Source organism: Pseudomonas imperatae (assembly GCF_057128625.1).
Genome location: NZ_JBSKHP010000004.1, coordinates 61,396 through 118,814, shown reverse-complemented (window position 1 = coordinate 118,814; position 57,419 = coordinate 61,396). Strand labels below are relative to the sequence as shown.

Here is a 57,419-nt window from a genome sequence, read left to right as displayed (position 1 = left end):
CATCACGAACTTGTAGCGCAAAGACCTCCGAAATCCTCAATCCACATCCATACAGGATCTTGATGACCGTGGGGATAGAGCGATGCATCAGTCGTGACGCAGGACTTGGCTTCAAGGCGCTCGTATAGTCGAATATTCGACCGATCTCTTCGCCAGTGAAGATGTACGGGACGTGCGAACTCCGTCGAGGAATACTGGCTGGAAGGAGGAAGGACGAATGCCCTCGCCGTTCAAGAAACCTGGCGAAACGATGCATCTCACCCACACGAGAATGCCGCGTGGATTCGGCTTCGTTCGGACGTTTCTTGCTCCAGGCCGAAGCAAGTTCTTCAGTGATGGTGAAACCCTGAATGCTGTAGCCCTTGCTGAAGTTATCAAACATCCGCAGGAGCATCGCCTGCTGCTTATACGCCCGCCCCAGAGAGCGCATCTGTGTCACGAATGCATCGCACATCGGGGCGAAAGGGCCGGTAAAGTAAGTGTTCGATATAGACATCACGCTACCTCCAGCGCGCATAGGCGCAGTTGCGGAAGGTTGACCTGAACGTACCCATTGGTACTGCCGATATCGAGATGACCCAGGGTGTGAGAGATGGTCTGAATTGGAACCTGCTTCTGCAGCAACGTCGTAGCCAGGCTATGTCGTAGTGAATGAACTCCCCGGGGCTTGTTCGCCGGGACATGGATACCCGCCCTGCGAAGGTACTGAATCATTGGCCGATGGAATGCAGAGGTCAGACCATCGAACGGGGCGATATGTTTTATGAATATCTGTTGGCAATCCGAATGCGGCCGACCATTCCGCAGGTAGTCAATGATTGCCCACCCAACTTCATCCATGATCGGAAGGTCGAGTGGCCTTTTTGTCTTTTGCTGAATGATCGAGATGACATTCCTTGACCAGTCGAACTGATGGAACATCAGTGCTCGAACGTCACTGATCCGCAGACCCATTCTTGCCAGTAGAAGGAAGATCGCGTAATTCCGCTTGCCCAGAGCATTGCTCCTGTCAATCGCAGACAGGATCTTCTCCGTCTCACTGGCGACGAACACTGTTGGCAGTCGCTGGCGCTTCTGGCGCCGAACCGTGGGTATCGCCTTGTCGAAGCTGTCTACATGGAATCCTTTGGAGAGGGCGTACTGAAAGAGCTGCCTCAAAATCCGCAGCGTCGACCCAACGGTACTCGATGAGAATCCGGCCAAAGATTCAATGTACGAATTGATGTGTTGAATCCGAATGAATCGAAAGTCTTCTACACCGCGATGGATCAGGAAATGCTCAAGCCGAAACAGCCGACTTCGCCATGTGCGAACTGAACCAGGGGCAACACCTTGGTCGGACAGGTGCTGCAGGAAGCCTTCGAATACATGACGAAAGGACTTCGTGAAACCCTTCAACGTGGCGTGTGATTGCTTGAAAACTGTCCCATACCGTTGGAAGTCGCTGAGAAGATGGATTGCCCGATGGATGTTGTGGGAAGCATCGGGATCATCAAGGCGGTATCCATAGTGGCTCTGGATGAACTCGCACGCCATTTCCATCGAGAACGCACCGGAAGCGTTCTCGTTGGCATAGGGAATCAGATTTCTCCAGATCGAATTAAGGCGGGTGATAGTGGCGCCGCTGTAGCCCATCGCCTCCAGCTTTCCAGTCAGGTCTTCTACCAACTGAGCGGCGCCCTGTACGACGTTTCCGTTCTTCATGCTTATATCTCCGATTTGCGTGACGACATGCCACGAAAACCATCATCGGAGATTATGTTGAGCAATAGCTCGGGAAGTGTCTGAGTTATGGGGCCTGAGTGCAGTTTCTGCGCATAACGCAGTGCAATCCATAAGCGCAATTATGTGAAGCTTCACATAATTGAGCGTCGAGTACCCGCCACGCGATGCTGCGGCGGGGTCCAGACACACAACCCGCGTTCGTCCATTTGGCCCCTGCTGGTTGCAGTTCGCGGCTTTCGCCGGCCAGTGCTCCCAGAAGGCATCCAAAAGGTAACCATCCGGGCTAGGCCGCAGACCTTATGAATTCGGCTCATCAGCGATGATGCGTTCGATCTTTTCTGGATCACATTGCTCGTCGATAAGGAACTGCCGAACACCTCCGTCCCATGTGCGGACATCCGCGAGGAACTCCTGCAAGCTTTCGATTCCGCGGTCTGTTAAGGTCATGATGCCCTCTTCGCTGCCGTCGTGGGCATAAATGATCTCGCCGTAGTCGATGTTGTCCGAGTCGCCGGCGATCTTCCGGATGAGTTCGATGTTCTCGCCGATCAGTTTGGCGACGTAATCGATCGTGTAGACATGGGTCGGGCGCGCCATCAGGCAGCCACCTGCCGGGTGTGGCCGTTGGCGGGCCAGTTCCATGGCAATAGTTCGGGCAGCCGTGACACGGGAAGGTTGGGCATGCGGGCGAGCACGTCGGCCAGCCAGGCCTGCGGATCGATATCGTTCATCTTAGCCGTGACGATCAGGGAATACATGAAGGCAGCACGCTCGCCGCCGCGCTGGGAGCCAGCGAATAGCCATGCCTTTCTTCCCAGAGCGATTCCGCGCAGAGCGCGCTCTGCCGCATTGTTCGACATGCAGAGCCTGCCATCGTCGAGGAACCGGGTGAAGGCTTCCCAGCGCCCGTCCTTGTCGAACATGTAGTTGATCGCCTTGGCGACGGGATTGTGCTTCGACATCTGGGAACGCTGGGTCATGAGCCAGTCGTGCAGGTCCTCGACAAGCGGACGAGTATGCTGTTGTCGGGCAGCTAATCGTTCCTCTGCGGACGTCCCGTTTATGCCCCGCTCGATGTCGAAGAGCGTATCGATGCGGGCTACAGCCTCGAGGGCGACCGGCGATATCTCGTGGGCAGGTTTGCCCTTGCGCACGTTACCGGCGATATCGGCCAGTTCGAAGAACTTGCGCCGCGCATGGCTCCAGCAGAGCGCGCTCTTGACCGGCTCGGGGCGGCGATCCGCTCGGTAGAGATCGTTGTAGCCGCCATAGGCATCCGCCTGCAGTATGCCGTGCCATCCGGCAAGATGCATGTTGGGATGGGTCTTCTCCCTATCCGCAGAGAAGTAGAAGAGTGCCGCAGGAGGCGCGCCGCCCGCGAAGGGACGATCATCGCGAACGTAGGTCCATAACCTTGCCTGCTTCGTTGCTCCCCTGGCCAGCAGCGGCACGGTGGTGTCGTCGCCATGAAGCCGACCGGCGGCCAGGACATGGGCGCGGATCAGATCATGAATCGGCTGCAGCGCCGTTGCACAGGCTCCAACCTGGTCGGCCAGCGTAGAGAGGCTGAGATCGACGCCCTCCCTGGCGTAGCGCTCGGCTTGGCGGTTCAATGGCTGGTGCTGGCCGAACTTCTCGAACAGGATCGTCGCCAGCAGGTTCGGTCCCGCCCATCCGCGTGGTGTCGCATGGAAAGGTGCCGGTGACTGGCTGATCTTCTCGCAGTCCCGGCAGGTGAACTTCTCGCGCACCGTCTGGATTACCTTCCACTGGCGCGGAATGATCTCCAACGTCTCGGTAATGTCCTCGCCCATCTTAATGATCCGGGCTGAGCCACAGCAGTTGCAGGTCGAAGGAGCTTCAATGATCAGCCGTTCGCGCGGCAGGTGCTCGGGAAACGGCTTGCGGACTGGGCGGCGGCGTTCAAAGGCTGGAACTTGCACAACCTCCGCCGCCACGCGTTCCGCGGCGATCTCGTCCTCGGTGGCGTCGGTCTCAAGTTCTTCGAGCTGCAATTCCATCTGGTCGATCAGCCGGGCTCGCCGTTCCGAGCTCTGGCCATATTGCTCACGGCGCAACTTGGCGATCTCAAGCTTGAGGTGCCGGATCACCGCCTCCGACGTCGTCACGACGGCTCGCACCTGTGCGAGATCAGCCTCGGCAGAAGCGGCACGCGCTTCGGATTCCGCGAGTGCGGCCCGCAGTCTGGCTATCTCCGAAGCAGCATCATCCATGGCAAAAAGCTACCATGCAACGTGCTGAAAGACCAACAAAAACAGAGAAGTGAAGACAATCAACCAGCCTTCGAAGGCCGCTGTGTCCAGCGTGGATTGCGCCAGTCGATTCCTTCCAGGAGATAGCCAAGTTGCGCTGCCGACACTGGCACGGAGGAGCCACTCTGGCTGACGGGCCAGATAAACTTTCCAGCCTCCAGCCGCTTCAGGTAAAGCGACATGCCGACGCCGTCATGCCAAAGGACTTTGATTAAGTCACCCTTGCGACCGCGGAAGCAGAAGACCTCGCCCCCATGAGGGTCGCGGCCAAGGCCTTCTTGCACCTTCAACGACAGGGTGTTCATGCCGCAGCGCATGTCCGTCACGCCGCCCGCAATCCACACCTTCACTCCGGGCGGAAAGGCGATCATGACGCGTCCAGAACCGGCAACAGCCGAGCAAGGATAGTTGGATCAAGCGAGGCCGGGATCGTCAGCCGTCGACCGTTCGGTAGGCCGATCTCGATCGTCCTGTCGTCTTCAGGCCGCGGCGGTGAGGCCATCTCGAAAGATGCCGACGGCGGCGAAATCGAAAGCGGTATGAAACCCGTTGTAGCGGAAACGTTCAGAAGCCCGCTTCGGTATTCCCGACGCCAACGGGTCAACAACGACCGCGACAATCCATAACGCCGCGCCGTCATCGAGCCCTGCCGAAAGCCTCGCAGGCTCTCCTCAACGATCCGGACCTTCTCTTCATCCGACCAATCTCGTCGGCGACCAAAATGGTCGGCCGGTAAGACCTCAATGGGGGAAATGACTGTAGCGCATGACATAAGGCATGGACTTAAAGCCAATCAGCAAATCACAACAGACGGCCTTCGGCGGAGGGGTACTCCAAAAGCATTGGATTTGTCGGAGAGGACGCCGGGGACGTTTTCCCAGACGATGACCGAGGGCTGTTGATGCTGTTGCTGGCGGGTTTGGTCGATGGCATTTGCAAGCTCCGTGTATTTGAGGGTCAGGGCGCCACGCGGGTCGGACAGGCCGCCGCGCGCGCCGGCCACGCTGAACGCCTGGCAAGGCGTGCCTCCGACCAGAATGTCGGGCGCAGGCGCGGTGCCGGCGAGGATCTGATCGGCAATCCCCGTCATGTCGCCGAGGTTGGGGACATCGGGGTAATGGTGGGCGAGTACGGCATTCGGAAACGGATCGATTTCCGAAAACCAGGCCGGATGCCAGCCGAGCGGTTTCCAGGCCAGGCTGACGGCCTCGATGCCGCTGCAGACGCTGCCGTATTGAAGGTTGGGATGGTTCATGTCGCATCTCCTGTTCTGGTTGGGGCGAAATGGCCCGTGGCCGCGCGACCGATGGGTCGGCGGTGGTGCAAAGCGAGGAAGGAGAGGAACAGGGCGCTGGAGGCTGATGCCTCCAGCGACAGACAAGGAAACCACCTGTGGGCTGTCGCAGAGACCTGGCCGTCGTCATGAGCCTGTCGCTGTGTCAGCGGTCGCACCCGACCCGTTTCGTGGCTGGGGTCGGCATCGTTCGGCGCACATCCGCGCACAAAAGGAACCCGTTGTTTCACCGGCGGGCACCGGAATCGAACACCGTCGTCCCCGAAGGGTCTCCTGGCGCCTCGCATGCAAGGCGCCAGGAGACCCTTCGGATCGGACGCAGAAATCGCTGATCAACAGGCTGCGTTTACGCAACCGGGCAGGAAAACACCTTCATCCCTCCCGGCGACACGAACCGCTGGAGGGGAACATGCCTTTGCAGAAGGCGGAGACATGCTCGGGATACCCCGCCGTTGGCGGGGCAATGCCTGACAACCGCTGGAAATCGCGGTATGGGCAGGACGTGTCTGACGTCAGGAAGTCTTGCGGGGCGCACGCCGCTTGCGGGCGGCCGGATGCTTGCCACCGGACGATTCGATCGCCACGGTGCCCTTGCAGTCTGGGTAACGGCTACACGACCAGAAGACGCCGGTCTTGCCGGTGCGCTGCCGGGTCGCGGCGCCGCACACAGGACAGGCCGGCCCCTCGGGAACCTTGATGGACAAGCTGGTACTTCCGTATTGCCGGACCAACTGCGTGATCCAGATGGATTGCTTTTCGATGAACGTGTCCAGCGTCAGCTGACCAGCTTCAATCATGTCCAGGGCCTGTTCCCAGACGGCGGTCGTACCCGGATCGGCAATGGCGGACGGCACAGCGTCAATGAGCGTGAATGCGGCATCCGAAGCGCGAATGGAACGGCCTTTCTTGACCAGATAGCTCCGGCCGAGCAGGCCGTTGATGATGCTGGCGCGCGTGGCTTCGGTGCCGATGCCCGTCGTCTCCTTGAGTTTCTGCTTCAACCGCGGGTCGGTCACCAGTTTGGCGACGCCTTTCATGGCCTTGATCAATTCGCCCTGGGTATAGGGCTTGGGCGGCATCGTTTTCAGTGCCTTCAACTCGACCTGATCGACACCGCAGCGGGTGCCGTTGCTCAGAGGCGGCAGGATCTGGCTCCGCTGAGCGGGTTCGTCGTCCTTGCCGTCTTGTGTCTCCGGTTCGCTGTTGATCAGCGCGAGCCGCCAGCCCGGAACGATCACCTGTTTGCCGTTCGCCTGCAGCGATTGGCCGCTCGCCGACAATCGCGCGACCGTCCGGTCGAACTCGTGGTGGGGCATGAACTGCGCAATGAAGTGCGCACGGATCAGTCCATACACCGCCCGTTCCTTCTCCGACATGGCCGAAAGATTGCTGGGTTCCAGCGTCGGGATGATGCCGTGGTGCGCCGTTACTTTCGCATCGTTCCAGGCGCGTGAACGCTGATTTCGGTCGAGCCGGTCGATCAACGGGCGCAGGCTGGGATCGGTGGCAACAATGGCGTCGAGCACGGCCGGCACTTCGGCAAACATGCTTTCCGGCAGATAGCCGGAGTCGCTGCGCGGATAGGTCGTCGCCTTGTGCGTTTCGTACAAGGCTTGGGCAATGTCCAGCGTTTCCTGGACGTCGAGGCCGAACTGCCTGGAGCACGTTTCCTGCAGCGTGCCGAGATCGAACGGCAGTGGCGGGGCTTCGCGCACGCGCTCGGTTTCCACCGATTGCACCAGCGCCTCGCGGCCATCGCGTATCTGATCTGCCGCATGCAATGCCACGGATTGTTGCAGGCATCTTCCAGCCTCATCGCTGGCACCTTCGGGCGGCACCCAGCTGGCGGAGAATGATTGGCCCGAATGGGACAGCCGCACTTCGACAGCCCAGAACGGCACGGAAACAAAACGCGCAATTTCGCGATCGCGGTCAACGACCAGCTTCAGCGTCGGGGTCTGCACACGGCCGACCGACAGCACGCCCTGATAGCCGGCCTGCCGGCCGAGCACGGTGAACAGACGGCTGAGGTTCATGCCGATCAGCCAGTCCGCACGTGAACGGGCGAGCGCCGAGTAGTACATCGGCAATGTCTCGCTCGACGGCTTCAGGGCATCCAGCGCCTTACGGATCGATGCATCGTTGAGCGCCGACAACCAGAGACGCTGAATGGAGCCACGGTAGCCGCACAGGTCGATGATCTCGCGGGCGATCATCTCGCCCTCACGGTCCGCGTCGGTGGCAATCACCAGTTCGGTGGCTTGTCCGATCAGCTGTTTGACCGCTTTGAATTGCGTGGCGGTCGAGGATTTGACCTCGTTGCGCCAGCGCTCTGGAAGAATCGGAAGCTGTTCGATGGACCAGCGCTTGTACTGCTCGCCGTAAGCTTCCGGTGGCGCCGCTTCGACCAGATGGCCGATGCACCAGGTCACGACGATACCGGGTCCGTTGTAGCAGCCGTTACCTCGCTGCCTGGCGCTCAGCACTCGGGCGATGTCCTTACCTTGCGAAGGCTTCTCGCACAGATACAGTCGCATGCGGCCTCCCCGGAAATGGCATGGTGATCGTCGAATGAGCACCAGAATGCCGGGGAGATCAGCGGCAGGCAGCAAACAAGGGGGACTACATGCTGACCGGCTTTTTGCACGCCGGGAGCATCGTTGCGGCAATGAGTAACGATCGTGGGAAAGGGATGATGTACTGAGGCTTCGCCATCGGTGTGCGCGCGAAACTCAGTGGAAGCCAGTGGACCTCGCCATCAGGGATCGGCCCGAATGTGGCTGCTGCAGGTGCAGGCGGTAATCATCGCTGGGTGGGCGTACTGGCGCATTGAGGGCGCATGTTGATTGCTACAGTCGCCCCCGCAAGACCTGCACCTTCGCGAACAACAAAGATTGAGGGCGGCTGTGGGATGGCGCAGCCGCCCTCGGTGCTGCCTATTCTTACGCCTTACCCTGCTTCGGTTCCTTCTGCCCCCTGGTCTCCTTCGGTTTCGTCTCCGCTTCGCCCTCGATCTCCTGTGGCTTCGCGCCGAGCGTCACGGCCTCGACCCGATAGGGAAGGATGCCGATCCGCCGGGCCTCGATCTTGAAGGTGACGCGCTCGTTTTCTTCCGCATCCTCCCACTCGTCGCGAACGGCGCGTCCTTCGACCAGAACGCGCATGCCCTTCTGGTACAGGCCCTTCCAGTGCTCGGCGTCGCGGTGCCAGATTTCCACGGGGGCCCAGAAGCCGCCGCGATCCTCGAACCCATCCTTGGTCGGAACCGGATTGTCGAAATAGACATTCAGGCGAAGAAGCCTGCGCGGCTCGTCGTTCCCGTTCGGAAACTCCCGATAGTCCGGCGCAGAACCGATGTTGCCTTCGCCGTAGTAGTGCGTGCTCATAGTGAAAACTCCTTGCTGGTGGGAAATACCTGCACCGATGGGCATCAGTGCAGGTGCTGCAGGTCGATGAACGACCGGTTCAATTCGCAGCCGATGAAATGCCGTTGCAGGCGTAGCGCTGCCACGGCGGTCGTGCCGCTGCCCATGAATGGATCGAGTACGGTGTCGCCAGCGCGGGAGCCGGCGAGAACGCACGGCGTCACAAGGGTGTCGGGAAACACAGCGAAATGGCCCCCGCGAAATGGCTTGCTCGCGATGGTCCAGACATCCCGCCTGTTGCGGGTGCTGTGCGCGCCGATCTTGTGCAGACTGCCGCGCAGATTGGCGTTGCCGCTGGAAGCGCGTTCGCCTGGCGGTGCGCTGACAGGACGGGTGTTGCCGGGGCCGCGGGGATCGGTCGAGGGTTCGCGGATCGCGTCCTGATCGAAGTAGTAGTGGCGATTCTTGGCGAGCAGGAACAGATATTCATGCGACCGGGTGCAACGGTCGGCCACGCTTTCAGGCATCGGATTGGGCTTGGCCCACACAATGTCCTGGCGCAGATACCAGCCATCCCTGCGCAAGGCGAAAGCAAGCGCCCAGGGAATGCCCATCATGTCCTTGGGTTTGAGCCCATCCCCGGCTCGCATGCCGCCGGCGGCCCGTTGGGCAGCAGCGTGTTTGGGGCCTCCGCGAGTGCTCGGCGCCTGCCATGTCCGGGTTGCGGCGTAGGTATCCCCGATGACGACCCACAACGTTCCGTCATCGGCCAGCACCTGACGAACCGCGCGGAACACGTCAACCAGGTCGCGGATGTATTGCCGAACCGTGATTTGCCGTCCGATCTCCAGGCGCTTGTCCGGATGTCCTGCGGGCAGGTAGCTGCGCAGGCCGAAGTACGGAGGACTGGTCACGCACATCTGCACCTGCACGCCGTCCTGGTGCATCCGTTTCAACAACTGGCGGCAATCGCCGGCATGGGTGCGATCGATCCAGCGACCCGCATCATTGACAGGCCTGCTCATGACGATGGCCTGCCATTCGATGGACCAGTACCGGCTCCTCCAGCGGCCCGGCGATGGTGAGCCGCCTGCGCCGACACCACCTTGCTGGCGCATTCCATTCCCTGCCGGGCAATGGTGTGGCACAGGCTGATCTGCATGTTCAGCACGATGCGCTGCTGTTCCAGCGCAAGGAGGTCGTCGATCAGGCTGATCGGTGTGGCAGGGCTGGCGATCAGTCCTTCCCACAGCGCCACGCCCATGCTGGAACGGTCGAGGTTGCGCCAGCGAAGAAAGGTTGTCCCTGCGCCAGTGGTCTGTTGGGCCAGTTGAACGGGCAGCAGGTTGAAGGGATGACTGCGGGCCTGCGCCAGCACCTTGCGCTGCGCCAGGCCAATCAGGTCGTCCCGCAGCGCTTCGCACTGGCTGGCCCAGGTCGCAAGCTCCCCATTACCTTTAAAAGGTCTTAAAAGGCCTTTTAGGTAGGCTGCGTGTTCCAGCTTCTGGAAGTCAGCCTGTTCCAGCGCCTCGAAGCGGTTTGTCTCGCTCATGCTGACGCATCCTCTTCGTCCGAAGATGCGGATGCTTCATCCCCGGCTTCGGCATCGGAATCGGCTGGCGCAGTCTGGTCGGCGTCGTTGACCGGCACGACAGCCGATGATCCGGACCGCGGTATCGCCGAGGCCAGCGGCGAACGCCGGATAAGCGGCGGCGCGAAGCGGGAGCGGCGCTCGCCTTCGAGCACGTCCTGCGGCAGCTCGCCATACTTCTCCAAGGCCGCACGTGCTGCGGCGTTGTTGGCTGCGAAGTCGTCGCGCTTCGTGCCGGAGTAGCGATACTGCTGCGCCAGGCTGAACAGACTGCGCAGGGAATGCGCGCCTTCGCCCAGCCAGCGTTCGAGCGTGCTGCGGTCGATCAGGGCCGTGTGATGCGCCAGGATCAAACGCCGGGCAAGATCGTCATAGTCGGCCAGGAGATACACGGCCATGAAGCCGAGCTGCGAGGAAACGAACAGCGGCAGCTTGACCGGCTGGACATTGAGGTTTTCGCCGAGGCTGAGCGCCTGCGGGATGTCGGCGAGCGCCTGATCGACCTGCTCGCGCAGGGTTTGAAGCTGCTCCTTGGTTGCGCTGAGCTTGTCCTCGATGCGCAGCATCCACCAGTCCGAATAGGGATCGTCCTGCTCGGCGCCGCGCTTCAGCTTGTTCATGATGGCGACAAAGCCGTTGAGGCCGATGATGCCGGGCTTGCCTTCGGATGGTGTGCGCCCGTGCCAGATGCGCGAGGCATGATGGGTGTGCAACGTCAGCGACATCGCGCTGCGCAGGGACCCCAGGTTCAACTGCAGAGATTCTGTTTCGTTTGCCATGTTGACGACTCCCGGTATTGGAACGAGAGGTCAGCATCGCCATTGGCCGGAAGGCCGTCAGTCATCAAACCGCACCGGAGCAGCGCCTGTTTGTGAGCAGGCGGCGGGACGGCTGGCCCGGTATCGGAACCGGGAATCTATTCGTGGGAGCGAGGTTCACGAAATCTAACCGGATCGGGAAGGCAGGCTGTTCTTCTATACCAGTGGTATAGGCTTCCATGGCCTTCGGTGGACATTCGAATTCCCGGTCGGACCGGCTCACGGCTACCCGAGGCCGGAAGGCTGTGTGTTGCGCTATACCCGGGGTATAGGCGTCCACGGCTCTCAGTGGACTTTCGGCCTCGTCAGCCAGGGCAAAGACCTAGATGCAATAGCTGGAAGGCTGCGTGTTGCGCTATACCCAGGGTATAGGCGTCCATGGCTCTCGGTGGACGCTCGCCCGTCGACCACGATAAAGCGCTTGATGACCGAGGCTGGAAGGCTTCATGTTTCGCTATACCTGGGGTATAGGCGACTATGGAACTGAGTGGAATATCCTCGTCATGGTCGACGCCCGCGAATGGCCTGGCATGGCCGCGACTACTCACCGATAGACGCAAGCCCTACGACAAGCGAAGCATCGAGCGTAGCCGGGCGATATGGGCCTGTGCCACTTCCGGATCTACGGGTTGCCGTGGTTTCTCGGGCTGTGCGCCTGTTGTCTCGGGTGGCGTTCTCTGTCCAGCCCAGGCACGGAACTCACCGCGCATGGCTTTCTGGATAATGCCAAACAGGTAACCGGCCGGATTGCGCACGGCGCTGGCACGGCAGCGGGCATCCCACTCATCGAGAACAGCCTGATGCAGGTCGGGATCAACCGGCTGCAACGCGGCCAATGCGCCCGATTGCTGTTCTGCCTTGAGCGACATGAAGCGCTCGGGAAGGCGAAGCATGCCCATCCCGCGCGGTACTGTACGTACTTCTTTTATTTCTTTTTCTTTACGTACTGTACTATCGGTCTTCGGATTCCGAAGTGAGCCGGTTTTCCGGGGTTTTTCGCCCACTTCGGATTCCGAAGAAGGTGCGTCACGATTCCGAAGAAGGCCGTCTTCCCCGTCTTCGGAATCGTAATTATCCCCAGGCTGTGGATAAGTCGCTGGTTCAGTCCACCCTTGCGCGGCCAGACGCCGCGATATCACCTGCAGCCGGCTCGGCAGTTCCCTGCCGCTGAGCAGAGGGTCGTCGATCATTTCCTTGAGCGTGTGGACGCCGACGCGCTGGATGGATTTGCTGGCGTGGTCCAGCGACTGACTGACCACCCCCAGATAATCGGCGTCGAGCTGGATGGCTTCGTACGGCGTGAGAGGTTCGTCGTGCAGAACATAGAGGTTGCCCTGGATGCGCCCGGTCCTGGGGTCGCGCCGCCGCCTCACCAGGCTGATCCAGCGAGTGAGGCGTAGCAGGGTCAGCGCGCGGGCGACCGTTTCATGCGAGGCTCGGGTGGCGCATGGCATCGAGGCCAGCCAGGGAGCAAGCTGGTCATAGGTCGGGAGAGCCGTGATGCCATCGTCGTTGAGCAACAACCGGAACACTTGCCAGGCGTTGCGTTCCAGCGGCGTCAGGCGATTGTCGGTGAGCAAAGCGCGAGGCACGGAGTCATGGCGATTGCCGCTGAAAATGAAACCGTCAGTCTGGCGAGATGGGGCTGGTTGGTCCGGTGCGGGCTGCGGTTGGTGAACCTGCATTCGCTGAAGCGCCTGATCGAAAAGGTCGCCCAGCGGTACGGGACCGCTTGATCGGCGTGAGCGGTCCATGCTCAAACCAGCCCTTCATCGATCCACCTGCCGATGGCGCTCCAGATGACTGAGATGGGCAGATTCATGCTTTCGGCAAGGTCTGCGGCAATGTCGAGCATCGCCGTTTCGTCGGTCAGCGCCACACCGCGCTCCTTGACGGTTTCCGACCAGCGGTTCCATAGATCGCAATCCTGCTCTTCTGTCAGGACAGGGTGGCGCCCCTTGCGTTTCGGCAGGCCAATGATATCGCGGCGCAGGGCGATCTCCTGGTGGGTCAGGCCGAAGAACTTGCTGATGAGTTCCGTACTGGCGCCCAGGCGCAGCAACCGGTCGATCCTGACCACCTCCTGGGTCACGTCCTCGGCCTGATGCAGCAGTCGTTGCACGACATCGCGATTGACCGTTACGCAGCACCAGGAAACCAGGGCATTGGCCAGCGCGCTGGCCAATGCGGGATGTTTGAGTGCATCGAGATCCGCGTCCTCAAATCCCATGGACTTGGCGCGGCGCAACTGACCGTTACGCAAATCGTGGAGCGCCTGCGCGATCACTGCCTGATTGAGAGGATGGGGATTCGACATGGCGCCTCCCCTCATGACCCAGGCATGGCGCTATCGCCATCCATGGTGCCTGCCTCAATCTCCAGCAGTCGACGCGAGAGCCGCATCAGCCGGAACAGTTTCACCAGGCCGTTGTCGGTCAGAACATGGGACTGGCCCCGAGAGGGGGTAGCCCGCTGTGCCATCCCCAGCAGCAGGACTGCCAAATCTCCTGCCAATCGCGAAGTGTCGATACGCGCCGGGGAGGCGCTGGCCGACAGATAAGGCGCGCTCAGGACGTGCAGTAGCGTCAGGGTTGCACCGGGGAGCGCCATTGCGCCGGCCGAGCCCATGCGCTCGGTATCGGTCGCGCATGAGAAGCCGATGCCGTCATCGGACGGGACGATATGGTCTCCCACGCCAGCTTCACTGGCAATTTCCAGTGCGAACTGCGCAATATGCGTACGCAAACGGTCGGGTTCGTCCAGGCCGGGATCGATGTGCCATACATCCGAGATCGGATACAGACCGCCGACCTGAACGGGAATAGCCTGAAGGACGTTGCTTTCGAAGTCGTTGTGCGCCTCTCCAGTGTGGTCGGCAATCAGGCGCTGGATCGACTGGAGGCGATCGGTCGTTGGAGCAGGCGAGACAATGTGCTCCTGAAGCAGCGCAGACCGCTGGCTTTCATCGTCCGGCTGATCGTCAGATGCGGGAGGCTGCGCCTGCAGGCTGGACTCTGATGCCGCGACTGGCGTCTCACGCTGCGGTGGCGTCGAGGGTGTGGGCGGGGAAAGTTGCGCAGGCGCGGCCTGCGGTAATGTCGCCACGGCAGGCGTGGCCGGTGGTGCCGCGGCGGGTTCACTGGTCAAAACTTGCCAGCGCTTCTCGGAGTCGACGATTTCGAGAGCGAGCGTGTCATACAGCACACCGAGCAGGTCGGCCATCTGGCCGATCAGTTCGTCCTGAACGCGCTGGATGTTGAAGTTGCCGGGCGACCCATCGAAGACGGCAAGAACGTCCTGGAACAGCGTGGCGAAATCAACATCCACCTGTTTGGTCGCGGCGCGTGCCTCCCAGATCCTGGCGCCGGCCCGGCGCAAGCCGGTCAGTTGCTCGACCTGATGGCGGCCCAGCCCTCCGTAGAGAACGTTCGGGATGACCGGCAGCAGGTATTGGATGGCCTCCTGCATGCGACTGATATGGGGCTGTGGAACAGGATAGCCGTCGGCTTTGAGACGCCGGGCAAGCTCCGATTGCGACAGCGATTTGCCATCTTCCTGCTCGTAGAGTTCACGAACTTTTTCGACGCCAAGCGCGCGCTCGATGAACGAAAGACTGCCATGCAATTCGTTCTCTGCGAGGTGGCCGGTCAGGGCGACAATCTCGCCGCGCTCAGGCCAGGGGCGGAACAGGCAACCGATACGGAAGAAGCGTTCATCCCTGGTCTCGGTCCACAACTCACGCAGTATGGCCAGCCGGGTGTTGCCTCCATTGCGAATGATGTAGTGGGCTGAACCAGGCCTGCGGGTGATCGGTGGTGGTGCATCCAGGCCGCGTTCGCGGATCGAGGCCTTGATTTCGTCATAGAGCGGGTTACGGGTAAGGCGCGGATCAAGCTCGTACGGACGCAACTCATCAAGCGTTACGACCATCGGGGTATCCGCGACCGGATCGGTCAGTGCGCCGGCCACCGGGCCAGTGCGGCCGAAGCCATCGCTCATCAGCTTCGCCGCCATTTCCTGTTCGGAGATATCAGCCATGGCCGGTCTCCTTTCCATCAGGACGGGCTTCGGCACTCTGGCGGTTCGCGCGGCGCAACATTGCGCGGGCGTTGCGCCCGGCGCGGTGATCGCTGGCTGTCGAGCTCGTGAATATCGGCGGCAATCCCGGCTTTATGAACTTGAGGTGCCCGCCCGACGTGCGCGAAACAGCCCAGCCTTCGCTCAATGCAAATTCAATAAGAGGCAGGAGTTGCTTGTGGCCTCGCGCAAGCTCATGGGCGTTCGACATGAGAATGCCTCCTCCCGATCTTGCCGGTGACCAGGTTGAAACGCTCACGCCATTGCGGGCATAACTCGGTGGCCAGGGAGCGGATGATGTCGAGTGCGGCAGGGGCGCGCCTGCCTTTCGGGCGCCGGTATTCGACACGGTGAGCCGGAAGACTCTGCGTTGCTGCACGTGGAAATGCTTCTATCGCGGGGACTTCGGTCTCCAGAACCTGGACGCCTGTCTGCTCACGGAAGATCATCCGCAATGTCTGCCGGATCAGGCGGGCATTGGACGACACGGCAGGCACCCGGTTGATCAGCAACTGCAAGGGCGGTGGCTCAATGCCGAGATGGCGATACGGGCCGATATCCTGGATGAGTTGCACGGTGCCACGCCGCATTTCGCGAGCAGCAAGGATTTCGGGCGTGACTGGCGAAACCGCGGACCCCGATGCCAGCACCGCCATTTCGAGAAGCACGCTGCGGGAGCCCTGGGTGTCGATCAAAACCAGGTCGTAGTGCGGCTCGAACGCCGGCAGGAGGTTTCGCAGCCGCAACCGGCCATCAGGGGCATGCAACAGCAACGTGTTCAATTGCCGGTGCTGATCGTTGGACAGAACGATGTCCAGGCGCTCGACCGCCGTGCGCGAGGCCAACTGCGAAATGTCGCGCTCGTTGAAGGCCAGCAGCTCATAGACGCCGTCGGGTGCGCGGTCAGCCAGTTCGTAGTACGACGAGAGCGTGGGCTGTATGTCGAGATCGAGAAGCAGCACCCGCAGTCCTGCGTCGGCGATGAAGCCACCGAGGTTTGCGGCGATCGTTGTTTTGCCAACGCCGCCTTTGGTAGAGATGACGGAAATCACCTGCATGACGTGCTCCTCTTCGTGAAGGAAATGGGGAGCAGGGTCAGACGCGCTCTTTAAGGCGGTCGGTGATCCATTGGTCGATCTCGGCGGAGTCCCAGCCCACGGCGCGAACGCCAAGTCGCATGGCCTTGGGAAACTTGCCCTCTTTCATGAGGCTGTAGATGTGGGCTCGCTTAAAGCCCGTCTTTGCCTCAACTTCTGCGCGGCGCAGTATGCGCCGCTCCGGTGCCGGAGCGGGGTTCTGATGAAACATGATGGTCACTCCTTGATGCTCGGTGGATCTTCATGGGTCTGAGCCGCATTAGAAGAGCGTCACCGTCAGAACACATCAATCAATAGGATCGTGCTGACCACCGCATTCATGGGTTGCAATTAACCTGGTGCTGTTTCAGAACTCATCGCTGTCAACTCGATCCCTGGAAATGCCAATATTCGGAATTGAGGCGACTTGATAAAGCACAGGCAAAGCCGATACCCCTCTGCCTATTCGATGTGCAGGTCGATGGCGTCGGTTTTCACCGTTCGGGGGACCAAAAAAGTCCGACGAATTGTACTGACAGGTATTGACATGTGGCTGTTGCGCTTCAGGCGCGAGAATCGCGCCGGCTATCTCATCTGGCCGCAAGGTGTCCTGTTTGTAGCGAGTGTCGGGAGCAACTTTTTGGGTCGTATAGCTGACAAAAAAAGCATGGCGTCATCAACGATGCCATGCATCATGGTGCCGACATAAGCGTCAGCTGGCCGAGGTTTTGCCGATTTCCTGCGCTCGCTTTATGAAGCGCTCCAGCTCTATGGAGGAACGCTTCTCCGGGACCACAATGAACGTCGCCGTGTTGGGAACCTCATCCACGACCTGCCTGATGATGACATCGGGATGGCTGTAGAGCGCAATCTGCGACTCCAGGCCGATCCCGATGCCATAGCCTGCGGCGACGAGCATGATCATCGGCTCATGGCCCGAAACATACTCGGCAACGGAGAGTGTGGGCAATGCGCCATCATTGAACCAGCGACGAATGACATTATGGCCGCCCGCGCACCGTTCCGGGTGGCAAAGGATCAGTGGATAGCGAAGAGCTTCGGTCAGAGGGATCTTGTCGAAGGCAAGCAACGGATGGTGGGTGGGGATGGCAATCGCGGGGCGCTCGGCCCAGACCATTTCTTTGACGCATCCATCGGTGGCTTCGCCGTCCACCGTGAAGCCGACATCGATCTGATCATGGCGAAGAGCCTGAAGCATTTGGTTGACAGTCATTTCGGTGATGCGAACCTCGGTGCGAGGCTCCTCCTCTCTGCATCGAGCGAGCAACTGCGTGAGCCGCGGTTGAGCAAGGCTATCGGTAAGGCCGATACGCAGCCGGCCGCGATAGCCCTGCGAGGCAGAGTGGACGCGTGTCTTGGCGTTATCCATGAAAGAAAGCATGCGTCGTGCCTCTTCGAGGAAAACCTCGCCAGGCCAGGTTAGCCGTATGCGCCCCTTGGAGCGGTGGAGAAGCCTGACGCCGAGCTGGTTCTCCAGCTCCTTGATGGCTCGGGACAGTGGCGAGGGCTCGATATGAACCCGCTCTGCGGCGCGAGCAAAGCTCTGTTCTTCGGCGACGATCAGGAAATAGTGCAGGTGGCGTATCCTCATGGTGTTTCTTCCTTTGGTTGTTGGAATGGTTCTCCGACAGCGGACAGAACGCTGTAATTCGAGCTTGAAAACGAACCGGAAAAGCCACCATGCTGAGAAAGTTTCCCATGTTTGGATGCTTCCATCATTGACGCCCGACTGTTCCTCATGCCTGCGCATGGGGCCAACGAATCGGCCTGCCTCACGAACGTACGACAGTTGACCACAGTTGCCACGTGGCGCAGGTTCATGTGCCGGTCGTACTGATGTGGTGTTCCCGAACAGAAAAAGCTCGTGCAGACAGAGCGCTTCGTGCGAACCCTCCGCCGCGATCAGTAGCGTCGCCCATGAGGCGAAGAGGGCGTTCTGCCTGGCTTGTACAAAGCCGGGTCTGGTCATATGAGCGTAGCGCGAACTGCCTGTTCCGGTACGATCGCGAGGACTAAGGAAGCGGGGCATATCCTGATCGGGTGGCCTCTAGCGACTCGATCGCCTGCACGTTTTGATGGAGCGCGTCAGCGTCTCTGATGGCGCGGCATACAGGCACAGCAGGCGATCCACCTGCCGGGTATAACCTTCGCATGCTACCGGGTAGCACCGCACCAGCGGATAGCGCAAAAGTTCTTCCACCGGGATGCACTTGTGGGCCAAGCAAGAGAGGCTGCACAGGTACGGTTTCCATCAGTAGATCGCTCCAAACGGGCTGCCATCTGTCACTTTAGCGGAGCGAGCAAATTCCACGTTGTACAGGTGCATCGTGCAGGCCCTTAACTTGCTGCGACAACGGTACTGTCACCAACGGTGCAAAAGTTTTGGACCGTTGGTGGTGATGGTGAGTGGATCAATTTTTAACCCGTTGCTGGCAGGGACTTCGGTCGGGCGGATTTCAAGTTCGGGTTCTTCCTTTCATCCTCCTTGTGATTGAACGGGATCGGTTTCGGTGCGTGCATGCCTATGCGCCAGCCACCCCAGCGGCGCTTGTGCCAGCAGCGCCAGTGCTACGCCGGCCCACGGTGTCATTGCCATTTGTCCTTGTGCGACCAGGCCACTGCCCAGCGTCTCGCCCAGGGTGATGCCGAGGTTGAAGGCCGAGATATTCAGCGCCGAGGCGAAATCCACCGAGCGCGGTGTCCAGCGCTTGGCAGTTTCCAGCATGCCGGCCTGGAAACCCGGCGACATGCCGAAGGCGAGGACGCCCCAGGCGAACAGCAGCGGCACCATCGCCCACTTCCAAGGCAGTGCCACGGCCAAGGCAACCAGCACCAGTCCAGCCAACATGCGCCGCAGCGCCAACGTCCAGCCCAGGCTAGCTGCCCTACGCCCGCCGGCGAGATTGCCGACCAGCGTGGCGATGCCGAACACCACCAGCAGGCCGCTGGCCGTATGCGTCGAGAAGCCGGTGATCTCGGTCAGGATCGGTGTGATGAAGGTGAAGGCAGCGAAGCTCGCGCCGAAGCCGAGCACGGTGATGGCCATCATCGTCAGGATGGGCGGGCTGGTCAGCGACGCCAATTGCTTGCCCGCCGAGCCAGCTGCCGGCGTCGGGAGCGCCGGCACCCAGCGCGCCGTCGCCAGCCAAGCCAGTGCCGCCAGTACTGCCACCGCGAAGAACGGCAGGCGCCAGCCCAGCGAGTTGCCGATCAGGCTACCCAGCGGCACACCGATCACCATCGCCAGGGTCAAGCCAGCGAACATCACCGCGATGGCGCGGCTGGCTTGGCCCTCGGGTGCGAGCCGCGCCGCGACGGTGGCGCCGATGGCAAAGAAGCTGCCATGCGCCATGGCGGTCAGGATGCGCCCGACCAGCAGCAGTTCGTAGCTTGCGGACAGCGCCGACAGCAGGTTGCCGGCCAGGAACACCGCCACCAGCGCCAGCAGCAGCGGCTTGCGCGGCAGCCGCGCCAGTGCCAGTACGACGATGGGCGTGCCCAATGCCAGCGCCAGCGCGTACAGCCCGACCAGCCCGCCGGCGCGAGCCATCGGCACACCCAGGTCGTCAGCAATAGCCGGCAATACGCCGACCACGATGAACTCTGCCACGCCGATGGCAAACGCCGTGACGGCCAGCGCCCAGACACCGGGATGGGTACGGTGCGCCTGCGTCATGTCCGGCTCGCCGCGTGCAACGCGATGGCCTGGTCCGCATCGACCGTGGCACCGGCCACGCCGACGGCACCGATAACGCAATCCTGTTCGTCGCGCAGTACCACACCGCCACCAAAGCTGATAAGGCCACCATTGGTCGCCTCCAGCGTGTAGATCGCACCACCCGGCTGGGCTGTAGCGCCGAGTTCCAGGCTGTCGGTACGGAACAGCGCGGCGGTGCGGGCCTTCTTGATCGACACGTCGATGCCACCCGGCACTGCATCGTCCATGCGCAGGAAGCCGCGTAGCAGGCCGGCCCCGTCCACGACGGCAATGTTGATGGCGAAGTGCTGTTCCCGTGCGAGTGCCTGGGCGCGCTCGATGGAGTGCTGGACGGTCGATTCGTTCAATGCGTGAGACATCGCGAAAACTCCATAAAGATTGCAGGAGGTTTCGATTATTCCCACTGATGGCTTGCGGGGAAAGGCTCTTTGACCGGTTGGCGGCTAAAGTTTGAGAATGTCGAACATTTCTCGCATGGCTGTTGCGGCCAGGCGGCGCAGGGCTGGTTTGCGCAGGCGCTGGGATGGCCCGGCCACCCCAAGTGCTGCAACGACACGTCCTTGCCGGCGCAGAGGCAGGGCCAGACAGTTCAACCCTGTTTCGGCTTCCTCAAGGTCCAGGGCGTAGCCCTGTTCGGTGATGGCCGCCAATTCCTTCTCCAGCGCCACCGGCATTGATTCGGACCGGCGCAGGCCGCGTACCAATGCGGGATCGTGGGCGGGGAAGACTTTGCCGATGGCCGATGTGGTCAAGCCTTCGCGACGCCCACGTGGGCTGGCCACACGCAGGCTGCCGGACCTTCCAGGGCATCGATGTAAAGGTATTCCCGTGTGCCGCAGGGCACTGCCAGGTAGCAGGTCTCGCCACTGCGCTCGGCCAATGCATGCAACGCGGGTGTAAATGCCGTGCGCAGGGCTGCATCGGCATCGGCCAACGGCTGCGCAATCTCGCGCAGGCGCAACCCGAGCGCGTACCGCGTGCCGTAACGGGAAACGTATCCCATCGCGGCCAGGGTGCTGAGTAACCCATGCAGCGTGCTCTTGTGCAGGTTGAGTTGCGCGGCGAGATCAATCAGGCGCGCTTCGCCTCCTGCCGCAGCAATGGCTTCGAGCAGCAGCATCGCTCGCTCCAAAGACTGGATGCGCCGGCTTTCGTCGACCATGAACCGTTTCTCTGTAAGCGCTACCCGAATACCGGACGCGGTAAAGTTTGACATCGTAAAATACTAGCCTGGCTAGAGGTGCGCTGTCTAACTGCATCACGCCCATTTTCTCTTCCAGTTCCTTGATGGCGCGCGACATCGGCTACTGCGCGATGTGCAGTCGCTCGGCGACACGTCCAGGCACAGCTTTTCGGCGACGGCCAGGAAGCCGCGCAGGTGTCGTAATTCCATCGCAGCCTCCCATGTCGGCTATCGTAGGTGCAGCGCCAGATGTAGGGCTTCTCCCGCTTCCCGCAATGTCGTGTCCGCATCGGTGATGTGCTCGGCCATCAGCGCGAAGTCGTGGATATGCCCATTCCAGCGTTTGAAGTGGGCCGGCACGCTCGCCCGCCGCAGCGCGTCCCCGTAGGCTTCGCCTTCGTCGCGCAGCACGTCGTATTCGGCGGTGAAGATCGTCGCTGGCGCGACCCCGGCCAGATCACCTTGCAGCAGCGGAGATGCGCGCGGATCAATCGCCAGACCAGCCGCAGGCAGGTAGTGCCGCAGGAACCAGCGCATCATGCCCGCTGTCAGGAAGTAGCCCTCGGCGAACGCAGCATAGGACGCCGACTCACGACTGATATCGGTAACGGGAAACAGCAGGAGCTGATGGAGCAAGTCGATCTGCTCATCGCCAGCCCACTGCGCCACGACCGCTGCGAAGTTGCCGCCGGAACTGTTCCCGGCCACCGCCACGCGCGTGGCGTCGCCACCGAAGGATGCGGCGTGCCGGGCTACCCATGCCACGCTGTCCTGCGCATCTTCCACACCGGCAGGGAACGGCGCCTCGGGAGCGAGCCGATAGTCCACCGAAACCACGATGCTGTGCGAATGAATGGCCAGGCTGCGACAAAGGCTGTCGGCCGTCTCCAGGTCGCCGATGCAGAAGCCGCCGCCGTGGAAGAACACCGTGATCGGCTGAGGTTCGCCAGCCGGAGGTGCATACGCGCGCGCCCGGATGCCGCCTGCACGGGTGGGGATGCGCCGGCTCTCGATCCGCAGCGGTTCAGTCCCCGGCGGGGCCGGGCTGGCCGGGATGGCGAACCCGGCGGCAGTTCCGCCGCGCCAATCCGGCCGTAGTCGATGCCGGAATCGGTCTGGCGGCGCGTGTCGAGAAAGGCGCGAACCTCGGGATGCAAGGCCATGTCAGCGCCCTTCACTTGGCTGGCGCGGATGCGGTGAAGCGCATGGACGGCAAACGCCGCTGCCAGCCCAGTGTCAGCAATGCCAGCAGCGCCACGGCCAGCCCGACCCAAGCCAAGCTGGTCAGGCCCCAGTGCTCCAGGCTGGCCGCCCCCAGCATCGACCCGACGACCACGCCGGCATTGAAGGCCGCGATATTCAGCCCGGACGCCACGTCCAGCGCCTGCGGCCGATGGCGGCGTGCCAATCCCAGGATGCGCGATTGCAGCGGCGGAATGGCGCCGTAGGTGGTCAGGCCCAGCGCCATGACCAGGATCACCATGAACGCGAAGCTGCCCTGAGCCAAGCCGATCAGCGCCAGCACGGCGGCGATGCCCGCCAGCAGCCAGAGCGAGGCGCGGTCCACACCGATGCGATCGGTCATCCGTCCGCCCACTACATTGCCGATCGCCGCGCCAATGCCATAGGCCAGCAGGATCAAGCTCGCACCACGGATGTCGGTATGCGTCACCTGCAACAGCAAGGGTGTGATGAAGGTGTAGAGGGCGAAGGAGCCGGTATAGGACAGCAGCGGCAGGCTAGCCCCCGCCAGCAGGCGGCGGTCGAACAGGGCTAATAACTGGCGCAAACCGGGGCCGCTGCTGGCAATGTCGCCCGCGCCTGCGGGCATCCAACGGGCAACGCCCAGTACGCCCGCAAGTCCGCACAGCGCGATCAGCGCGAAGATCCATTGCCAGGGCAATACGCTGCCCAGCCAGGTGCCCGCCGGCACGCCCAGCGCCATCGCCACGGTCACGCCGCCGAACACCAGCGACAGCGCCGCGCCGGCCCGCTCCGGCGCGACCAGCCGCGTCGCCACGCTGGAGGCCACCGCGAAGAACACGCCATGCGCCAGACCCGACAGCAGGCGCGCGGCCAACAGCAGCGGTAGAGCGGTGGACAGCGCCGCCAGCACATTGCCGGCGGTGAAGGCGAGCATAGCGACCAGCAGCAGGCGCTTGCGTGACCATCCCGACGCCAGCGCGGTCAGGATCGGCGCACCGATCACCACGCCGACAGCATACAGCGTGACCGCCAGCCCCACTTGCGCGGCACTCGCTTGCAGGCTGTCGGCCAGGGACGCCGCCAGACCGATGCTGATGAACTCGGTGAAGCCGATGGCGAAGGCGCAAAGGGTGAAAACATAGATGGCTACGGGCATGTGGCGACTCCAGGGTGGGGTTCGTCGCCTGATGGCGTGACGAACGCAGTGATCCAGCCATCATTCTGGGGATGTCACATGCTTCCAAAAAGGAGTAGATTGGAGAAACATCTGTGATGGATCGGAATAAATGACGATACGCAACCTGGATGATCTGATGGTGTTCCTGAAGGTCGTGGACTGCGGCGGCTTCTCTGCCGCCGCCCGCGCGCTGGACCTGGCGCCGGCCACGGTCAGCAAGCAGATCGCACGTCTGGAACAGGCGTTGGGCGCGCGGCTGTTCGAGCGCAGCACGCGGCAGCTGCGCATCACCGATGAAGGCCGGGCTGTCGCTGAGCGCGCCCGTCCCGCGTTGGCGCTGCTGGATGAAGCTGCCGATGTCGCCAGGGAAGGCGTGCAGACGCTGACGGGCACGCTGCGCGTGACGGCGCCGGTTCCATTGGGAGCGCGCTACCTGGCGCCGGCGATCGCCGCGTTTCGCGAACACCATCCCCAACTGGGGTTCGATCTGCAACTGAGCGATCACGTTGTCGATCTCTATGACAGCGATCTCGACCTGGCCGTGCGCGTCGGCCGGCTGGCCGATTCGCGCCTCATCAGTCGGCGGCTGGCCGAAAGCCGGCGCATACTGGTGGCGGCCCCGGCCTACCTGCGGCGCATGGGCATTCCCGCGCACCCGCGCGAACTGCCGCGGCACCAATGCCTGTTGTTCGCCTATCCGGGCCTGCGCCAGAACCGCTGGACACTCAAGCATGCGGGGCGGAGCGGCAGAACTGAGAACGTCGAAGTGGCAGGCGATCTGCGCAGCGACAACGGGGATGCGCTGCGGAACTGGAGTCGGGCCGGGTTGGGAATTTCGCTGCGCGAGACCTGGGACGTGGCCGAAGAACTGCGCAGCGGCGATCTGGTGCGCGTGCTCCCCGACTGGGCCGAACCTGCGGTGCTAATCCAGGCGGTGCGCGTGCAAGGTGCTCCCGTCCCTCGCCGGGTCAGCGCATTCGTGGAGTTTCTTGCCGAACAGTGGCGGCAGGCTCCTTGGGAATCCTGACATTCTCATCCCTCCATGTATCCATGCAGGTTTGAGCGCCAGGGCTTTCTGCCCAGCACGGCAGCCATCGCTAACGCCGCGAACAGCCAGCCGCTCCAGACCGTTCCCTGCATCCCTATTGCTTCGATGAAACCGCCCCTGACCGCGGCCCTGAGCACCACATCGAGGTTGGCCGCCGGAACATAGAGGCTGGTGGCGAACTCTGGTTCATCCGGTGCCGCCGAGGTCATCCACATCTGGCTGACGACCAATCCGCCGGCCTGGGCCACGCTGATGCCGTAACGCTGGACGATGGCCGGCAGGATGCCGACCACGCCGAACTCGACGGCATACAGGCCGAACAGCCCCAGTGCGATGAAGAACAGTGCGCGCGCGCCGTTCATGGCTGCACTTCTGTCCGTCGATCGGGCGTCGTTGCCGGGCATGACCCGGCCGCACCCGCCGGAGCGGGAAAGCCGTGCCGCCTGGCCGCCCACACCACCACCAGCGTCGCCACCAGCAACACCAGCAAGGCCGGGGCGAAAGCGCCAACGCCCAGCCGTTCGAGCAGCACACCGCCCACGATGCCGCCACCGGCAATCGCCGTGTTCCAGGCGGTGACCAGCATGGACTGCGCGACGTCCGCCGCTTCACCCGCCGTGTTGGCCAGCGCCGTCTGGAACAGCGTCGCCGCACCACCGAAGGCCAGGCCCCAGGCGGCCACCGCTACATAGACCACGACAGGCGCATCGCCCGCCACGCCGAGCGCCAGCGCGGACACCCCGAACACGACGGTGCTGGCGAGCGTCAGCGCACGCAGGTGGTGGTCGATCAGCACGCCGACGATCCAGATGCCCAGCAGTGAGGTGACGCCGAATACCAGCAGCACCAGGTCCGTCCGCTCGGCCATGCCCGCCGCCGCGAGGAACGGCGCAATGTAGGTATAGAGGATGTTGTGCGCCAGCACGAAGGCCAGCACCCCGAACAGGACCGGGCGCACGCCGGCGATGGTGAACACACGGCCCAGCGGCAGCCGCTTGCCCGCTGCCTGCCCGGCGAAGTCCGGCACTTGGACGCGCACCCACACCATGAGCAGCAGCGCCAACGCGCTCATGATGCCGAAGCACGTCCGCCAGCCGACCAGGTTGCCAAGGAAGGTGCTGGCCGGCACGCCCAGCGACAGTGCCAGTGGCGTGCCGACCATCGCAATAGCGATGGCGCGCCCCTTCTGGTGCTCGGGCACCATGCGCGCGGCGTAGCCCGCCAGCAGCGCCCACAGCAGCCCGGCCGACACGCCCGCGAGGAAGCGGGCCACCATCGTCAGAACATAGCTACCGGAGAACGTCGTGACGGTATTGGCGACGACGAAACCGGCGATGGCCGCCAGCAGCAGCGGGCGGCGGCGCACGCCTTGCGTGGCGGCGGTCAGCGGAATCGCCGCCACCAGCGAACCGATGGCGTAGATCGTCACGGTCTGGCCGACCCAGGCTTCGGACACCATCAGTCCCTGCGCCATCTGCGGCAGTAGACCGGCCGGCAGCGCTTCGGTCAGGATGGTGATGAAGGCTGCCATCGCCAGGGCCAGCAACGGCGCCAGCGGCAGGCGGTCTTGGGCAACGGCGCTCATCGTCCGGCCTCCTGCGCGGGTTGCACCGTGTCGTCCAGCGTGCGGGCCACGACCACCTTGCCGGCAACGCCACCGCCTTCCGCCAGCCGATGGGCCTCGATCAAACGGGCCGCATTCAGCGGATGCAGCACATGGCGGGCGGTCGAGCGCAGCACGCCCGCATCCACCAGCGCGGCCACTTCTTCGAGGATGCGGTGCTGCGCGACCATGTCCGGTGTGCGGTACAGCGGACGGGTGAACACCATCTCCCAATGCAGCGACACGCTCTTGGCCTTGAACGGCGCGGCGTCCAAGCTGTCGTGGTCGGTGATGATCGCCAGCCGGCCCTGCGGCGCGATCAGTTCCGCCAGTTCACTCAGGTGTTCAGCGGTATGCGACAGCGCCGCGATGTGGGTGACGGGTGGCGCGGGCAGCACGCCGACCTGCGCCGCCAGCGGTTGCCGGTGGTCGATGACGTGGTGAGCGCCCAGGGCGAGGCACCAGTCGCGGCTTTCTCCGCGCGAGGCTGTGGCGATCACCGTCAGGCCAGTCAGCCGCCGCGCGAGTTGGATCAGCATGGATCCGACCCCGCCGGCGCCGCCCAGCACCAGCAGGCTGCCGGCATCGGCCGGCTTGCCGGGCGCCACTCCCAGGCGGTCGAACAGCAGTTGCCAGGCCGTCAGCGCAGTCAGCGGCAGCGCCGCCGCCTCGGCGACGCTCAAAGTCCGGGGCATGTGGCCGACGATGCGCTCGTCCACCAGGTGGAACTGGGCATTGCTGCCGCTGCGATCGAAGGAGCCGGCGTAGTAGACCTTCTGACCCGGCTGGAACAACGTGACCGCTTCGCCGACGGCTTCGACGATGCCCGCGGCATCCCAGCCCAGCGAGCGGACGCCCTCGGGCACCGCGACCCGGCCGGCCCGGATCTTGGTGTCCACCGGATTGACCGAGACGGCATGAACCGCGACGCGCACGTCGTGCGGCCCCGGCTCGGGACGTTCGGTTTCGACATCGGTCAGGCAGTCGAGATCGTCCAGCGTGGAACCGCGACGAAACGCGATGGCCGCCATGTGTGCGGGACTCGTCTTCATCACCGCACCTCCAGCGCGCCATAGACGGCATCGCGCAGGTCGGTGACGAAGCGGCCGGACATGCCTTCGTACAGCGTGTTGGTGAAGGCCACGACGCTCAGGCCCTGTGCCCGATCCACGAACCAGGAATGGCCGTAGGCGCCGCCCCAGCGCCAGGTGCCTACCGATTCCGGGGAAGCGGCCAGCACCGGGTCGCGCAAGACCGAGAATCCCAGTCCGAAGCCGAAGCCCGGCGCATCGGGCAGTTCCCGGCCGTCCGTTTGATCCCGCGCCATTTCCGCGATCCATTCGTTGGGCAGGAACGCACCGCAGCCTTGGCGCAAAGCTTCCAGCAGGCGCAGCAGGTCTTGCGCCGTTCCCGCCATGCCCGCACCGCCCGAAGGAAATGCCTGCGGATCGAAGATGCGGGAGGGGCTGTAGGTGATGCCCACGGCGCCCTCGAAGGCCGAGACCGTCTCATCCTCGGCCAGCCGATGCGGCTGCGGCGTGTCGTTCACATAGGCAGTAGCCACGCGCTGGGGATCGCGCGCGACGAAGCCCGTATCGACCATGCCCAGCGGGCCGGTTACGAGTTGGCGCACCGCCTCGTCCAGCGGCGTGCCGTGGACGCGCGCGATCAGCGCGCCCAGCACGTCCGTGGCCAATGAGTAGCCCCAGGCCGTGCCCGGTTCGTACAGCAGCGGCACGTTGGCGAGGCGGCGCAGGTTTTCCTCCAGGCTGATGCCGGACGCATCCATGCCGTCCGACACACCGGCCCGTGCGTAGGGGCCGGCTGCGTCGGCCTCGAAGAAGTGGTAGCCAAGACCGGCCGTATGGCTGAGCAGTTGCCGCACCGTGATGCGTGCCGGGCGGCCGTCGGCCAGCTGGGGTTGGAATTCGGGCAGCCAGCGCTTGATGCCCACGTCCAGGTCTAGCTGGCCTTGTGCCACTAGCACCAGGGCCGCAGTGGAGACGATGGGCTTACTGACCGAGGCCAGCCTGAACACCGTGTCCAGGGTCATCAGTCGCGCGTTTTCGCGGTCAGCGAAGCCGGTGGCCTGCTGGTGGATCAGCTCGCCGTCGCGGGCAATCAGGACGACGGCACCCACTAGGCGCCTGTCGTCCAGTGTCTGCTGCACGACGGCCTGGACATGTGCGGCGAGGTGCGCGGGCGGAACACCCCGGCGCAGGGGAAATTGGTGAGCTGTCATGGCAAATACCTCGATTCAATGGGCAATGCCTCAACGATAGAAAGCTCTCTATTAAAGAAAAAGTAGGCTACAGTTCCTTGATGTGCGGAACAAAGTATCCGCAATCGTGAGGAGAACGGATCATGGACAGCCTGAACGGCTTTGTGGTGTTCGTGCAGGTGGCCGAGACGCGCAGCTTCGTCGCCGCCGGGCGGCTGCTGGGTGTGTCGGCCTCGGCCGTCGGCAAGAGCGTGGCGCGCCTGGAGGAAAAGCTGGGGGTGCGCCTGTTCCACCGCAGCACGCGCAGCGTCACGCTGACCGCCGAGGGCACGCTGTTCCTGGAACGCAGCCGCCGCATACTGGCCGAGATCGAGGCGGCGGAACTGGAACTGTCGCAAGCCACCGCAGCGCCGCGTGGGCGCCTGCGGGTCAGCCTGCCGCTGGTCAGCTCGCTCGTACTGCCCGTACTCGGCGAGTTCATGCGCGAATACCCCGAGATCGAGTTGGACCTGGACTTCACCGACCGGATGGTCGATGTAATCGAGGAAGGTTTCGACGCGGTTGTACGCACGGGCGAGCCGACCGACTCTCGCCTCACAGCGCGCAGGTTGGGTACCTTCCGCTCGGTGCTGATCGCTTCGCCTGGCTACCTGGAACTGCGGGGGACACCCCAAGTACCTGCCGATCTTCTGCTACACACCTGCCTGCACTACCGCTTCCCCAACAGCGGCAAATTGGAGACCTGGGCGCTGCGACAGGAACCTGGCGCACCCGAACTGCCATTGCCCACCTCGATGATCTGCAACAACATCGAGACGCGTGTGTGCTTCGCGCTGCAAGGACTGGGGATCGCCTATTTGCCGGACTTCGCCATCCGCGAGCCGTTGGCCGACGGCCGGCTTCAACCCATCCTCGCAGACCATGTGGAGCGCGGCGGCGTCTTCCACGTGCTTTGGCCGGCGAGCAAGTACCCCTCGCCGAAGGTGCGGGCGCTGGTGGACTTCCTGAGCGCGAGGGTGTTTCCGGCCACCAAGAGCAAGATCCCGAGCCCCAGAGGTCAGCGCAGTCGATAACAAGACGTGGTCCATGCCGCCTCCAAAGTTCAGTGCTCTCGAACAGCGTTCGAGAGCACTGAACCTGCCCCCGTCTCTCTGCGGTCGGGCCAGCCGCTCCACATAGTCAGCAGCAGGCCAATGCCGACCATGACCGCGCCGACCCAAGGCGTTGCCCCCAACCCCAGCCGGGAATCCGCCACCAGCCCGCCGATGAAGGCGCCGAGCGCGATGCCAGCATTGGCGGCCGACACGTTGAGGGGGGAAGCGATGTCTACGTTGCCCGGCCGATGGCGCTGGGCCAGTTGCACGACGTAGAGCGCCAGCCCCGGCACGTTGCAGAACATCAGCGCGCCCAGCACGCCGAGCGTCAGAATCGAACCGAGCATGGACGCGGCCGTGAAGGTGAAGATCAACAACACCGCCGCCTGCGCGCCGAGCATCAGCGCCAGCACGACCTTCTTGTCGGACACCCGCCCGCCAAGGACATTGCCGACGATCACCGAGACACCGTAGAGGGCCAGCATCCAGGCCACGCCGTTCGGGCCGAAACCGGTGATCTCGGCCAGGATGCTGGGCAGGTAGGCGAAGGCGACGAAAGTGCCGCCCCATGCGCAGAAGTTCATGCCAAAGGCGATCAGCAGGCGCCCGCTGCCCAGCACTTTGACCTGCTCAATGAGACTACCCGCCGGCGCGATGTCGATCTGGCGCGGCAAGGTGGCCGCCATCGCCACCAGTGACACCAGACCGATGGCCGCGATGAACCGGTAGGACATCGGTCAGCCCAGGCTCTGGCCGATGAAGATCGCAATCGGCACACCTGCCGCGACTGCAATCGTCAAGCCCCGAACACGATCAACATCGCCATAGAATCGTTTGCATGTGGTTTCGGTCGCCCTTTTGCAGAGCACGTCGTCCAGCGCGGTCCGACCCGTCTCGAACTGCTGGCGCAGTTCCTTGAGCCGCGCTGGACACGTATTTCCTCTCTGGCATGGCACCCGGGTCGCCAGCCTGTAGCCACCGCAACCGGCAGGAACGGAGCGGATCTTCTGCATGCTCCGGGTTCCTTTGCGGGATCGAGGTGGCCGTGCGATGCTCCAGATGTTGATGGACATCAGCAGCCTGCGGTAGAAAAAAAGTTGGCACAACACTTGCCATCGCGAAAGAATAAGTCCATAATCGTGTCCATTCCTGATAGGGAATACGCGGAAACTCTTTCTTAATCAAAGAGTTACGGGCAAGGTTCTAGTCCCGTTTCCCGCTCCATTTTTAAACAGCTTCGCTTTCGGGCGGGGTTGAGTGAAACCAGAACCAAGCCTCAGGGTGCGGGTCTGGGCACCGAAACACACACCATGTGTTCCGGGCAGCGTGTCCCCTTCGTCTAGTGGCCTAGGACACCGCCCTTTCACGGCGGTAACAGGGGTTCGAGTCCCCTAGGGGACGCCATTTGCGGGAATAGCTCAGTTGGTAGAGCACGACCTTGCCAAGGTCGGGGTCGCGAGTTCGAGTCTCGTTTCCCGCTCCATATTCATCAAGAACGCCGCTCATTGAGCGGCGTTTTTGTTTGTGCGAAAAAATAGTCATTGTTATGGGCGGACCGTAGCCGCTGCCGAAGGCTGCGTCCCGGACGCGTCAGGTTCACCGTCCGCGCCCGAGACGCAGCCTTCGGCAGCGGCTACGGGGGCCTTTAACCGGCTATTTCGCTAACCCTGTGAAAAAAAACGATTTTTTTGAAAAAAGTGCTTGCCAAGATCTTCAAATAGCTTCAAAATCTGCCCCATCGAAACGCTGATGAACATCAACGGTTCGGACAAGATGGCTGATACACGAAGTTGTCTTCTGCGGGAATAGCTCAGTTGGTAGAGCACGACCTTGCCAAGGTCGGGGTCGCGAGTTCGAGTCTCGTTTCCCGCTCCAAATTAAATCAAGAACGCCGCTCACTGAGCGGCGTTTTTGTTTGTGCGTCATTTGGCCCGACGGCAGGCATGGGGTGCGGCATTATCCAGCCTTCACGTCTTTCCCCCAATGTGCCATCATTCGCGCCGCAAAATCGGGTCGTCAGGCCGTTCGGCATGGTCCGAATTCGCCCTGGCACCCTCCGGGCACAGCCCCAGTCTTCGCCTTTTTCCATCTCGCGCCTCTACGTGTCACTCGTCGTGCGTCTCAGGTTTGCACAGGGCACCTGGTGGCCTTGTCTGCCGTCTATATAGTAGCCGTGGGGTTGATCACGCCGCCCAGTGATCATGCTCGCGACGATCCAAGGAATGTGTTCGTCAATGTTAAGAAAAGTTGCAATCATAGGTACCTCCTTCCGCTTCCCGGGTTCTGATCGCGAGACGTTCTGGCAGAACCTTCAGCAGGGGCGGGATCTGGTGACCCAGGCCGATGCCACACGCTGGTCTCATGAAGAGTACCTGCACCCCGACAAGGCGCACCTGGGCACGGCCTATACCTTCGCGGCAGGCTCGCTGGGGGATATCTCCCGCTTCGACGCCGGTTTCTTCAATATTTCCCCGCGCGAAGCGGCGAGCATGGATCCCCAGCAGCGGTTCCTGCTGGAGATGGGCTGGGAACTGTTCGAGAACGCCGGGGTGAAACCCTCGCGCCTGCGCGGCAGCAACTGTGGTGTGTACCTGGGCGTAGCCAGCGTCGACAACGCCTACCGCCTCACCGAGGACATGGCGGCGATCGACGCCGGCACGGCCACGGGCAACTCTTCGAGCATTACCGCCAACCGCCTGTCGTACTTCTACGACCTGCGTGGCCCGAGCATGACCGTCGACACCGCCTGCTCCTCGTCGCTGGTGGCCTTCCACCAGGCGCACAAGGCTATCCAGAGCGGCGATATCGACCAGGCGATCACCGGCGGCATCAGCCTGCACCTGCACCCGTTCGGTTTCCTGATCTTCTCCAAGGCGTCCATGCTGTCGCCTACCGGCCGCTGCCACTCGTTCGACGAGTCCGGCGATGGCTACGTGCGTTCCGAAGGCGCCGGCCTGTTCCTGCTCAAGGCCTATGACCTGGCCGTGGCCGACGGCGACAACATCCTGGCCGTGGTGGCCGGCAGCGCCGTCAACACCGACGGGCGCAAATCCAGCCTGACCCTGCCCAGCGCCGATGCCCAGGCCGACCTGATTCGCCAGGCCTACGGCAATGCCGGCATTCACCCCGACCAGCTCGATTACCTGGAAGCCCACGGCACCGGTACCGCGGTCGGCGACCCCATCGAGACCCGCGCACTGGGCGAGGCGCTGGGTGCGCAGCGCAGCCGTGTGCTGCCGATCGGCTCGGTGAAAAGCAACATGGGCCACCTGGAAGCCGCCTCCGGCGCCGCTGGCCTGATGAAGGCGCTGTACTGCCTGCAGCACCGCGAGGTGCCAGCCACCATCGGCATCACCAGGCTCAACCCCAACATCCCGTTCGCCGACCTCAACCTGCAGGTGGTCACCGACACCCTGGCGTTGAAGCCAGAAGGCGAGCTGGTGGTGGGGGTCAACTCGTTTGGCTTCGGCGGTGCCAACGCCCACGTCATCCTGCGCAGCCACGTGGCCGCGCCTGCCGCCGCGCAGCCGGTGGAAAACCGTGCGTTGCCGCTGGTGCTGTCGGCCAAGGACAGCGACGCGCTGGCGCAGGCCGCTGGGCAAATGGCCGAATTCCTCAGTGCCGGCACCACGCCGGCGCTGTACGACGTCGCCTACCAGGCGCTGTACCGCCGCGACCTGCATGCCCACCGCCTGGTGGTCATCGATGCTGACCGTAAGGCCATGGCCCAGGCGCTGGTGGACTTCGCCGCCGACCCGTCGGTGAGCGAGCTGAGTTCGCTGGTGGAAAGCGGCCGCGCGCCCGACCAGGCCAACGGCCCGGTGCTGGTGTTCTCCGGCAACGGCTCGCAGTGGCAGGGCATGGGCAAGGCCCTGCTCGACGACCCCGATTTCAGCGAAGCCGTGGCGCAGATCGACGCCATCTTCCAGCCCATGGCCGGCTATTCGCTGCGCGCCGAGCTTGCCGGTGACAACGGTGACGGCCGCTATGCACTGACCGAAATCGCCCAGCCCGCGCTGTTCGCCCTGCAGGTCGGGGTTACCCGCATGCTGCAGCGCCGCGGCGTACAGCCCGTGGCAGTAGTGGGCCACAGCGTCGGCGAAGTCGCCGCCGGCTGGGCCTGTGGCGCCCTGAGCCTGGCCGACGCCACGCACATCATCTACCAGCGCAGCCGCCTGCAGGGCCTCACCCGTGGCACCGGGCAGATGTCGGCGGTTGGCCTGTCGGCCGACGCCACCCTGGCGTTGATCGAGGAACTGGGCCTGCACGGCCGCGTACATATTGCCGGTGAAAACAGCGCCAAGGGCGCTACCGTGGCCGGCGCCGACGCCGACCTCAGCCAGTTCGAGGCCGTGCTCAACGAACGCCAGATCTTTGTCCGCCGCCTGGCACTGGACTACGCCTTCCACTCACCGGCCATGGACTGCATCGCCGAGCAGGTGGTGGCGGCACTGGCCGACATCAAACCGTCGGCCGGCGCCATTCCCTTCTATTCCACCGTGACTGGCCAGCGCCTGGCCGGCGAGGGCCTGGGCGCCGAATACTGGTGGCACAACATCCGCAAGCCGGTGCTGTTCCAGCAGGCGGTGCAAGGCCTGGTGGCCGAAGGCCTGAACGTGTTCGTGGAAGTGGGCCCGCACCCCATCCTGCGCAGCTACGTCAACGATGCGCTGCTGGCCGAGGGCGTCGAAGGCGCCGTGGTCGCCACCCTGCAGCGCAACAACCACAGCACCCAGCTGGTGGACCGCAGCCTGGCGCGCCTGCTGATCGCCGGGGTCGAGCCGCAACTGGCGCACACCTTCCCGGTGGCCGGGCGCTTCGTGCACCTGCCGGCCTACCCATGGCAGGGCGAGCGCTTCGTGCTGCCGGTCACCAGCGAGACCGCCGAGCTGCTGCAGCGCAAGCGCGTGCACCCGTACCTGGGCCACGGCCTGCCGCACACCCCGCTGGTGTGGGAGAACCGCCTGGACACCCGGCTGTTCCCCACCCTGGCTGACCACAAGGTTGGCGAAGCGGTGCTGTTCCCGGGCGCCGGCTTCACCGAACTGGCCCTGGCCGCGGCGCTGCAATTGCAGCCGGGCGAGTTCGTCGACATCGAAGAACTGGAAATTCACAACCCGCTGATTCTCGGCGCCGAAGGCAGCCGCAAGACCCGCGTGCGCATCGACGACAGCGACGGCACCCTGCACATCAGCTCGCGCCACCACGGCGAGAACGAAGCCTGGGTGCACCACGTGGTCGCCCGTTCCCCGGGCGAGGCGCGCGGCGTGATGCTGGACGTGCGTGCCCCGCAGTTGCCGGCGCGCGAAGCAGACTTCGACCGCCAGGCGCACCTGCGCCTGACCAGCGCCGTGGGCCTGAACTACGGCCCGGCGTACCAGGCCGTGGAAGAAGGTTGGCTCGACGGCCAGCGGGTGCTGGCGCGCCTCAGCGTGCCGGCTGCCATCGCCGCCGAACTGAATACCCTGCACCTGCACCCGGCGCTGCTGGACAGCGCCTTCCAGCTGATCACCCAGCTGCTGGCCGGCGAAGGCCGCAAGAGTGGTGCGCTGGCGTTCGTGCCGGTGAAGCTGGGGCGCATCGCCTTCAGCCGCCAGGCGGGCACCCCGTGCCTGGCCGAAGTGCGCCTGGTGCGCCGTTCCGAGCACTCGCTGCTGGCCGACTTCGTGCTGTACGACAGCACCGGTGCCGCCGTCATCAGCATCAGCAACGCGCGTTTCCGTGGCGTGCGCCTGCACCGTGACCGCTCCGAAGACGTCAAGCAGGTCGCAACCGTGGCGGTGGCCAAGCCGCTGCCGGGCATGCCGGCGCCGGCACTGGCGGCCGACAGCCTGAGCCCTGCGTTGCAGGCGCGCCTGGGCGCGGTGGCCAGCGACGCCGTGGCCCAGCGCTACGTGGATGAAGTGGAGCCGCTGCTGGACAGCCTGTGCAGCAGCTTCGTGCAAGACCTGCTCGACAGCCACGGCGGCGCCCTGCATGCGCCAACCCTGCTGGCCCAGGCGCCCCAGGCCGAGGCCTTGCTGGCTTCGCTGCTGGCGTACGGCCGCGACGACGGCAGCCTGCTGGCCGACGGCGACACCTGGCGCCTGGCCGAGCCGGGCCCGCGCCCTGGCAGCCAGGCCATCTGGCAGGCGCTGTTCCATGGCTACCCGGAGCACTTCCAACTGATTCACTCGGTAGGCCAGGTGGGCCTGCACCTGCCGGCGCTGCTGCGTGGCGAGCGTGAAGTGCAGCAACTGCTGCCGCGCGAAACCTCGCGCGCCGGCCTGGCGCGCCAGGTACTGGGCGCCGCCGGCCAACAGGCGTTGCTGCAGTCGCTGCTCGACACCCTGGCGCAGCGCCTCGCCGGCCTGGCTGCTGGCCAGCGCCTGCGCGTACTGGAAATCGGCCTGCAGGGCCAGCCGCTGGCCCAGGGCCTGTGCCCGCTGCTGGACTTCGACCGCATCGACTATCACTACCGCAGCGCCGACGCCGAAGCCGGCGAGCTGCTGAAAGGCGAATTCGCCCAGGTGCAGGTCAGCACCCCAGCCGATGCGCTGGACGCAGTCTTCGACCTGGTGCTGGTGCCCAGCGACCTGGCGGCCCTGGACAGCATCAGCCAGGGCCTGCGCCAGGCCGCGGCCGTGCTGGCCGATGGCGGCCAACTGTTGCTGTTGGCGCAGCACCCGACGCGTTGGGCCGACTTCCTGTTCGGCGCCTGCGCCGACTGGTGGCTGGCGCTGCCCGAGCAGGGCAACCTGGGTGCGCAACAACGCCCGGCGTTCTGGCAGCAAGAGCTGCAACGCCACGGCCTGAGCTGCGCTGCTCCCCTCGAGCTGGCCCCAGGCATGGCCGCTGGCAGCTACGTGCTGGTGGCCCAGGCCGCCCAGCCGCGTGCCGCCCAGCAAGCCGCGCCGGCACCGGCCCAGCAATGGCTGCTGGTGGCCGACCCGCAAGGGCCGGAAGCGGCCCTGAGCCAGGCCCTGCAAGCCGTGTTGCAAGGCGCGGGGCAGGGCGTGACGCTGCTGCCGGCCGACGCCGTGCAGGCGGGCACGCTGCAGCCGGGCACCGATCACATTCTGTTGCTGGCCGGCCTGTTCGGCGGCCACGGCCTGCCGGGCCAGGCCGACCGCTGCATGCTGGCGGCGCGCCTGGTGCAGGGTTGCGAGGCGGCGGGCATCGCCCCGACGTGCTGGCTGCTGACCAACAACGCCTGGCACCCACAGGCAGGCGAGCAGCCCCTGGGCGCTATTGCCGACGCTGCCCTGTGGGGCTTCGGCCGCACCCTGGCCAACGAAAGCGGCGCCTGCCGCGTGCGCCTGCTGGACCTGGCCGTCGATACCCCGGCTGCCGCGCTGCTGCCGGTGCTGCTGGCCGCCGACGCCGAGACTGAAATGGCCGTCGACGCCCAAGGCTATCGCTTCGTACCGCGCCTGCGCGTGCAGGCCCGCGTGCGCCCAGCGCAGGCTGGCGGCGAACAGCCGGTGGTCAGCCTTGGCTTCGACCAGCCGGGGCAACTGCGTAACCTGCGCTGGCAAGTGCAGGCGCCGTTGAGCGCCGCCAGCGACCAGCTGGATATCGACGTGCAGGCCACCGGCCTGAACTTCCGCGACGTGATGTACGCGCTGGGCCTGCTGTCCGATGAAGCCATCGAAAACGGCTTCTCCGGGCCTACCCTGGGCTTCGAGTTCGCCGGCGTGGTGCGTGGCAAGGGCAGCGACGTGCAGGGCGACTTCCAGCCCGGCGACCGCGTGGTCGGCTTCGGCCCGCGCAGCTTCGCCAACCGCCTGGTCACCCAGGCCAACGCCGTGGCGCGCATCCCCGAGGGCATGTCGTTCGAAGCTGCGGCCACTATCCCCAGCACCTTCTTTACCGTGTTCTACGCCTTGCAGCACCTGGCGCGACTGGAGCCTGGCGAGAAGATCCTGATCCACGGCGCCGCCGGCGGCGTGGGCATCGCTGCCGTGCAAATCGCCAAATGGTGTGGCGCGCAGATCTACGCCACCGCCGGCAGCGACGAAAAACGCGACTTCCTGCGCCTGCTGGGCGTGGAGCACGTGTTTGACTCACGCTCCCTGGCCTACGCCGACGAAGTGCTGGCCATCACTGGCGGCCGTGGCGTCGACGTGGTGCTCAACTCCCTGGCCGGTGAAGCCATCAACCGCAACTTCCAGGTGCTCAAGCCGTTCGGCCGCTTCCTGGAGCTGGGCAAGCGTGACTTCTACCAGAACACCAAGATCGGCCTGCGGCCGTTCCGCAACAACATCAGCTACTTCGGCATCGACGCCGACCAGCTGATGAGCGAGCGCCCCGAGCTGACCCGTCGCCTGTTCGCGCAGATGATGGACCTGTTCAACGACGGCACCCTGACGCCGCTGCCCTACCGCGAGTTCGATGCCAACGACGTGGTCGAAGCCTTCCGCTACATGCAGCAGGCCCGCCAGATCGGCAAGATCGTGGTCACCTACCGCACGCCGCTGCAGCACGTGGCCGAGCGTGCGGCCCAGGTGCCGGCCAGCCTGCAGCTGGATGCCCAGGGCACTTACCTGGTGACTGGCGGCCTGGGCGGCTTCGGCCTGCGCACGGCGCAGTGGCTGGTGAGCAAGGGCGCCCGCCACCTGGTGCTGCTGGGCCGCCGCGGCCCGGCCACCGAAGAGGCGCAACCGGCCCTGCGTGCCTGGCGCGAACAAGGGGTCGACGTGCGCGCCGTGGCCTGTGACATCACCGACCGCACGCAGTTGGCCGCAGTGTTCGCCGACATCGCCGGCCGTGCCCAACCGCTGCGCGGCGTGGTGCACGCCGCCACCGTCATCGACGACGGCCTGATCCGCAACCTGCAGCGCGAGCAGCTGGAGCGGGTGCTGGAACCCAAGGCCATGGGCGCGCAGTTGCTGCATGAACTGACCTGCGACCTGGCGCTGGAATTCTTCGTGATGTTCTCGTCGGCCACCACCCTGTTCGGCAACCCCGGCCAGGCCAATTACGTGGCTGCCAACCACTGGCTCGAAGCCCTGGCCCGCCACCGCCACGCCCTTGGCCTGCCGGCCACCAGCGTGCTGTGGGGCGCCATCGACGACGCCGGTTTCCTGGCCCGCAACCAGGACATCAAGGAAGCCCTGCAAGGGCGCATGGGCGGCGCCGCGCTGCGGGCCGCCGAGGCGTTGGACAACCTCGAAGGCATGCTGCTGGAAGGGCGTTCGGGCCTGGGCGTGCTGGAGCTGGACTGGAAAGCGCTGTCGCGCTTCCTGCCTTCCGCCGGCGCGCCGAAGTTCGCCGAGCTGGCACGCCTGCAAGGCGGCGAGCAGGACGACGACAGCGACGCCGACGACGTGCAACGCCTGCTGGCCGAGCTGGATGACGAGGCGCTGACGGAAGTCTTCGCGCAAATGCTCAAGCAGGAAATCAGCGAGATCCTGCGCCTGCCGGTGGCCCGCCTGGACGCCAGCCGCCCACTGCAGGAGCTGGGCCTGGACTCGCTGATGAGCGTGGAACTGGTGGTGGCGGTGGAAGAGCGCTTCGGCATTCGCCTGCCGGTGATGGAATTGAGCGACAGCTCGTCCATCGACAAGCTCACCCGCCGCATCATCGAACTGCTGCGCGGCACCCAGGCGGTGTCCGACGGCGACGAGCAGCAGGCCCTGGCCAAGAACACCCTGGCCCGCCACGGCGTCGAGCTGAGCGCGCAGGACCTGGCGCAACTCGACGGCGGTGCCTCCACCCGGTTGATCAATTGAGATGGCTACCATGAACCGCAATCCCCCGGCCGGCCTGGCCGGCTCCGCCAAGGATCAACTGATTCAGCAGGCGCGCGAACGCCGCCTGCGCCAGGCCGGTGGCGAGCCGGCGCCGTCGCTGGAAGCTGCGCAACAGGCAGCGGCCAAGGTGCCGGAGCAGTTCTACCGCTTCGCCCTGCACCCCGGTTACCAGCAGCTGCGCGTGATGATGCAGAGCGCCGCGCAGATGGGCCTGAGCAACCCGTTCTTCAAGCTGCACGAAGGGCGCGCCGAGGCCAGCACCACCATCGGTGGCCAGGCCTACGTGAACTTCGCCAGCTACAACTACCTGGGCTACGCCAACCACCCGCAGGTGGTGGACGCGGCCAAGCAGGCCATCGACCAGTACGGCACTTCGGTGTCGGCCAGCCGCCCGGTGTCCGGCGACCGCCCGCTGCACCGTGAGCTGGAGCGCGAACTGGCCGAGCTGTATGACGTCGAGGACGCCATCACCTTCGTCAGTGGCCACGCCACCAACGTCACTACCCTGGGCTACCTGTTCGGCCCGCGTGACCTGATTGTGCACGACGAGCTGATCCACAACAGCGTGCTGCAGGGCATTCAGTTGTCCGGCGCTCGGCGCCTGAGCTTTGCGCACAACGACTGGCAGGCGCTGGACCGCCTGTTGGGCGAGCAGCGCCAGCACTTCGAGCGGGTGCTGGTGGTGCTGGAAGGCATCTACAGCATGGACGGCGACTACCCCGACCTGCCGCGTTTCGTCGAGCTCAAGCAGCGCCACCGGGTGTTCCTGATGGTCGACGAGGCGCATTCGCTGGGCGTGATGGGCGCCACCGGCAAGGGTATCCGCGAGCACTTCGGCCTGCCGGGTAATGCCGTCGACCTGTGGATGGGCACCCTCAGCAAGACGCTGTCCAGCTGCGGTGGCTACATCGCCGGCGAGGCGGCGTTGGTGGAACACTTGAAATTCCTGGCGCCGGGCTTCCTCTACAGCGTCGGCATGCCGCCACCGGTGGCGGCCGCGGCGCTGGCGGCGTTGCGCTGCATGAAGGCTGATCCGTCGCCGGTGGCGGCGGTGCAGGCGCGTGGCGAGCAGTTCTTGCAACTAGCACGCGCGGCTGGCCTGGACGTGGCCACCAGCACCGGGCTTGCGGTGATTCCGGTGATCACCGGCAGTTCGCTGAAGGCCACGCAGCTGTCGGCGGCGCTGTTCCAGCACGGCGTCAACGCGCAACCGATCCTGTACCCGGCAGTGCCGGAGAAGGCAGCGCGGGTGCGTTTCTTCGTGTCTTGCCTGCATTCCGAGCAGCAGATCGCCGACACGGTGGCCCTGGTGGCCCGGGAGCTGGCGCGCCTGTAACGGCGCGCCCGCCCGGCGTCACAGGTTGGAGGGGTCGTAGGCGTTGAGCCGGTCGAGGAACTTCCAATGGCTGCGCTGGGCAAAGCCCATCCACTGTTTCAGGCGGATGTCCCAACGCATGTGGTGGTCGGCAATCAGCGGCAGGCCGAACAGGTGCGCGCCGCGCCATGGCAGGAACGGGTTGCGCCGCAGGCTGGCGTAAATCTCCACCCGGTGGCTGGACTGCACGCTGGCGCAGCGGGCATGGAAGCCCGAGGTGTCGGCCACCACCAGGGTGTTGGCCGGTACCGCGAAGCGCCGTGGCGCTGGCAGGCCCAGGCTGGCCAGCTCCGCTTCGCTGATGCGGAACGAGCCTTCGCGGTGCATCTGCTCGCTGGACGTCGCCGCGCGCAGGCTCTTCTGGTATTCCCAGGCCAGGCGCTCGGGCGTCAGGCGGTGCGAACCGGGCACGTAGCAGAACGGCCCCTGGTCATCCTCCACGTCCTCCAGAAACAGCCAGGCCTTGGCCGTGGGGTGGAAGGTGTCGGCGTGCAGGCAGGTCTGCGGGTCCATGGGCGCCGCCACGGCGTCCACCAGGATCGCCTGCAACTGGTAGGTGATGCCGCCGGTGTTGGACGAGGCGTAGCTGATCAAATCACGCATGCCCGCGTCGCGCACCACCGCCGCGCAGCCGGGGTTCGCCGCCAGCACGTCGCTGTCCAGGCTCAGGCGCCGGGTCACGGCCTTGCCCTGGCGCATCTCCCAACCCACTGTGCGCAGCGCGCGCACCTCGTCGCGCAGCGCCTTGAAACGCTCGGGCGGCAGGAAGTTCTCGCGCAGGAAAAACCCGTCGCGCTCGAAGTTGGCCAGGTCCTGGGGCGCCAGGCGGCTGGCCAGCTGGCGGCGGCGCAGCTGCGCCATGTGCATCGCCAGTTGCCGGCGCTTCACGTGCAGGCCCAGGGCGTTGAGGCGCGGGCTGCCCAGCACCGGGTTGGCCTGGAAGGATTTGGCGTGGCTGGCCAGTTGCAGGCAGTGCCAGGGCAGGCTGGCGTAGCGGCCCACGGCCTTGATGAACTCAGGCATGTGTCGGGTCCTTTGACTGGGGGGCGGCCAGGCGGTGCGGCATGCCTAGCATCACCCGGAGGTAATGGCCTAAAGAAGGCGGGAGCGTGCGCTGTACCCGGCTGCTGCGCGGGGCGTGCTGCAGTTGCGCCAGCGCATGCCAGACGTCGCACGGCAGGTGGTGCTGGCAGTCGGCGTAGCGCGCGTAGTCGAACAGGGTGGCGGCCACCAATTCGTCCAGGCTCAGGCGCCGGGTGCGCCGGCCCAGGTGCAGGCGGTCGTGGGTCAGGCCCCAGCCGGCGTAGAAGGGCTGGCCGTAGGTGTGCACGGCAATGCCACGCAGCAGCGCCTCGAAGCCGGCGGTGGAGCTGAAGGTGTGCAGTTCGTCGATTTGCGGGTAGAGCGCGACAATATCGCCGTGCTCGACGATCTGGTCGACGAACGCCAGCACTTGGGCACGGGGCAGGGCGCCGACGCGCTTGCCGGCTTCCACGTCCGGGTGCGGCTTGTAGACGATAAAGGCCTCCGGGGCGCGCTGGCGCACTGCCTGCAACAGCTGCAGGTTGCCCCAGGGCTGCGGGCCGCTGCGCAACACGGCGGCGTCGTCCTCCACCTGGCCGGGCACCAGCAAGCAGCGTTGGCCGGGGGCGGCGTCCAGGCGTGGGGCCTGGCCCTTGAGGTTGTACTTGCTGACGCCGCTGGCAACGATGCGCTCGCGCAGCCGCGCCGCCTCGGCCAGCACCTGGGGCGAGTACTGGCGCCCTTGCAGGTAGCGGAACAGGTCGCTGTCGCTGCTGGGGTCGAAATGGATGCCGTGGCGGTCCAGCACCAGCGACATGGCCGGGGCATTCAACGCCCCCAGCCCGCTGGAGCGCAGGAAGCCGTCCTCGATGCGCCACAGCGGCACGCCGTAGGCCTGGGCGCGCACGGCAAGCCCGGGTGGCTCGCGCCCGGCCCAGACCACCAATTTGGCACCTTCTTCCGCTACGCGGCCGAGCAGATCGGGGCTGTCCTCGGCAAAACGCAGCTGGCCCCAGCGGCTGCCGAGGAAGCGCCGCAGGTTGTGCTGTTTGTGGCGCTTCACGCCCAGCACCACCAAGGGCCCCGCGAACTCGCTGTCCTGGGCCTTCTGCCGTGCCAGTTGGCGCGCCACCGTCAGCACGTCGGTGAGCTGGCCGGTGAGCGGGTCTACATAACGGCAATAGCGGAGGTACGCTGCCGCTACCAGCTGGCGCAGGGTCGGCCGGGCCTGGCGGCGCGGGATGGCCATGCGGTCGTCGGTCAGGCCCCAGCCGGCGTAGAACGGCAGGCCGAAACAGGTCACCGGCACGCCCAGAATCAGTGCTTCCAGGCCGGCCTGGCTGGTGCCCACGTAAACCCTGCGGGCCTGGCGGGCCAACGACGCCCACGACACCGAGCGCGTTTCCAGGGCCACGCCACGGGCGCGGGCGGCGTCCAGCAGGCAGCTTTTCTTGTGCCCGCGCAGGCAGTCGGGGTGGATGCGCACGCGCACGTCGGCGTCGGGGTTTTCCGCCAGCGCGCAGTCGAGCATGCGCACGAAATCAGCCTCGCACAGGCCGCCGCCGGGAATCGAGAAATCGCCGTAGGTCTGGTCCACCACCAGCACCAGCGGGCGCTCGCGGCCGGGCGCCTGCTGCGGCGGCAGGTCGGGGGCGTTGTTGTACTTGCCGATGCCGGTCTGGCGCATCAGCTGAATCAGCGCCTGGGCGGTGGCCAGTTCCTGCGCATCGAACTGCCCGGGCGCCTGCAGCAGGTTCTCCAGCAGCGAAGGGCGGTCGGCCAGGTAGTGAATGCCGATCGGGTCCACCACCATCGACATCGGCGTGTCGCCTTCCACGCCCAGCGACGAGGAACGCAGGAAGCCGTCTTCCAGGGCAATGTAGGGGAGGTTCCAGCGCGCACACAGCACCCGGGCCTGGGCCGAAGAGCGCTTGTAGCCGATGCCGGCGATGGCTTTCAGGCCCTTGGGCGCACGCGCGCCGCGGCGCCACAGCCAGAACGGCTGGCCCTCGGGTTCGAGGAAGCGCGGCAGGTGCAGTACCTTCCACGCCACCCACTGGGACATGATGCCCACCCAGCCGTCGCCGGGCACCAGGCTTTCGAGTTGCATCACCGCAGGCTTCATGGCGCCAGCCTGCGGCGCATGCCCAGCACGTGCAGGCCGGGCAGGCGCAGGCGGCTGGCCTGGCTGAAGCCGTTGCGCAGGTACAGTTGCCGTGCGCCTTTATTGCGGCCCAGCACTTCCAGGGCCACGCTGTTGGCCCCCAAGGCGTGGGCTTTGGCGCACACGGCGTCGATCAGCGCCGTGGCGATGCCCTGGCGGCGGTGTTCCTTGCTCACGCGCAAGCCATACAGGAAGAACGCGTGGTGGCGTTCACGGTGCTCGGTGAAGCGGTACAGGGCGAAGCGCAGCCAGCCGCGCCAGCGCCCGAATTCGTTGACGAACGCCTGGCCAGAGGGTGCAAACGGGCCGCGCCCGCCGTGCTTGAAACTGGCATGGCCGACCGCCTCGGCGCCCTGGAACGCGAACAGCAGGCGGTCCCAGTTGATGCTCTGGTGCAGCAGCCGGTAGCGGCAGGCGTCGTTGCCCAGGATCATGCGCAGCGAACCGCGCCCGCGCGCCACCATGCGGGCCAGGTGCTCGTCGGGCAAGGCCAGCTCGTTACCCGCGACGATTCGCAACGCGTCAGCCGGCGTTGGCATAGTCGGCCTTGCTCTGGGCAGCCGCCTGGCCGCGCTCGACGAACAGCTTGGCGAGGTCTTGCACCGGCAGCGGGCTGGCCTGCGCCGTGGCCGGGCCGCGGTTGCTCCAGATGAAATATTCGGTGTCGCCCACCGGCGCGCCCAGCGCCTTGTACACATCCGGCAGGATAGGCACGTGGTCGCCGTAGAAGCACAGCGCGGTGGCGCGTGGCAGCGTCAGCAGGTGGCTGCGCAGCATGCCCAGCATGCGGTCGGCGTTGCCGATGTGGCGCAGGTACGGGCCCAGGTCACGCATGCCGTCGCCCAGTGGCTGGTCGAACCAGGCGCCCAGTTCGGCCGCTTCCACCTGTTCCAGGTGCAGCGGGCCGTGGTTTTCCATGGTCACCGCGTGGATGAACAGCGGTTGGGTGCGGCCCGGCTCGCTGAGCAGCTGGTTGATCTTTTCGGCCACCGCGCAGTCGCCAATGAAAGGCCCGGCTTTCTGGCTGTCGTCGAAGCTGCGCACGTCAATGAACTCATCGAAGCCCAGCGCCGGCAGCACCTTGTCGCGGCCATAGAACGAGCCGTCGTAAGGGTGGATGCACACGGTGCGGTAACCCTGGCGCTTGAGGTGCATGGCAATGCTCGGCACGCCCTTGCGCGCCAGCAGGCGGTAGGGGTTGAAACGGTGCACGCCCAGGCGGTCACCGGCGATGCCGCTGAGGAAGGCGAACTCGGTGCGCACGGTGTTGGCGCCCCAGGCGGCCACTTGCAGCGGGCCGTGGGCCACGGCTTCGTCGCGCAGCTGGTCGAAGGTGTTCAGCACGTCGGGGCGAATTCCGGGCCACAGGGTGCGCACGTCGAAGAACGATTCGCTCTGCACCGACACCAGGTCCGGCAGCACGGTGGAGGTAGCGGCCGGGCTGGCGGTGAAGGGCGAGCCCAGGGCATCGAGGTCCACCGGCCGGCGCGCGGCGCCGTAGTAGTTCCACAGGCAGCTGACCAGGCCGAACCGCTGCAGGTCGGCCGAGGCATCGAAGCTGGGCACCGGCAGGCGGCGACGGCCGCCGGCCAGCAGCGCGGCGCCGATCAGCAGTGTTTGCCCGGCGTCATACAGGGCAAACGGTGCGCGTGGTTCGAAGTACAGGCCGCAGCCCAGGTAAGCGACAAACGCCAGCGCCAGGACGATGGCCTTGCCGATGCCGAAGAATGGCAGGTACAGGCGCGGGAAGCGCACGGCGTCGCTGAAGTATTCAAAGTCGGCGCACACGAAGGGCTCGCGCAGCGAGTGGTACTTGGCGTTGCTGACCAGCACCACCAGCAGCCACACGCACAGCGCGTTGACGGTGCTGAACCACGGCCGCCCGGTGAGCGCGTACAGCACGCCCAGCGAAACCAGCCAGCTGCCCACATGCAGCAACCAGCTGCTCAGCGGGCGGCGCAGGCCAGGGCGGGGTACCAGCAGGGCTTCGAAGCCCAGGGTCAGCAACAGCCCGGCCAGCGCCAGGACGAAAAGGGGGGACGCGAACAAATCAGGCACCGTAATCCAGCCAACGCAAAATGACAGAAGAAAGACGCTGGGGGATCACCCCCAGCAGCCAGCAACCCAGGTCCAGCGGGAACGGGAAGCTGATGCGCCCCTGGTTGGCCGCCAGGCCACGGCGGATGCGCGCGGCGGCGCGCTCGCCGGTCCACAGGAACGGCTTGGGCCCGGGCATCTCGAAGCACATCTTCGATTCCACGTAGCCCGGCACGATCACGTTGACGCGCACGCCTTCGGGCGCCAGCCAGTCGCGGATCGCTTCGCCGTAGGCCTTCATCGCCGCCTTGCTGGCGCTGTAGCTGGGCGTGGTCGGCAAGCCGCGCCAGCCCGCCAGGGAACTGAACAACGCGATCTGCCCGCTGCGCCGCGCGCGCATGGCCGGCAGCGCCGCTTCCACCGTGGCCATGGCGGCCACCACATTCACTTCCACCAACGCCTGGGTGTTGCTCCACACCTCACCTTCGCCCTGGGGGCCGATGTCGGTATTGAGGCCGGCACCCACCACCACCAGGTCCGGTTGCTCGGCGGCGCTGACTTCGGCCACCCAGGCGCGCAGGGCCTCGATGTCACGCACGTCCAGCGCCTTGAGCAGCACGCGGGCGCCGGCGGCGCGGCATTGCGCGGCCATTTCTTCCAGGCGGTCGGTGCGCCGGCCCTGCAGGATCAGGGTCACGCCGGGGGCGGCATAGGCCGGCGCCAGGGCGCCGCCGATGCCGCCCGTGGCGCCGGTGATGAGGATGCAGCGGGGGGATTGCGTCATAGGAAAAGTTCGATTCGTGAAGTTTTTGCCATCAGCACTTCCAGTGAGTTGCTGACCGCCATGTCGATGCCGCAGCGGGTGTAGAAGCCGCCGTTGACCTGGGTGGTATGGATCACTGTGTTGCGGAAGCGCTGGAACAGGGTGTTGTCCGGCACCTGCGGGTAGCGCCAGAAATCGTCGAGGCCGCCCTGGTGGGTCAGGCCTTCGAGGTTGTAGATCGGGTCGGCCAGGGTGAACGTCGGGCGGTGGTGCAGCAGCGACGAGCCGCCCACGGTGCTGTTGATGGTCACCACGCCAGCCACGTGCGACAGCAGCGTGGGCATGTGCCCGGTTTCCAGGAAGTGCACGCGGTCGGCCATGCCGTAGTGGGCGGCACGCTCGCGGGTAATGCGGTGGTAGTCCACCAGGCCCGGGGTAAGCGGGTGGTTCTTCACCACCAGGCGCGCGTCGCCCGGCGCGTGGCGGGCGAACGACGTCATCACGTGGTCCAGCACTTCCGTCATGTTGGCGAACGGCGAGTGGTCGCGGATCTGCGAGTCGCTGTCCAGCTGCAACGGCAACAGGAAGGTGGGGTAGCGCTCGGTCGCCACCTGGTCGATTACCGCGGCGTCACGCTGGCTGGCCTGGAACAGCCGCAGCCCGTGGCGAATGAAACCGGCGTATTCCACCGCTGCATTGAACGGCGCGTGGGTGCGGTAGTGCGGGAAGGTCACTTTGTTCAGCGCCCCGCCCACGTGGTACATCACGTCATGGAACGCGCGCGCGGCGAACGACAGCTTGAACTCGTTGCCGTTCTTGTAGCGCGGAATGTGCTTGCCCACTTCCAGGTACCACTGCGGGTCGCGGGGCAGGCGCGAGTGGTTGTTCACCCCATCGCGTTCCAGGGTGATCCAGTAGGGGCGGAAATAGCCTTCCTCGAACACATGCACGCGAATGCCGCGCTGGCGCGCCAGGCGCACCGCAGGCTGGTGCACCGGGCGGCAGTCGCCGAACAGCACCACGTCGGTCACGTCATGGGCGGCGAAACACTGGGCGTAGTAGTCCTCCAGCTGCTGCTGCGGCACCGCGCAAAAACTGCGCGCGCCACGGCCGTACAGCAGGTCGCCCATGTTGAAGGTCACACTGCGCACGCGCTGGCCCTCGGCACGCAGCGCCTGGCCCAGCCTGGCGAAGAACGGCGAACTCACGCCCTGCAGCAGCAGGAACGAGCGCTGTGGCGCGGTGACATGAAGGCGGGAACTGCGCGGGGGTTTCAGCTCTGCGGCAACGGCCGTCTCGAAAAACTCCGGAGCCAACGGAGGACTGCTTGCGGCCATGCGGGTTTTGCTCCTTTTTGCGCGGGTAATTCATGCCAGTGTTGTAATTCGAGCAGCGTCTGTTCCGGGGTGGTGAAGCGCTCGGTGATACGGCTCACGTACGTGGGGTAGCGAATCAACGTCGCCGCCACCAGCTCGTCCAGGCTCAGGCGCCGCTGGCGCCGTGCCTGGACGTCGGGGTGCATGTCGACATCCTCTGTCAGCCCCCAGCCGGCGTAGAACGGCTGCCCGTAAGTGGTCACCGGCACCCCGCGCATCAGCGCCTCGAAGCCCGACTGCGAGGTCAGCACATGCACCTCGTCCACGGCTTCCAGCAACTGATGGAACGGCGTGTCGCCCACCACCTCGTCACACCAGGCGCCGGTCTGATCTTCATCCGGCCCCCGCGGCCGCGTGCCCGCCAGCACCTCGGGGTGCGGCTTGTACAGCAGCCAGGCATCCGGGTGCCGGGCACGCACCGCCTTGAGCAACTGCAAATTGCTGCGAATGCGGTACGCGCCAAAGCGAATCGACGCATCCGACTCCACCTGCCCCGTCACCAGAATCACCTGGGGCTTGCCCTCCGGGCGCTGCCACTGGCTGCCAGGCAGGTTGTACTTGGTAACCCCGGCGGCGCAGATAGCCTCGCGCAGGGCGGCGGCGCGCTGCACCAGGTCTTCGGGGCAACCGCTTTGCAACAACTGTTCCAGCCGCGAAGGGCGGGTGGCGTCGTAATAAATGCCCAGATCGTCGATAACCCAGGACAGCGGGCGATTTTTCGACGCGCCCAGGCCCACGGAGCGCAGGAAACCGTCTTCGACGCGGGTGATGGGGGCGCGGTGGGTGGCGAGGTGTTCGTCGTGCTTGCAGCCCCAGCTCACGGTATGCACGCCCGTGCTCAGGTCGTCGTGGTCCTTGGCGAAGCGAATGCTGCTGCCGTCGAAGAACTGATGCACCAGCGGCACCTTCCAGCGCGTGAAGCCCAGCATCTGGATGGCGGCCGGCAGGCTGCTGCGCTTGCGCCGCTGCAGCCCCAGCCAGGCCATCAGCACCTCCGGGGTGCAGGCACGCCCGGTTTCAGGGCTGATGTAGCGCGGGTAAGCCACCAGCGCGGCATGCACCAGCTGCTCCAGGCTGGCCGGCTGGCGGCGCTGTGGCGCAGGCCGAGCATCGTGGGTCAGGCCCCAGCCGGCATAGAACGGCATGCCGAAGGTGTACACGGGCACGTTCCACAACAACGCGTCGAAGCCTAGTTGCGAGGTCATCACGTACACGGCGCGCATGTGCGGCAGCAGGTCGGCGGGGTGAATGTCGGCGCTCAGCACCTGCACGCGTGGCTGCTGCGCCAGGCGTGCCAGGTCAAAGTGGCCTTTCTTGCGCCCGGCCACCACATCGGGGTGCACCTTCAGCAGCACGGTGCAATCAGGGTGGCCGGCCAATGCCGCGTCCAGCATGTGCTGGAATTCGGCGGCCCCGGCGCCCTGCAGCGATGCGTCGCCGAAGGTCTGGTCGGCCACCAGCACGCACGGGCCGGGCAGGTCGAGGGCAGTGAAGCGTGCGGCGTTGTACTTGGAAACCCGCTCGCGTTGCCAGGCGCCTTGCAGCGCCTGTGCCCGGGCAAATTGCTGGTCGTCCAGCGGCTGGCCAATCAGTTGCTCCAGGCGCGAAGGCCCCTGGGCGTCGTAATAAATACCCAGGTCATCCACCACCAGCGACAGCGGTGGCTCATCGGCCCCAAGGCCTACCGAGCGCAGGAAACCGTCCTCTACCCGCATTACCGGCAGGCCGGCTTTCGTTGCCACGCGTTCGGCCACCAGCGCGCTGGGCTTGCGGCCCCAGGCCAACAGCGCGTCGGCCTGGGCGGCATCCACGGCGCGGCCGTTGACCAGCCGGTAGTCGTCGAGAAGCGCAGGAAGGGTGCTGATCTGCTGCGCGCCCTTGGACAAAACCAGCAGGCAGGCGCGAGACGGAGACTCTATATCCATAAAAAAGGTTGCTGAACATTCCGATTGCAGAAGACGAAAAACAGGCAGGGCTCGATGAATGAGCCCTGGAAACCATGCCCAGGAAGGGCGGCGGCGAGTTTAATACAGAATCATGAACAGGATGGCGATTTGCCTGAATTTTCCTACACAAAAAGTCGGTTTGTACGATATTTCCTACGAGTGGTATGTGCTAGGCGTGCGCCCCAGTTCAATCAGGTAATCCAGCTTTTCCCGCAGCAGCGGCATCTGGCCGCGGGCCAGGTGGGCCTGGGCGGTTTCCGGGCGCAGGAAATGCCACAGTGAATTGAGCAGCAGCACGTAGCGCATGTTCTCAAGGGCGGCGGCGCGCTGCGGGCCGTCCGGCAACTGCGCGCGGTAGGCCGCCACGAACTCATCCCGCGCTTTCGCGTAGCTGGCCATGTCCCGTCGGCGCAGCAGGCCGCTCAGGTAGGAACCTGCATCAAAACCGATGCGGCCGACCTTCACCTCGCTCCAGTCGATCAGTTGCAAGCCCTGGGGCGAGACGAACAGGTTCTTGCGCAGGTAATCCATGTGGCTGAAGCAGCGCGGGCTCGCCTGCGCCGCGCGGGCCAGGCGCCGCAGCACCGGCGTCAGCGCCGCCAGCGGCTGCTGCAGGCCATTGAAGCGCGCGTCGCCCGCCGCCAGTGCCCGCAGGTCACGAAAATGCCGTGCGTAGTTGAAGCGGGGCCGCAGCAGGTACCACGGCCGGAAGAAATCCATCTGCCAATACTTGAACCGCTGCCCGCGGGGCACGGCCGCCAGGTGGGCAGCCGAGCGCTGCTCAAGCTCGGCGATGCCTTGCGCCACCCGGGTAGCGATAGCGTGCATGCGCGGCGCGCGGCCCTGCACGAAACGGGTGAAGATAATGCTCTCCCACGGCGTCTCTATCAGCCCGTAGCAGGCCGGGTGCTGGAAATGGACGCTGCCCTCCAGCACCTGCCGCTCGCGGTAGAAGCGCGCTTCCAGGCTGGAAATGAACGCCACCTTGCGGATGGACTTCTCCACCACGTCCAGCACCGCGCCCGTGGCCGGGTCTTCCAGGTGATGGTGGCGCACATAGTTGACGAACGACGCGTTGCCCGACAGTTCGGTGGTGGTGATGCGCAGCGCGGCAACGTCCACCCCCGGCAGCAACAGGCCCAGGCGCTGCCCTAGCGTTCCTTGCGCAAGCCGGTAAAGGGGCGTACTGGCCTGCAGCGGTTTGAATTCGAAACTCATCTTCCCAACGTGATCAGGTGAACCGGGTCCTTCATGGACCGGCGATAGTACGGGCATTGCCCGGCCAATTCCACGCCGGGGCGTACCGTTCAGCAGGGCAGGGCCAGGTCGGGACTTTAAATATTTCCTCAGGTTTGGCAAATCGCTACTATACGGCCCCCGAAAATCAAGGAACGATCGCTTCCCCATGAATCATCTCGCAATTGCCAAAGACGCGCTAAACGCACAGGCCCAGGCCATCAGCCAGCTGGCTGACCGAATCGACGGCGAATTCCAGCGCGCCGTGGAACTGATCCTGAGCTGCAAGGGGCGCGCGGCGGTGTGCGGCATGGGCAAATCCGGGTTGATTGGCCAGAAAATGGTGGCAACCTTCGCCTCCACCGGCACACCCAGCCTGTTCCTGCACCCGGCCGAAGCCTTCCACGGCGACCTGGGCATGCTCAAGCCTATCGATGTGGTCATCCTCATCTCCTACAGCGGCGAGACCGAAGAAGTGGTCAAGCTGATCCCCAGCCTGAAATCCTTCGGCAACCCCATCATCGCCATGACCGGCAACGGCCAGTCCACCCTGGCACGCCACGCCGACATCTGGCTGGACATCTCGGTAGAGCGCGAGGTATGCCCCAACAACCTGGCGCCCACCACCTCCACCCTGGCCACCATGGCCATGGGCGACGCCCTGGCCGTGGCCCTCATCGAAGCCCTGGACTTCAAACCCATGGACTTCGCCCGCTACCACCCCGGCGGCAGCCTGGGCCGCAAGCTGCTGACCCGCGTGCGCGACGTCATGCACGCGCCGGCACCGGTCGTCACCCCGGCCACCAGCTTCCACGACTGCCTGCTGGTCATGACCCAAAGCCGCCTGGGCATGGCGGTTGTCATGGACGGCGACAACCTGGTGGGCATCGTCACCGACGGTGACCTGCGCCGCGCGTTGCTGGGCAACGAGAACGTGGTTCGCGAGCAGGTGGCCAGCTTCATGACGGCCAACCCGCACACCATCAGCGCGGATGCGCAGCTGTCGGAGGCTGAGGCTTACATGCTGGATAACAAGATCCGGGCGTTGGCGGTGCGGGCTGAGGATGGTGGGGCTGTGGTGGGGGTTGTTGAGATTTTTGATTGAGGTGAAAGCCCTTAGATTTTTTTCACACGGAGGCCCGTTATCAGGCCTCCGTTTTTTTTTGCCTCTTGATAAGGGCGCGCACCTAGTCGAGAAATTGGCAGGAGCGAACCGTGTCTATCGGTCGGGCAAGTACATCTTGCAGGTTGAAGATTTGACGCTCATAAGGTTCAAGCCTCGAGCAAGGCATTTGGTCCAAGCAAAAAATGGGAAAAAAATGCTCCCATCTTTCACGTTGGTAACTGGACGCTTTCGGTACGCATCTCAAAGCACTCAGTCGGTCGGGTCGTTTGGGACGACGATGGCTCGGTCTAAAGGCTTGGATAGTTTGGTGTTGTGCATTGGCTTGAGCCGGATAGACTTATCTGGAATCTAGGTGAGTTGGAGACTGCAAAGACAAGATATTTTAGGTCTCACTCGCAACGGAACGGTTTTGAATGCTCAATGCTCTAACCAGCAACTTTTTCAAGCGGTCTGTCTACCCATTTCCATTTCGGGCATCTGCAAGCACTAACTTTTGGGGGTTTTGTGAAACGTCGTGAATTCGTAAGACTGGGGAGTTTGGGAGTTGCAGCAGTAGCTGCGCCGTCGGCCTACGCATCCGTTGATAGCGATGAGGCCGGGAACTTGAGGTCGCCTGGCGGCGAACCTGCCGAGCAACGGATGGCTGTCGCCGGGGCGGTAAAACGTTCGATTCCAGATAAGCTGCTCGACATGTTGTCTGTTAGAGATTTCGGGGCGGTTGGAGATGGGGTCGCTGACGATACCGCTGCGATCCAGGCAGCGGTGCAAAGTGGTCGGTCGATCTTAGTCCCTAAGGGAACTTATCGGATAACCAAAACGATACGTGCAGGCGCCGTGATGCTTCATGGCGAGGGCGCTCAGTCAGTTTTGTTGTTTGATTCCATTGGAGTAAAAGCAAATGGGATTGAATTTTGTCCAGAGGTCGCTGAGCAAAGCAGTGGCTGTTCTAGCCTGGCTTTGCTGATCATAGGGACAAACGGTGGGGCGGCTATAACAACGCCTAAGGATGAACGTCAATATAAGGTGTTGAGGAGCAAGTTTCACTTCTCGAGGTTGCTCATTGCGGGGCGAGATAAGCCGCTGTCTGGTCAGAATAATGCCTTCGAAACATTATTTGGATGGTCGGTCGGAATTGAGCAAGGCGACGCGTGGCAGTCGGAAATTTATGAAGTGGATGGTTATTCCACTTATCGCTCTGATCGAGATCCGTCTGGCCAACTAAAGAGCGCTTTCATTCGGCTCGATGCCTCAAGTGCATTGATAACCGCGCGCATCGGAAGTATTACATGTTCGAATTGGTACAGGGGGATCGAAGTCGGTGCGCATTCCTTTTTCCAGATTCAGCGTTTCGATATCGCACACTCATTTGATGGGGTGTTCCAAATTGCGGAAGGAAAAGAGGTCTTTGGTGAGTCTAAGCTTTTAAATGGTAATATTAACGCTCAGCACATTGGTGTTTATTTTGAAAGTGTCTCGACGCGTGAGATTTCGGGTGTTGTAGTTAGGCGGCACCGTTTTGGTTGGAAAGGGGCGAGTTATAACTGGGTTGGCTTTAAGCTGGTTAAGTGCTCGGGTAGTTGGCTGGTAAATTGTATGGCGCAGCCTGATGAAAGTGGTGGGGGGTTTGAGGGGGGGCAGTGCGCCTTTGAATTGGTTAACGCAGCATCCATAAGCCTCGAAGGGGCGTTGATAGGCGCTAATTGCGATACTGGTGTCTTGGCCGATGGTTGCGTGATGTTGCTGTGCGACAATGTGATGACCTGGCAAGCGAAAAGTGACAAAGATGTACTGTATCGCTTGGTAAATGGTACTCGTAATAGCGTTTTAGGTGCTTATTCGTTGGTGAGCTCCTTCAAAGGGGATGTTGTTTCTCAGGATGCAAGCAAGATTCACGATGTTCAGTTTCTTCAGCGCGACGTAATGCCTTCTGGGGCTACACCTACCTACACTTGGCGCAGGGAAGCGAGTGAGGTTAACGAGAAAGTCTGGAAGGCGTTACAAGGCCCCAAGACATGGGCTCTCATGACCTCAAATGACGAGGAAACAGAATATGTCAATGCCCTGATATTTAGTAGAGCTGGTAGCGTCGTTGAGTCATGCGATATCCGAGCAGGGCAGACGATAGTAGGCGACTTAAGGTCAAATGCTGATGGGAAGCGATCGTTAGGCAGTGCTGAAAATCGGTGGGGGCAGATTTATTCGGCTACTTCAAGTATCACTACGTCAGATGAGCGGCTTAAACAGGATATAAGGCCGGTAGATGATCGCCTGCTTGATGCTTGGCAAAAGGTCGAGTATTGCCAGTACCAGTTTAAAGACGCAGCTGTTGCCAAGAACGGTGGGGCGCGTTTGCACGTTGGAGTGATAGCGCAGAGGGTCAAGCAATCACTTGAAAGTGCGGGTCTTAACCCATCTGACTATGGTTTGCTTTGCCTTGATGAATGTGAGGGTGAAAGCGGGGGGGATAGATTTGGGATCCGTTACGAGGAAGCACTCGCGCTGGAAGCGGCCCTAATGAGGCGAACGACTAAGCGGCTTGAGGACAGATTGCATGCCTTGGAACGCCGATAGGTATTAATATATTCTGCTTTGTTGGTCGTGGTCGAGGTTTCTGAGGGGCAGCCATTGCAGTATCGTGCTAATGGCTGACTTCAGATTTGTTGAATTATTTAAAGACTGCTGGATGACAAACTGTAATCAGCAAATTGGCTTTGAGCTAGTTTTACGTTCTGGCTGTAATCTTTTACCAAAGTTTCTTTGCTTATGACTTCATTGCCCGTCAGTGCGGCGAGTGACTCAAGATTTTCGAAGTATTCCGGGCGGGAGTAGTTGAGCTTGCATGCCCATTCGGCGTGTTTAAAGGCAAGTTCGTTATGCCCTGCTTTTTTGTAGATGTGAGCTAATTGCACATGTGCGATCGAGCGGTGTGGGCGCAACTTTATCGCGTTCGAGCAGGCGGAGATTGCTGCGTCTGGGTTGCCAAGTTTCAGGTTGACGGCACCCAGATTCATCCATGCTTCCCAATATTTTGGAGTGGTGGATGTGATTTTTTGTAGCGACGATAAAGCGCTTTTGAAGTCGCTAAGGCGGAAGTGAGAAATCCCTTGCAGGTAGTCGAGCAAGGCACACCCTCCAGCCGCTTTAGAGTTTGATGTGATCAGTTTGTTTACTTCTGCCCAGTTCTTTTCAACCAGCTGATTGTTGATTGACCATAGCAGTTTTACAGTGTCGTCTTTCGAAGCATCACCCTGGCCATACTCAAACGCACTGATCTCATTACCTGCTACCAGGTCCTCAAGTACTTGATTAAGCCGGTTGTAGCGGGCCAAGAAATCAGGAGTATCATGCTGCGATTCGCTGATGCAGATGAGTTTTGCATTGCGGCGTTTGTACAGCAGCCAAGCTCCTAATATGTCGTTGATATCCATGCCGCCGTAGTAAACCGTTAGCGGTGGCAAAGGTAGGCTGGTCAAGTCGTTGTACATGTATTGCAAGTGGTTTCGTGTAATCTCTGTTTTTCCGCCGGGCACCCCGAGCAATGGCTCAACACCAAAAGCCAACACATGGTCTGCTTTTGCCATTGACCCATATAGCAGCGCGCCGTAGGCGCCCATGCTGCTGCCGGTCATGACTAGTCGGCTCGCCTTCACGGTGGCTTTAAACTCAAGAATAGCCTGCACTGCGCCACGAATACCACCGCTGATACCCGGTATTCCCGCGCGGTACCAATCGGCAACGTCGCAGTTCAAGAAAATCAGATGCGAGTTCAGAGCACTGGCGGACTTCCAGAAAGTAAATTTCGGGGGGCGGTCATTTCGGGCTGCAAAAACGACTGTCAATGTGGAGGCCCCGGGGCACTCTTGGAAGCTATAGTAGGGGGATGCTTTGACTTCTGTTTTTTTCATGGTCAGTCGTCTTGTCAGTGGTCGAATAATGAAAGCATTGTTAGCTAGGGCCCACGGCGTGCGTGGGCCCCTATTATTTACTTCGATTCCGCGAAGTTTGCTCGCATCAAGTAGATTTTATCCATTACTGAAAGCTTAGAGTTCCAGATGCCACCGTTGTCCTTCAAGAATTTCAAAGCAACGTGGTTTTTCCCTTTGGTCGGTACCAAGCTGATCAAGGTAGTGTCGACGTTGCATTGCTTCTCCGGGAAAGCAAGCAACGAGAGCCCGATTAGGAATTGAGAGCGATGAAGAGATTTGACTTGTCGATAATTCTTCAACTTGCCGTTCGCCAGTGCCTGCAAACTCTGCTGTTTTGCTGCAGAAGGATTGACGGCGGAGGTTTTCGCGCCAACGATAGCATTGGTAATGTTTTTTACACTAGATGCTGCTGCTGCCACTGCGCTTTTTGGCTTGCTGTTAGCCTTCCAAAGCGCCACACCCTCTTTCCAGACATCCTTGTCGTTCGCCACCCGCGGGGACAAAACGTAGGAATTCGCTGCGCCGGCGTAGGCGTTATCAAAAATCAAGCCTTTGAGAATTTCAAGGTCGCTCAAGGTTGGTTTTGTGAAGAACTCAGAAAGTAGGTAGGTTGACGAATTTTGTTCGAGCGCAATGTTGGCTTCCAAAGGTTCTATTTTCTGAATCCAGAGGCTGCTGAAGTTTAGGGCGCCATTGTGAATTGCTCTAATTTTCGCGACGTGGAGATCACTGTCCAGTTCTTCGCGTTCGAGGACCACTTTGCCATGCTTGAGGGAGTAAGAAGTGAGGCTTCCAACAGGCTCGTTGACAATGGTCTCCACAATAAGATTGTGCGAAATGATGGGCGTCGACAATTTGTGCCGAACGTTCATGTTATTGAACAGGTATGCGTTCGCATTCGGGAATGGCGCGCCACCCATTTCGCCGTTATAGGTCATGAAGAACAGTGGGATGAACTTGCTTGAGAAGTACTCGCTGACTACGGAGTGCGCCGATCCTTTGTACCCAAAATCGACTGCAACTACGTCGTCTGACTCTGATAAATCATTGTCAAGTAAGTACTGTCGGAAAGCGTCCTTTCTCGGCTGATTCGCGCTTGCCCAGTATTCCCAATCCGAGATCAGGTATTCGTGCACGAGTCCGTAAATCGCACCAAGTGTTGTATCTTTGATCAAACACTCGGTGCTTGGGATTTCCCACTTCGCCAATTTTGCGACATCGAT

General features: G+C 63.4%; 46 protein-coding genes, 3 tRNA genes and 2 pseudogenes (2 of these 51 only partly in view). 9 read left to right on the top strand and 42 right to left on the bottom strand.

Features of this window, described 5'->3' with window-relative positions:
* From ACWKWX_RS06880 to ACWKWX_RS06755, 26 genes and pseudogenes are all read right to left on the bottom strand, one after another.
* A protein-coding gene (locus tag ACWKWX_RS06880) for a tyrosine-type recombinase/integrase (RefSeq protein WP_483827301.1) crosses the window boundary here: on the bottom strand, nucleotides 1-496 show its beginning. 500 nt of this gene lie to the left of the window's left edge; 496 of the gene's 996 nt are visible here — the first part of the coding sequence; it begins with the start codon at nucleotides 494-496; its stop codon lies beyond the left edge, outside the window.
* A complete protein-coding gene (locus ACWKWX_RS06875; protein ID WP_483827300.1) occupies nucleotides 496-1,704 on the bottom strand; it encodes a site-specific integrase in 1,209 nt (402 codons plus the stop codon). Before ACWKWX_RS06875 ends, ACWKWX_RS06880 begins: the two co-directional genes overlap by 1 nt.
* Nucleotides 1,705-2,022: 318 nt before the next feature.
* The gene (locus ACWKWX_RS06870) at nucleotides 2,023-2,322 is read right to left on the bottom strand and encodes a hypothetical protein (RefSeq protein ID WP_483827299.1); all 300 of its coding nucleotides are present in this window, start codon (nucleotides 2,320-2,322) and stop codon (nucleotides 2,023-2,025) included.
* Nucleotides 2,322-3,959, bottom strand: coding sequence for an IS66 family transposase (gene tnpC, locus ACWKWX_RS06865; RefSeq protein ID WP_483827298.1), 1,638 nt, complete (start codon nucleotides 3,957-3,959; stop codon nucleotides 2,322-2,324). The genes ACWKWX_RS06870 and tnpC overlap by 1 nt, the downstream gene beginning before the upstream one ends.
* A 59-nt stretch (nucleotides 3,960-4,018) precedes the next feature.
* On the bottom strand, nucleotides 4,019-4,369 hold the full coding sequence (gene tnpB / locus ACWKWX_RS06860) for an IS66 family insertion sequence element accessory protein TnpB (protein ID WP_483827297.1): 351 nt from the start codon (nucleotides 4,367-4,369) through the stop codon (nucleotides 4,019-4,021).
* Nucleotides 4,366-4,770 carry an IS66-like element accessory protein TnpA gene (gene tnpA / locus ACWKWX_RS06855; protein ID WP_112822697.1) on the bottom strand — a complete coding sequence of 135 codons (405 nt, stop codon included), beginning with the start codon at nucleotides 4,768-4,770 and terminating at the stop codon, nucleotides 4,366-4,368. The genes tnpB and tnpA overlap by 4 nt, the downstream gene beginning before the upstream one ends.
* A gap of 60 nt (nucleotides 4,771-4,830) precedes the next feature.
* Nucleotides 4,831-5,253, bottom strand: a pseudogene (locus ACWKWX_RS06850) (DNA cytosine methyltransferase); the annotation flags it as partial.
* 551 nt (nucleotides 5,254-5,804) lie between these two features.
* Entirely contained in the window at nucleotides 5,805-7,829 is a 2,025-nt protein-coding gene (locus ACWKWX_RS06845; protein ID WP_483827296.1) for a DNA topoisomerase III, read from the bottom strand.
* Between the two features lie 405 nt (nucleotides 7,830-8,234).
* Nucleotides 8,235-8,678, bottom strand: a complete 444-nt coding sequence (locus ACWKWX_RS06840) for a single-stranded DNA-binding protein (protein ID WP_195314577.1) — start codon at nucleotides 8,676-8,678, stop codon at nucleotides 8,235-8,237.
* 44 nt (nucleotides 8,679-8,722) lie between these two features.
* The gene (locus ACWKWX_RS06835) at nucleotides 8,723-9,682 is read right to left on the bottom strand and encodes a DNA-methyltransferase (RefSeq protein WP_483827295.1); all 960 of its coding nucleotides are present in this window, start codon (nucleotides 9,680-9,682) and stop codon (nucleotides 8,723-8,725) included.
* Nucleotides 9,679-10,209 (bottom strand): DUF3158 family protein, encoded by a 531-nt coding sequence (locus ACWKWX_RS06830; RefSeq protein ID WP_483827294.1) that lies wholly within the window; start codon nucleotides 10,207-10,209, stop codon nucleotides 9,679-9,681. Before ACWKWX_RS06830 ends, ACWKWX_RS06835 begins: the two co-directional genes overlap by 4 nt.
* The gene (locus tag ACWKWX_RS06825) at nucleotides 10,206-11,027 is read right to left on the bottom strand and encodes a PFL_4669 family integrating conjugative element protein (RefSeq protein ID WP_483827293.1); all 822 of its coding nucleotides are present in this window, start codon (nucleotides 11,025-11,027) and stop codon (nucleotides 10,206-10,208) included. Before ACWKWX_RS06825 ends, ACWKWX_RS06830 begins: the two co-directional genes overlap by 4 nt.
* Nucleotides 11,028-11,629: 602 nt before the next feature.
* Nucleotides 11,630-12,820: an STY4528 family pathogenicity island replication protein gene (locus ACWKWX_RS06820; protein WP_483827292.1), complete on the bottom strand. Its 1,191-nt coding sequence runs from the start codon at nucleotides 12,818-12,820 to the stop codon at nucleotides 11,630-11,632.
* 2 nt (nucleotides 12,821-12,822) lie between these two features.
* Entirely contained in the window at nucleotides 12,823-13,383 is a 561-nt protein-coding gene (locus ACWKWX_RS06815; protein ID WP_262522836.1) for a DUF2857 domain-containing protein, read from the bottom strand.
* Nucleotides 13,384-13,394: 11 nt separating this feature from the next.
* Nucleotides 13,395-15,104, bottom strand: coding sequence for a ParB family protein (locus ACWKWX_RS06810; RefSeq protein ID WP_483827291.1), 1,710 nt, complete (start codon nucleotides 15,102-15,104; stop codon nucleotides 13,395-13,397).
* Nucleotides 15,097-15,354 carry a type II toxin-antitoxin system HicA family toxin gene (locus ACWKWX_RS06805; protein ID WP_483827290.1) on the bottom strand — a complete coding sequence of 86 codons (258 nt, stop codon included), beginning with the start codon at nucleotides 15,352-15,354 and terminating at the stop codon, nucleotides 15,097-15,099. Before ACWKWX_RS06805 ends, ACWKWX_RS06810 begins: the two co-directional genes overlap by 8 nt.
* Nucleotides 15,338-16,201, bottom strand: coding sequence for a ParA family protein (locus tag ACWKWX_RS06800; protein WP_483827289.1), 864 nt, complete (start codon nucleotides 16,199-16,201; stop codon nucleotides 15,338-15,340). The genes ACWKWX_RS06805 and ACWKWX_RS06800 overlap by 17 nt, the downstream gene beginning before the upstream one ends.
* Nucleotides 16,202-16,238: 37 nt before the next feature.
* Nucleotides 16,239-16,451 carry an AlpA family transcriptional regulator gene (locus ACWKWX_RS06795; RefSeq protein WP_483827288.1) on the bottom strand — a complete coding sequence of 71 codons (213 nt, stop codon included), beginning with the start codon at nucleotides 16,449-16,451 and terminating at the stop codon, nucleotides 16,239-16,241.
* Nucleotides 16,452-16,931: 480 nt separating this feature from the next.
* Nucleotides 16,932-17,831, bottom strand: a complete 900-nt coding sequence (locus ACWKWX_RS06790; protein WP_483827287.1) for a LysR family transcriptional regulator — start codon at nucleotides 17,829-17,831, stop codon at nucleotides 16,932-16,934.
* Nucleotides 17,832-18,356: 525 nt separating this feature from the next.
* Nucleotides 18,357-18,600 (bottom strand): annotated as a pseudogene (locus ACWKWX_RS06785) (LysR family transcriptional regulator); the annotation flags it as partial.
* 116 nt (nucleotides 18,601-18,716) lie between these two features.
* The gene (locus ACWKWX_RS06780) at nucleotides 18,717-19,916 is read right to left on the bottom strand and encodes an MFS transporter (RefSeq protein WP_483827286.1); all 1,200 of its coding nucleotides are present in this window, start codon (nucleotides 19,914-19,916) and stop codon (nucleotides 18,717-18,719) included.
* Nucleotides 19,913-20,317, bottom strand: a complete 405-nt coding sequence (locus ACWKWX_RS06775) for a GlcG/HbpS family heme-binding protein (protein ID WP_483827285.1) — start codon at nucleotides 20,315-20,317, stop codon at nucleotides 19,913-19,915. The genes ACWKWX_RS06780 and ACWKWX_RS06775 overlap by 4 nt, the downstream gene beginning before the upstream one ends.
* Nucleotides 20,318-20,401: 84 nt before the next feature.
* Entirely contained in the window at nucleotides 20,402-20,710 is a 309-nt protein-coding gene (locus tag ACWKWX_RS06770) for an IclR family transcriptional regulator domain-containing protein (protein WP_483827284.1), read from the bottom strand.
* Nucleotides 20,707-21,120 (bottom strand): helix-turn-helix domain-containing protein, encoded by a 414-nt coding sequence (locus tag ACWKWX_RS06765; RefSeq protein ID WP_483827283.1) that lies wholly within the window; start codon nucleotides 21,118-21,120, stop codon nucleotides 20,707-20,709. The genes ACWKWX_RS06770 and ACWKWX_RS06765 overlap by 4 nt, the downstream gene beginning before the upstream one ends.
* A gap of 249 nt (nucleotides 21,121-21,369) precedes the next feature.
* A complete protein-coding gene (locus ACWKWX_RS06760) occupies nucleotides 21,370-22,119 on the bottom strand; it encodes an alpha/beta hydrolase (RefSeq protein ID WP_483827432.1) in 750 nt (249 codons plus the stop codon).
* 196 nt (nucleotides 22,120-22,315) lie between these two features.
* Nucleotides 22,316-23,503, bottom strand: a complete 1,188-nt coding sequence (locus ACWKWX_RS06755; RefSeq protein WP_483827282.1) for an MFS transporter — start codon at nucleotides 23,501-23,503, stop codon at nucleotides 22,316-22,318.
* Between the two features lie 130 nt (nucleotides 23,504-23,633).
* Here ACWKWX_RS06755 and ACWKWX_RS06750 point away from each other — a divergent pair, with 130 nt between their 5' ends.
* On the top strand, nucleotides 23,634-24,551 hold the full coding sequence (locus ACWKWX_RS06750; protein WP_483827281.1) for a LysR family transcriptional regulator: 918 nt from the start codon (nucleotides 23,634-23,636) through the stop codon (nucleotides 24,549-24,551).
* A 5-nt stretch (nucleotides 24,552-24,556) separates the two neighbouring features.
* Here ACWKWX_RS06750 and ACWKWX_RS06745 read toward each other — a convergent pair whose 3' ends face one another.
* The 4 genes from ACWKWX_RS06745 to ACWKWX_RS06730 are packed head-to-tail and all read right to left on the bottom strand — an operon-like array spanning nucleotide 24,557 to nucleotide 28,417.
* Complete coding sequence (locus tag ACWKWX_RS06745; protein WP_483827280.1) at nucleotides 24,557-24,934, bottom strand: hypothetical protein; 378 nt, start codon at nucleotides 24,932-24,934, stop codon at nucleotides 24,557-24,559.
* A complete protein-coding gene (locus ACWKWX_RS06740; RefSeq protein WP_483827279.1) occupies nucleotides 24,931-26,157 on the bottom strand; it encodes an MFS transporter in 1,227 nt (408 codons plus the stop codon). The genes ACWKWX_RS06745 and ACWKWX_RS06740 overlap by 4 nt, the downstream gene beginning before the upstream one ends.
* On the bottom strand, nucleotides 26,154-27,206 hold the full coding sequence (locus ACWKWX_RS06735; RefSeq protein ID WP_483827431.1) for a zinc-binding alcohol dehydrogenase family protein: 1,053 nt from the start codon (nucleotides 27,204-27,206) through the stop codon (nucleotides 26,154-26,156). Before ACWKWX_RS06735 ends, ACWKWX_RS06740 begins: the two co-directional genes overlap by 4 nt.
* A 20-nt stretch (nucleotides 27,207-27,226) precedes the next feature.
* Nucleotides 27,227-28,417: a serine hydrolase domain-containing protein gene (locus ACWKWX_RS06730; protein WP_483827278.1), complete on the bottom strand. Its 1,191-nt coding sequence runs from the start codon at nucleotides 28,415-28,417 to the stop codon at nucleotides 27,227-27,229.
* Nucleotides 28,418-28,539: 122 nt separating this feature from the next.
* Between ACWKWX_RS06730 and ACWKWX_RS06725 the strand changes: the two genes are divergently transcribed.
* A complete protein-coding gene (locus ACWKWX_RS06725) occupies nucleotides 28,540-29,469 on the top strand; it encodes a LysR family transcriptional regulator (RefSeq protein WP_483827277.1) in 930 nt (309 codons plus the stop codon).
* Nucleotides 29,470-29,498: 29 nt separating this feature from the next.
* Here ACWKWX_RS06725 and ACWKWX_RS06720 read toward each other — a convergent pair whose 3' ends face one another.
* Together ACWKWX_RS06720 and ACWKWX_RS06715 are read right to left on the bottom strand one after the other, a co-directional pair.
* Nucleotides 29,499-30,224, bottom strand: a complete 726-nt coding sequence (locus tag ACWKWX_RS06720; protein WP_483827276.1) for an MFS transporter — start codon at nucleotides 30,222-30,224, stop codon at nucleotides 29,499-29,501.
* 3 nt (nucleotides 30,225-30,227) lie between these two features.
* Complete coding sequence (locus tag ACWKWX_RS06715; RefSeq protein ID WP_483827275.1) at nucleotides 30,228-30,503, bottom strand: hypothetical protein; 276 nt, start codon at nucleotides 30,501-30,503, stop codon at nucleotides 30,228-30,230.
* A 315-nt stretch (nucleotides 30,504-30,818) separates the two neighbouring features.
* Between ACWKWX_RS06715 and ACWKWX_RS06710 the strand changes: the two genes are divergently transcribed.
* From ACWKWX_RS06710 to ACWKWX_RS06690, 5 genes are all read left to right on the top strand, one after another.
* Nucleotides 30,819-30,894, top strand: a tRNA-Glu gene (locus ACWKWX_RS06710).
* Between the two features lie 3 nt (nucleotides 30,895-30,897).
* Nucleotides 30,898-30,973: transfer RNA gene (locus ACWKWX_RS06705), tRNA-Gly, on the top strand.
* Nucleotides 30,974-31,289: 316 nt separating this feature from the next.
* Nucleotides 31,290-31,365 (top strand) — tRNA-Gly (locus ACWKWX_RS06700).
* A gap of 359 nt (nucleotides 31,366-31,724) precedes the next feature.
* A complete protein-coding gene (locus ACWKWX_RS06695) occupies nucleotides 31,725-39,203 on the top strand; it encodes an SDR family NAD(P)-dependent oxidoreductase (protein WP_483827274.1) in 7,479 nt (2,492 codons plus the stop codon).
* Nucleotides 39,204-39,213: 10 nt separating this feature from the next.
* A complete protein-coding gene (locus tag ACWKWX_RS06690; protein ID WP_483827273.1) occupies nucleotides 39,214-40,560 on the top strand; it encodes an aminotransferase class I/II-fold pyridoxal phosphate-dependent enzyme in 1,347 nt (448 codons plus the stop codon).
* 18 nt (nucleotides 40,561-40,578) lie between these two features.
* Here ACWKWX_RS06690 and ACWKWX_RS06685 read toward each other — a convergent pair whose 3' ends face one another.
* The 8 genes from ACWKWX_RS06685 to ACWKWX_RS06650 all read right to left on the bottom strand — a co-directional run bounded on the left by ACWKWX_RS06685 (nucleotide 40,579) and on the right by ACWKWX_RS06650 (nucleotide 51,126).
* Nucleotides 40,579-41,622 (bottom strand): phytanoyl-CoA dioxygenase family protein, encoded by a 1,044-nt coding sequence (locus tag ACWKWX_RS06685; RefSeq protein ID WP_483827272.1) that lies wholly within the window; start codon nucleotides 41,620-41,622, stop codon nucleotides 40,579-40,581.
* The gene (locus ACWKWX_RS06680; protein WP_483827271.1) at nucleotides 41,615-43,732 is read right to left on the bottom strand and encodes a capsular polysaccharide biosynthesis protein; all 2,118 of its coding nucleotides are present in this window, start codon (nucleotides 43,730-43,732) and stop codon (nucleotides 41,615-41,617) included. The genes ACWKWX_RS06685 and ACWKWX_RS06680 overlap by 8 nt, the downstream gene beginning before the upstream one ends.
* An 11-nt stretch (nucleotides 43,733-43,743) precedes the next feature.
* Nucleotides 43,744-44,325: a GNAT family N-acetyltransferase gene (locus ACWKWX_RS06675; RefSeq protein ID WP_483827270.1), complete on the bottom strand. Its 582-nt coding sequence runs from the start codon at nucleotides 44,323-44,325 to the stop codon at nucleotides 43,744-43,746.
* On the bottom strand, nucleotides 44,309-45,835 hold the full coding sequence (locus tag ACWKWX_RS06670; RefSeq protein WP_483827269.1) for an LTA synthase family protein: 1,527 nt from the start codon (nucleotides 45,833-45,835) through the stop codon (nucleotides 44,309-44,311). The genes ACWKWX_RS06675 and ACWKWX_RS06670 overlap by 17 nt, the downstream gene beginning before the upstream one ends.
* 1 nt (nucleotide 45,836) lies before the next feature.
* Nucleotides 45,837-46,607 (bottom strand): SDR family NAD(P)-dependent oxidoreductase, encoded by a 771-nt coding sequence (locus ACWKWX_RS06665; protein WP_475505746.1) that lies wholly within the window; start codon nucleotides 46,605-46,607, stop codon nucleotides 45,837-45,839.
* Nucleotides 46,604-47,923, bottom strand: a complete 1,320-nt coding sequence (locus ACWKWX_RS06660; protein ID WP_483827268.1) for a capsule biosynthesis protein — start codon at nucleotides 47,921-47,923, stop codon at nucleotides 46,604-46,606. Before ACWKWX_RS06660 ends, ACWKWX_RS06665 begins: the two co-directional genes overlap by 4 nt.
* Nucleotides 47,860-49,887: a capsular polysaccharide biosynthesis protein gene (locus tag ACWKWX_RS06655; RefSeq protein WP_483827267.1), complete on the bottom strand. Its 2,028-nt coding sequence runs from the start codon at nucleotides 49,885-49,887 to the stop codon at nucleotides 47,860-47,862. The genes ACWKWX_RS06660 and ACWKWX_RS06655 overlap by 64 nt, the downstream gene beginning before the upstream one ends.
* Nucleotides 49,888-50,061: 174 nt before the next feature.
* Nucleotides 50,062-51,126 (bottom strand): phosphotransferase family protein, encoded by a 1,065-nt coding sequence (locus tag ACWKWX_RS06650; protein WP_483827266.1) that lies wholly within the window; start codon nucleotides 51,124-51,126, stop codon nucleotides 50,062-50,064.
* A gap of 187 nt (nucleotides 51,127-51,313) precedes the next feature.
* On the opposite strand from ACWKWX_RS06650, the gene ACWKWX_RS06645 reads away from it, so the two are divergent.
* Complete coding sequence (locus ACWKWX_RS06645; protein WP_475505742.1) at nucleotides 51,314-52,249, top strand: KpsF/GutQ family sugar-phosphate isomerase; 936 nt, start codon at nucleotides 51,314-51,316, stop codon at nucleotides 52,247-52,249.
* A gap of 525 nt (nucleotides 52,250-52,774) precedes the next feature.
* On the top strand, nucleotides 52,775-54,841 hold the full coding sequence (locus ACWKWX_RS06640; RefSeq protein ID WP_483827265.1) for a tail fiber domain-containing protein: 2,067 nt from the start codon (nucleotides 52,775-52,777) through the stop codon (nucleotides 54,839-54,841).
* Between the two features lie 98 nt (nucleotides 54,842-54,939).
* Here the strand turns inward: ACWKWX_RS06640 and ACWKWX_RS06635 are convergent, their stop codons facing one another.
* Together ACWKWX_RS06635 and ACWKWX_RS06630 are read right to left on the bottom strand one after the other, a co-directional pair.
* Complete coding sequence (locus ACWKWX_RS06635; protein WP_483827264.1) at nucleotides 54,940-56,175, bottom strand: tetratricopeptide repeat protein; 1,236 nt, start codon at nucleotides 56,173-56,175, stop codon at nucleotides 54,940-54,942.
* Nucleotides 56,176-56,252: 77 nt separating this feature from the next.
* Nucleotides 56,253-57,419: the 3' end of a hypothetical protein gene (locus tag ACWKWX_RS06630; RefSeq protein WP_483827263.1), read on the bottom strand. The gene runs 2,508 nt beyond the window's last position; only the last 1,167 of its 3,675 coding nucleotides appear in the window; the start codon falls outside the window, past its right edge; it ends in the stop codon at nucleotides 56,253-56,255.

Coding starts and splice junctions, on each gene's coding strand:
- ACWKWX_RS06875 (WP_483827300.1), bottom strand. CDS start 1,704: ATGAAGAACGGAAACGTCGTACAGGGCGCCGCTCAGTTGGTAGAAGAC.
- ACWKWX_RS06870 (WP_483827299.1), bottom strand. CDS start 2,322: ATGGCGCGCCCGACCCATGTCTACACGATCGATTACGTCGCCAAACTG.
- tnpC (WP_483827298.1), bottom strand. CDS start 3,959: ATGGATGATGCTGCTTCGGAGATAGCCAGACTGCGGGCCGCACTCGCG.
- tnpB (WP_483827297.1), bottom strand. CDS start 4,369: ATGATCGCCTTTCCGCCCGGAGTGAAGGTGTGGATTGCGGGCGGCGTG.
- tnpA (WP_112822697.1), bottom strand. CDS start 4,770: ATGTCATGCGCTACAGTCATTTCCCCCATTGAGGTCTTACCGGCCGAC.
- ACWKWX_RS06845 (WP_483827296.1), bottom strand. CDS start 7,829: ATGCGACTGTATCTGTGCGAGAAGCCTTCGCAAGGTAAGGACATCGCC.
- ACWKWX_RS06840 (WP_195314577.1), bottom strand. CDS start 8,678: ATGAGCACGCACTACTACGGCGAAGGCAACATCGGTTCTGCGCCGGAC.
- ACWKWX_RS06835 (WP_483827295.1), bottom strand. CDS start 9,682: ATGAGCAGGCCTGTCAATGATGCGGGTCGCTGGATCGATCGCACCCAT.
- ACWKWX_RS06830 (WP_483827294.1), bottom strand. CDS start 10,209: ATGAGCGAGACAAACCGCTTCGAGGCGCTGGAACAGGCTGACTTCCAG.
- ACWKWX_RS06825 (WP_483827293.1), bottom strand. CDS start 11,027: ATGGCAAACGAAACAGAATCTCTGCAGTTGAACCTGGGGTCCCTGCGC.
- ACWKWX_RS06820 (WP_483827292.1), bottom strand. CDS start 12,820: ATGGACCGCTCACGCCGATCAAGCGGTCCCGTACCGCTGGGCGACCTT.
- ACWKWX_RS06815 (WP_262522836.1), bottom strand. CDS start 13,383: ATGTCGAATCCCCATCCTCTCAATCAGGCAGTGATCGCGCAGGCGCTC.
- ACWKWX_RS06810 (WP_483827291.1), bottom strand. CDS start 15,104: ATGGCTGATATCTCCGAACAGGAAATGGCGGCGAAGCTGATGAGCGAT.
- ACWKWX_RS06805 (WP_483827290.1), bottom strand. CDS start 15,354: ATGTCGAACGCCCATGAGCTTGCGCGAGGCCACAAGCAACTCCTGCCT.
- ACWKWX_RS06800 (WP_483827289.1), bottom strand. CDS start 16,201: ATGCAGGTGATTTCCGTCATCTCTACCAAAGGCGGCGTTGGCAAAACA.
- ACWKWX_RS06795 (WP_483827288.1), bottom strand. CDS start 16,451: ATGTTTCATCAGAACCCCGCTCCGGCACCGGAGCGGCGCATACTGCGC.
- ACWKWX_RS06790 (WP_483827287.1), bottom strand. CDS start 17,831: ATGAGGATACGCCACCTGCACTATTTCCTGATCGTCGCCGAAGAACAG.
- ACWKWX_RS06780 (WP_483827286.1), bottom strand. CDS start 19,916: ATGACGCAGGCGCACCGTACCCATCCCGGTGTCTGGGCGCTGGCCGTC.
- ACWKWX_RS06775 (WP_483827285.1), bottom strand. CDS start 20,317: ATGTCTCACGCATTGAACGAATCGACCGTCCAGCACTCCATCGAGCGC.
- ACWKWX_RS06765 (WP_483827283.1), bottom strand. CDS start 21,120: ATGGTCGACGAAAGCCGGCGCATCCAGTCTTTGGAGCGAGCGATGCTG.
- ACWKWX_RS06755 (WP_483827282.1), bottom strand. CDS start 23,503: ATGCCCGTAGCCATCTATGTTTTCACCCTTTGCGCCTTCGCCATCGGC.
- ACWKWX_RS06750 (WP_483827281.1), top strand. CDS start 23,634: ATGACGATACGCAACCTGGATGATCTGATGGTGTTCCTGAAGGTCGTG.
- ACWKWX_RS06745 (WP_483827280.1), bottom strand. CDS start 24,934: ATGAACGGCGCGCGCGCACTGTTCTTCATCGCACTGGGGCTGTTCGGC.
- ACWKWX_RS06740 (WP_483827279.1), bottom strand. CDS start 26,157: ATGAGCGCCGTTGCCCAAGACCGCCTGCCGCTGGCGCCGTTGCTGGCC.
- ACWKWX_RS06735 (WP_483827431.1), bottom strand. CDS start 27,206: ATGGCGGCCATCGCGTTTCGTCGCGGTTCCACGCTGGACGATCTCGAC.
- ACWKWX_RS06730 (WP_483827278.1), bottom strand. CDS start 28,417: ATGACAGCTCACCAATTTCCCCTGCGCCGGGGTGTTCCGCCCGCGCAC.
- ACWKWX_RS06725 (WP_483827277.1), top strand. CDS start 28,540: ATGGACAGCCTGAACGGCTTTGTGGTGTTCGTGCAGGTGGCCGAGACG.
- ACWKWX_RS06720 (WP_483827276.1), bottom strand. CDS start 30,224: ATGTCCTACCGGTTCATCGCGGCCATCGGTCTGGTGTCACTGGTGGCG.
- ACWKWX_RS06715 (WP_483827275.1), bottom strand. CDS start 30,503: ATGCAGAAGATCCGCTCCGTTCCTGCCGGTTGCGGTGGCTACAGGCTG.
- ACWKWX_RS06695 (WP_483827274.1), top strand. CDS start 31,725: ATGTTAAGAAAAGTTGCAATCATAGGTACCTCCTTCCGCTTCCCGGGT.
- ACWKWX_RS06690 (WP_483827273.1), top strand. CDS start 39,214: ATGAACCGCAATCCCCCGGCCGGCCTGGCCGGCTCCGCCAAGGATCAA.
- ACWKWX_RS06685 (WP_483827272.1), bottom strand. CDS start 41,622: ATGCCTGAGTTCATCAAGGCCGTGGGCCGCTACGCCAGCCTGCCCTGG.
- ACWKWX_RS06680 (WP_483827271.1), bottom strand. CDS start 43,732: ATGCAACTCGAAAGCCTGGTGCCCGGCGACGGCTGGGTGGGCATCATG.
- ACWKWX_RS06675 (WP_483827270.1), bottom strand. CDS start 44,325: ATGCCAACGCCGGCTGACGCGTTGCGAATCGTCGCGGGTAACGAGCTG.
- ACWKWX_RS06665 (WP_475505746.1), bottom strand. CDS start 46,607: ATGACGCAATCCCCCCGCTGCATCCTCATCACCGGCGCCACGGGCGGC.
- ACWKWX_RS06660 (WP_483827268.1), bottom strand. CDS start 47,923: ATGGCCGCAAGCAGTCCTCCGTTGGCTCCGGAGTTTTTCGAGACGGCC.
- ACWKWX_RS06655 (WP_483827267.1), bottom strand. CDS start 49,887: ATGGATATAGAGTCTCCGTCTCGCGCCTGCCTGCTGGTTTTGTCCAAG.
- ACWKWX_RS06650 (WP_483827266.1), bottom strand. CDS start 51,126: ATGAGTTTCGAATTCAAACCGCTGCAGGCCAGTACGCCCCTTTACCGG.
- ACWKWX_RS06645 (WP_475505742.1), top strand. CDS start 51,314: ATGAATCATCTCGCAATTGCCAAAGACGCGCTAAACGCACAGGCCCAG.
- ACWKWX_RS06635 (WP_483827264.1), bottom strand. CDS start 56,175: ATGAAAAAAACAGAAGTCAAAGCATCCCCCTACTATAGCTTCCAAGAG.